Annotated in this window: 45 protein-coding genes, 3 tRNA genes and 7 pseudogenes; 26 read left to right on the top strand and 29 right to left on the bottom strand. The window is 70.3% G+C overall.

Annotation, left to right across the window (positions count from 1 at the left end; all coding sequences use genetic code 11):
- Positions 1-52: 52 nt before the first annotated feature.
- Positions 53-250: a hypothetical protein gene (locus tag KSNIM_RS00270; RefSeq protein ID WP_263101153.1), complete on the bottom strand. Its 198-nt coding sequence runs from the start codon at positions 248-250 to the stop codon at positions 53-55.
- 42 nt (positions 251-292) lie between these two features.
- On the bottom strand, positions 293-487 hold the full coding sequence (locus KSNIM_RS00265) for a hypothetical protein (protein WP_263101152.1): 195 nt from the start codon (positions 485-487) through the stop codon (positions 293-295).
- A gap of 311 nt (positions 488-798) precedes the next feature.
- On the opposite strand from KSNIM_RS00265, the pseudogene KSNIM_RS00260 reads away from it, so the two are divergent.
- From KSNIM_RS00260 to KSNIM_RS00250, 3 genes and pseudogenes are all read left to right on the top strand, one after another.
- Positions 799-954: pseudogene (locus tag KSNIM_RS00260) on the top strand (flavoprotein); the annotation flags it as partial.
- 48 nt (positions 955-1,002) lie between these two features.
- Positions 1,003-1,877, top strand: a protein-coding gene (locus tag KSNIM_RS00255; RefSeq protein ID WP_263101151.1) for an IS5 family transposase whose coding sequence is annotated in 2 segments (ribosomal slippage) — positions 1,003-1,347 and positions 1,350-1,877 — 873 coding nt in all. Because the reading frame shifts where the segments join, the coding sequence is not laid out codon by codon here.
- Between the two features lie 27 nt (positions 1,878-1,904).
- Positions 1,905-2,192, top strand: a complete 288-nt coding sequence (locus KSNIM_RS00250; protein WP_263101150.1) for a hypothetical protein — start codon at positions 1,905-1,907, stop codon at positions 2,190-2,192.
- 61 nt (positions 2,193-2,253) lie between these two features.
- Here the strand turns inward: KSNIM_RS00250 and KSNIM_RS00245 are convergent.
- The 3 genes and pseudogenes from KSNIM_RS00245 to KSNIM_RS00235 form a co-directional block, all read right to left on the bottom strand.
- A pseudogene (locus tag KSNIM_RS00245) lies at positions 2,254-3,257 on the bottom strand (IS5 family transposase).
- A 101-nt stretch (positions 3,258-3,358) separates the two neighbouring features.
- On the bottom strand, positions 3,359-4,600 hold the full coding sequence (locus tag KSNIM_RS00240; RefSeq protein WP_263101149.1) for an IS701 family transposase: 1,242 nt from the start codon (positions 4,598-4,600) through the stop codon (positions 3,359-3,361).
- A gap of 169 nt (positions 4,601-4,769) precedes the next feature.
- Positions 4,770-5,120 carry a DoxX family protein gene (locus KSNIM_RS00235; protein ID WP_263101148.1) on the bottom strand — a complete coding sequence of 117 codons (351 nt, stop codon included), beginning with the start codon at positions 5,118-5,120 and terminating at the stop codon, positions 4,770-4,772.
- A 96-nt stretch (positions 5,121-5,216) separates the two neighbouring features.
- Here KSNIM_RS00235 and KSNIM_RS00230 point away from each other — a divergent pair, with 96 nt between their 5' ends.
- The 5 genes and pseudogenes from KSNIM_RS00230 to KSNIM_RS00210 all read left to right on the top strand — a co-directional run bounded on the left by KSNIM_RS00230 (position 5,217) and on the right by KSNIM_RS00210 (position 10,673).
- Positions 5,217-5,648, top strand: coding sequence for a winged helix-turn-helix transcriptional regulator (locus KSNIM_RS00230; protein ID WP_057606767.1), 432 nt, complete (start codon positions 5,217-5,219; stop codon positions 5,646-5,648).
- A gap of 328 nt (positions 5,649-5,976) precedes the next feature.
- Positions 5,977-6,300 (top strand): annotated as a pseudogene (locus KSNIM_RS00225) (flavoprotein); the annotation flags it as partial.
- A gap of 558 nt (positions 6,301-6,858) precedes the next feature.
- The gene (locus KSNIM_RS00220) at positions 6,859-7,857 is read left to right on the top strand and encodes a hypothetical protein (RefSeq protein ID WP_263101147.1); all 999 of its coding nucleotides are present in this window, start codon (positions 6,859-6,861) and stop codon (positions 7,855-7,857) included.
- Positions 7,858-8,248: 391 nt separating this feature from the next.
- Positions 8,249-9,175, top strand: coding sequence for a hypothetical protein (locus KSNIM_RS00215; protein ID WP_263101146.1), 927 nt, complete (start codon positions 8,249-8,251; stop codon positions 9,173-9,175).
- Positions 9,176-9,422: 247 nt separating this feature from the next.
- Complete coding sequence (locus KSNIM_RS00210; protein ID WP_263101145.1) at positions 9,423-10,673, top strand: IS256 family transposase; 1,251 nt, start codon at positions 9,423-9,425, stop codon at positions 10,671-10,673.
- Positions 10,674-11,065: 392 nt separating this feature from the next.
- On the opposite strand, the gene KSNIM_RS39290 is transcribed toward KSNIM_RS00210, so the two are convergent.
- The 3 genes from KSNIM_RS39290 to KSNIM_RS00200 all read right to left on the bottom strand — a co-directional run bounded on the left by KSNIM_RS39290 (position 11,066) and on the right by KSNIM_RS00200 (position 13,788).
- Positions 11,066-11,353: a hypothetical protein gene (locus KSNIM_RS39290; RefSeq protein WP_411543626.1), complete on the bottom strand. Its 288-nt coding sequence runs from the start codon at positions 11,351-11,353 to the stop codon at positions 11,066-11,068.
- A 170-nt stretch (positions 11,354-11,523) separates the two neighbouring features.
- A complete protein-coding gene (locus KSNIM_RS39285) occupies positions 11,524-12,003 on the bottom strand; it encodes a Helicase associated domain protein (protein WP_411543625.1) in 480 nt (159 codons plus the stop codon).
- A 288-nt stretch (positions 12,004-12,291) separates the two neighbouring features.
- Complete coding sequence (locus KSNIM_RS00200; protein WP_263101143.1) at positions 12,292-13,788, bottom strand: restriction endonuclease; 1,497 nt, start codon at positions 13,786-13,788, stop codon at positions 12,292-12,294.
- 505 nt (positions 13,789-14,293) lie between these two features.
- Here KSNIM_RS00200 and KSNIM_RS00195 point away from each other — a divergent pair.
- A protein-coding gene (locus tag KSNIM_RS00195; RefSeq protein ID WP_263107779.1) for an IS5 family transposase occupies positions 14,294-15,090 on the top strand; the annotation gives its coding sequence in 2 pieces (ribosomal slippage) (positions 14,294-14,626 and positions 14,629-15,090; 795 coding nt in all).
- A gap of 358 nt (positions 15,091-15,448) precedes the next feature.
- On the opposite strand, the gene KSNIM_RS00190 is transcribed toward KSNIM_RS00195, so the two are convergent.
- Both KSNIM_RS00190 and KSNIM_RS00185 read right to left on the bottom strand, forming a co-directional pair.
- Positions 15,449-15,904 (bottom strand): hypothetical protein, encoded by a 456-nt coding sequence (locus tag KSNIM_RS00190; RefSeq protein WP_263101142.1) that lies wholly within the window; start codon positions 15,902-15,904, stop codon positions 15,449-15,451.
- Between the two features lie 889 nt (positions 15,905-16,793).
- The gene (locus KSNIM_RS00185) at positions 16,794-17,894 is read right to left on the bottom strand and encodes an ATP-grasp domain-containing protein (RefSeq protein ID WP_263101141.1); all 1,101 of its coding nucleotides are present in this window, start codon (positions 17,892-17,894) and stop codon (positions 16,794-16,796) included.
- Between the two features lie 306 nt (positions 17,895-18,200).
- Between KSNIM_RS00185 and KSNIM_RS00180 the strand changes: the two are divergent.
- Positions 18,201-18,376 (top strand): annotated as a pseudogene (locus KSNIM_RS00180) (flavodoxin family protein); the annotation flags it as partial.
- 580 nt (positions 18,377-18,956) lie between these two features.
- On the opposite strand, the pseudogene KSNIM_RS00175 reads toward KSNIM_RS00180, so the two are convergent.
- Together KSNIM_RS00175 and KSNIM_RS00170 are read right to left on the bottom strand one after the other, a co-directional pair.
- A pseudogene (locus KSNIM_RS00175) lies at positions 18,957-19,808 on the bottom strand (IS110 family transposase); the annotation flags it as partial.
- A 176-nt stretch (positions 19,809-19,984) separates the two neighbouring features.
- Complete coding sequence (locus KSNIM_RS00170) at positions 19,985-20,170, bottom strand: hypothetical protein (RefSeq protein WP_263101140.1); 186 nt, start codon at positions 20,168-20,170, stop codon at positions 19,985-19,987.
- Between the two features lie 354 nt (positions 20,171-20,524).
- Here KSNIM_RS00170 and KSNIM_RS00165 point away from each other — a divergent pair, with 354 nt between their 5' ends.
- Positions 20,525-23,341 (top strand): response regulator, encoded by a 2,817-nt coding sequence (locus KSNIM_RS00165; RefSeq protein ID WP_263101139.1) that lies wholly within the window; start codon positions 20,525-20,527, stop codon positions 23,339-23,341.
- A 392-nt stretch (positions 23,342-23,733) separates the two neighbouring features.
- Here KSNIM_RS00165 and KSNIM_RS00160 read toward each other — a convergent pair whose 3' ends face one another.
- The 6 genes and pseudogenes from KSNIM_RS00160 to KSNIM_RS00135 all read right to left on the bottom strand — a co-directional run bounded on the left by KSNIM_RS00160 (position 23,734) and on the right by KSNIM_RS00135 (position 32,710).
- Entirely contained in the window at positions 23,734-25,179 is a 1,446-nt protein-coding gene (locus tag KSNIM_RS00160; RefSeq protein ID WP_263101138.1) for a GAF domain-containing sensor histidine kinase, read from the bottom strand.
- Positions 25,179-26,684: a glycosyltransferase family 2 protein gene (locus tag KSNIM_RS00155; protein WP_263101137.1), complete on the bottom strand. Its 1,506-nt coding sequence runs from the start codon at positions 26,682-26,684 to the stop codon at positions 25,179-25,181. Before KSNIM_RS00155 ends, KSNIM_RS00160 begins: the two co-directional genes overlap by 1 nt.
- The gene (locus tag KSNIM_RS00150; protein ID WP_263101136.1) at positions 26,681-27,790 is read right to left on the bottom strand and encodes a HEAT repeat domain-containing protein; all 1,110 of its coding nucleotides are present in this window, start codon (positions 27,788-27,790) and stop codon (positions 26,681-26,683) included. Before KSNIM_RS00150 ends, KSNIM_RS00155 begins: the two co-directional genes overlap by 4 nt.
- Positions 27,787-28,161 carry a response regulator transcription factor gene (locus KSNIM_RS00145; RefSeq protein ID WP_263101135.1) on the bottom strand — a complete coding sequence of 125 codons (375 nt, stop codon included), beginning with the start codon at positions 28,159-28,161 and terminating at the stop codon, positions 27,787-27,789. The genes KSNIM_RS00150 and KSNIM_RS00145 overlap by 4 nt, the downstream gene beginning before the upstream one ends.
- A gap of 1,077 nt (positions 28,162-29,238) precedes the next feature.
- Positions 29,239-30,242 (bottom strand): annotated as a pseudogene (locus tag KSNIM_RS00140) (IS5 family transposase).
- Positions 30,243-30,409: 167 nt separating this feature from the next.
- Entirely contained in the window at positions 30,410-32,710 is a 2,301-nt protein-coding gene (locus KSNIM_RS00135) for a putative bifunctional diguanylate cyclase/phosphodiesterase (protein WP_263101134.1), read from the bottom strand.
- Between the two features lie 563 nt (positions 32,711-33,273).
- Between KSNIM_RS00135 and KSNIM_RS00130 the strand changes: the two genes are divergently transcribed.
- A complete protein-coding gene (locus tag KSNIM_RS00130) occupies positions 33,274-36,438 on the top strand; it encodes a putative bifunctional diguanylate cyclase/phosphodiesterase (protein ID WP_263101133.1) in 3,165 nt (1,054 codons plus the stop codon).
- Positions 36,439-36,445: 7 nt separating this feature from the next.
- On the opposite strand, the gene KSNIM_RS00125 is transcribed toward KSNIM_RS00130, so the two are convergent.
- Complete coding sequence (locus KSNIM_RS00125; RefSeq protein ID WP_263101132.1) at positions 36,446-37,282, bottom strand: helix-turn-helix domain-containing protein; 837 nt, start codon at positions 37,280-37,282, stop codon at positions 36,446-36,448.
- 295 nt (positions 37,283-37,577) lie between these two features.
- Between KSNIM_RS00125 and KSNIM_RS00120 the strand changes: the two genes are divergently transcribed.
- Together KSNIM_RS00120 and KSNIM_RS00115 are read left to right on the top strand one after the other, a co-directional pair.
- Positions 37,578-38,996: an amidohydrolase family protein gene (locus tag KSNIM_RS00120; RefSeq protein WP_263101131.1), complete on the top strand. Its 1,419-nt coding sequence runs from the start codon at positions 37,578-37,580 to the stop codon at positions 38,994-38,996.
- A gap of 85 nt (positions 38,997-39,081) precedes the next feature.
- On the top strand, positions 39,082-39,504 hold the full coding sequence (locus KSNIM_RS00115; RefSeq protein WP_263101130.1) for a hypothetical protein: 423 nt from the start codon (positions 39,082-39,084) through the stop codon (positions 39,502-39,504).
- An 8-nt stretch (positions 39,505-39,512) separates the two neighbouring features.
- On the opposite strand, the gene KSNIM_RS00110 is transcribed toward KSNIM_RS00115, so the two are convergent.
- Positions 39,513-39,752, bottom strand: coding sequence for a DUF6296 family protein (locus tag KSNIM_RS00110; protein WP_263101129.1), 240 nt, complete (start codon positions 39,750-39,752; stop codon positions 39,513-39,515).
- 77 nt (positions 39,753-39,829) lie between these two features.
- Positions 39,830-40,336 (bottom strand): hypothetical protein, encoded by a 507-nt coding sequence (locus tag KSNIM_RS00105; protein WP_263101128.1) that lies wholly within the window; start codon positions 40,334-40,336, stop codon positions 39,830-39,832.
- Positions 40,337-40,706: 370 nt separating this feature from the next.
- Between KSNIM_RS00105 and KSNIM_RS00100 the strand changes: the two genes are divergently transcribed.
- From KSNIM_RS00100 to KSNIM_RS00070, 7 genes and pseudogenes are all read left to right on the top strand, one after another.
- Positions 40,707-40,835 (top strand): hypothetical protein, encoded by a 129-nt coding sequence (locus tag KSNIM_RS00100; RefSeq protein ID WP_263101127.1) that lies wholly within the window; start codon positions 40,707-40,709, stop codon positions 40,833-40,835.
- A 516-nt stretch (positions 40,836-41,351) separates the two neighbouring features.
- On the top strand, positions 41,352-41,846 hold the full coding sequence (locus KSNIM_RS00095) for a hypothetical protein (protein WP_263101126.1): 495 nt from the start codon (positions 41,352-41,354) through the stop codon (positions 41,844-41,846).
- A 258-nt stretch (positions 41,847-42,104) separates the two neighbouring features.
- A tRNA-Gln gene (locus KSNIM_RS00090) sits at positions 42,105-42,177 on the top strand.
- 18 nt (positions 42,178-42,195) lie between these two features.
- Positions 42,196-42,290: transfer RNA gene (locus KSNIM_RS00085), tRNA-Ser, on the top strand.
- A 1-nt stretch (position 42,291) separates the two neighbouring features.
- A tRNA-Tyr gene (locus tag KSNIM_RS00080) sits at positions 42,292-42,372 on the top strand.
- A 180-nt stretch (positions 42,373-42,552) separates the two neighbouring features.
- Complete coding sequence (locus tag KSNIM_RS00075; protein ID WP_263101125.1) at positions 42,553-43,134, top strand: GNAT family N-acetyltransferase; 582 nt, start codon at positions 42,553-42,555, stop codon at positions 43,132-43,134.
- A 203-nt stretch (positions 43,135-43,337) separates the two neighbouring features.
- Positions 43,338-43,484: pseudogene (locus tag KSNIM_RS00070) on the top strand (transposase); the annotation flags it as partial.
- On the opposite strand, the gene KSNIM_RS00065 reads toward KSNIM_RS00070, so the two are convergent.
- From KSNIM_RS00065 to KSNIM_RS00045, 5 genes are all read right to left on the bottom strand, one after another.
- Positions 43,472-43,621 carry a hypothetical protein gene (locus tag KSNIM_RS00065; RefSeq protein ID WP_263108259.1) on the bottom strand — a complete coding sequence of 50 codons (150 nt, stop codon included), beginning with the start codon at positions 43,619-43,621 and terminating at the stop codon, positions 43,472-43,474. The pseudogene KSNIM_RS00070 and the gene KSNIM_RS00065 overlap by 13 nt on opposite strands.
- A gap of 139 nt (positions 43,622-43,760) precedes the next feature.
- Positions 43,761-44,396 (bottom strand): hypothetical protein, encoded by a 636-nt coding sequence (locus KSNIM_RS00060; protein WP_263101124.1) that lies wholly within the window; start codon positions 44,394-44,396, stop codon positions 43,761-43,763.
- Between the two features lie 173 nt (positions 44,397-44,569).
- Positions 44,570-45,595: a hypothetical protein gene (locus tag KSNIM_RS00055; RefSeq protein ID WP_263101123.1), complete on the bottom strand. Its 1,026-nt coding sequence runs from the start codon at positions 45,593-45,595 to the stop codon at positions 44,570-44,572.
- A gap of 244 nt (positions 45,596-45,839) precedes the next feature.
- Positions 45,840-47,459, bottom strand: coding sequence for a serine/threonine-protein kinase (locus tag KSNIM_RS00050; RefSeq protein WP_263101122.1), 1,620 nt, complete (start codon positions 47,457-47,459; stop codon positions 45,840-45,842).
- A gap of 380 nt (positions 47,460-47,839) precedes the next feature.
- A complete protein-coding gene (locus KSNIM_RS00045; RefSeq protein WP_317633972.1) occupies positions 47,840-49,240 on the bottom strand; it encodes an NAD(P)/FAD-dependent oxidoreductase in 1,401 nt (466 codons plus the stop codon).
- A gap of 287 nt (positions 49,241-49,527) precedes the next feature.
- Here KSNIM_RS00045 and KSNIM_RS00040 point away from each other — a divergent pair, with 287 nt between their 5' ends.
- Positions 49,528-50,082 carry a TetR/AcrR family transcriptional regulator gene (locus tag KSNIM_RS00040; protein WP_263101121.1) on the top strand — a complete coding sequence of 185 codons (555 nt, stop codon included), beginning with the start codon at positions 49,528-49,530 and terminating at the stop codon, positions 50,080-50,082.
- Positions 50,083-50,252: 170 nt separating this feature from the next.
- On the opposite strand, the gene KSNIM_RS00035 is transcribed toward KSNIM_RS00040, so the two are convergent.
- Together KSNIM_RS00035 and KSNIM_RS00030 are read right to left on the bottom strand one after the other, a co-directional pair.
- Positions 50,253-50,501 carry a hypothetical protein gene (locus tag KSNIM_RS00035; RefSeq protein ID WP_263101120.1) on the bottom strand — a complete coding sequence of 83 codons (249 nt, stop codon included), beginning with the start codon at positions 50,499-50,501 and terminating at the stop codon, positions 50,253-50,255.
- 538 nt (positions 50,502-51,039) lie between these two features.
- Positions 51,040-51,792: a histidine kinase dimerization/phosphoacceptor domain-containing protein gene (locus KSNIM_RS00030; RefSeq protein WP_263101119.1), complete on the bottom strand. Its 753-nt coding sequence runs from the start codon at positions 51,790-51,792 to the stop codon at positions 51,040-51,042.
- Between the two features lie 377 nt (positions 51,793-52,169).
- On the opposite strand from KSNIM_RS00030, the gene KSNIM_RS00025 reads away from it, so the two are divergent.
- From KSNIM_RS00025 to KSNIM_RS00010, 4 genes are all read left to right on the top strand, one after another.
- Positions 52,170-52,787 (top strand): HEAT repeat domain-containing protein, encoded by a 618-nt coding sequence (locus KSNIM_RS00025; RefSeq protein WP_263101118.1) that lies wholly within the window; start codon positions 52,170-52,172, stop codon positions 52,785-52,787.
- A gap of 451 nt (positions 52,788-53,238) precedes the next feature.
- The gene (locus tag KSNIM_RS00020; RefSeq protein WP_263101117.1) at positions 53,239-54,414 is read left to right on the top strand and encodes an acyl-CoA thioesterase/bile acid-CoA:amino acid N-acyltransferase family protein; all 1,176 of its coding nucleotides are present in this window, start codon (positions 53,239-53,241) and stop codon (positions 54,412-54,414) included.
- A gap of 136 nt (positions 54,415-54,550) precedes the next feature.
- Positions 54,551-54,763, top strand: coding sequence for a hypothetical protein (locus tag KSNIM_RS00015; protein WP_263101116.1), 213 nt, complete (start codon positions 54,551-54,553; stop codon positions 54,761-54,763).
- Between the two features lie 408 nt (positions 54,764-55,171).
- Complete coding sequence (locus KSNIM_RS00010; protein WP_263101115.1) at positions 55,172-56,821, top strand: serine/threonine-protein kinase; 1,650 nt, start codon at positions 55,172-55,174, stop codon at positions 56,819-56,821.
- Positions 56,822-57,338: 517 nt separating this feature from the next.
- Here KSNIM_RS00010 and KSNIM_RS00005 read toward each other — a convergent pair.
- Positions 57,339-57,521 (bottom strand): hypothetical protein, encoded by a 183-nt coding sequence (locus tag KSNIM_RS00005; RefSeq protein ID WP_263101114.1) that lies wholly within the window; start codon positions 57,519-57,521, stop codon positions 57,339-57,341.
- Positions 57,522-57,671: the final 150 nt, after the last annotated feature.

Below are 57,671 nucleotides of genomic sequence, written 5' to 3'. Positions count from 1 at the left end.
ACACCGGCGCTCCGTTCGGCCCGACGGCCCTCGGCACGGCCCACTGCATGGACTACTGCGGCAGTTTGGTGCCGACCGTCTGCCCGAGCGTGTAGCCCATCGTGACCGTGACACACACCTGCGATCCGACGAGCGTGGCCGGAGCAGACAGGGCGGGGGCGAGGTCCCCGACCTCGAGCGCCGTCGTGGACCGCAGGGGAATCGCAGTCAGTGAACGGTCGGAGTTGATGCGACCAGTCAGAACAGACATGGGAACCCGTCGTTCGGCTTTCGGTGTGGTCCACCGCGCGGACTAGTTGGGCCGGGTACCGCCGGCGTATCCCACCATGAAGCCGGCGCCGAACGCTGCGGCGGTGACCGCGATGCCGAGCACCGCGGGCGTGCACAGCGCGGGCACCTCACTGCCGCCGAGGTTGGCGGCGGTGGCACGCAGGGGGATCGCCGCCACTTCGGCGCTGACATTGACTCGGTCCGCGAGTACGGACATAGGACTCTCCTTGAGAACTCGTGCGAGGGCTCGCCGGATGTGTCGGCGAGAGGCACCACGCTTGCGGATGAAGCCGCGGGGGTGACGTCCTCCACGCGACGCCGCGATGCTTCCAGGGCAGCGATCCCGCAGACATCAGCAAAATCACGCAAATCGATGCGCAATGCAGCCCGCAAGCTGTCTCCGGAAGGGGAAACCGGTATTCGCCTCCCCGTCGACCTCTGGCCGCGGCGTGTCCTGGTGCACGACCTGTGACGGGTTCTTCTTCCGCGGCAAGGACGTTGTCGTGGCCTCGCGCACGTCGGCACCGCCTGGTCGCGGAGGACGGCCGCCGCAGCGAGCCCGTCGACCGGGTCGTCGTCCTGACCGGCCTGCGCCCCGACCTGTCGTTCCTGTCCGAGGTGAGGATCGGCCTCGACGAGCGCCTCCAGGCCCCCACCGCCCTCGCGCCGCTGATCGACCCCAACTAGGGTCTGTTGCGAAAGTGGATCAAGGTCGTAGATGGATCACGATCTGTGGGACGTGGTGATCTGACGAACGGCCAGTGGGAGCGGCTGGAGCCGTTGCTGCCGGTGGGCAAGAAGCCGGGCCGCCCGCGGACGTGGACTCGTCGGCAGTTGATCGATGGCACACGGTGGCGGACTCGGACGGGGGCGCCCTGGCGTGACCTGCCTGAGCGGTACGGGCCGTGGGGCCAGGCCTACGACCTGTTCCGGCGGTGGCAGCGTGACGGCACCTGGAAGCGCATCTTCGAACAGTTGCAGGCCGAGGCCGACGCAAAAGGCCTGATCACGTGGGACGTGAGCGTGGACTCCACTATCGCGCGCGCCCACCGGCATGCCGCTGGAGCGCGTAAAAAGGGGATCTACAGAAGGAGCCTCCCGGTGGCGTCGACACCGAGCCCGATGACCACGGACTCGGGCGCTCGCGCGGCGGGCTGACCACCAAGCTGCACCTGGCGGTCGAGCAGGGACAGAAGCCGCTGTCCCTGCTCGTCACCGCCGGCCAGCGGCACGACAGTCCCCAGTTCCAGCCGGTCCTGGACGCCATCCGAGTGCCCAGGACCGGCCCCGGCCGCCCCCCCACGAAGCCGGACAGGGTCCGCGCGGACAGGGCGTACGGCTCCCGCGCGAACCGCGCCTACCTGCGACGACGCGGCTTGAAGTGCACCATCCCGGACAAGGCGGACCAGATCCGCAACCGCCAGAAACTCGGCTCCCAAGGCGGCCGCCCACCTAAGTTCGACAAGGACGACTACAAGCAGCGGCACGCGGTCGAGTGTGGGATCAACAGGCTCAAGCGCCACCGCGCGGTCGCCACGAGGTATGACAAGCTCGCTGTCCGCTATCACGCGACCGTGCAGGTCGCCGCAATTAACGAGTGGCTGTGAGACACCGTTCGTTGCGACCATGCGGCAGTGAACTCACTTCTTCCCGACGGATGGACGATCGAGCAGGTCCGCTCCGCATCGGATGACGCCAAAGCAGATCTGCTCTCGCTTGAACGACTCGTCGTCGTCGAACAGCACGGCTTCGCCGACTATGGCGTCCTCCAGCCCGACGTCATCATTGCCTTCCATGGCTATGACATGTGCCTTGCAAGGGTTGGTGAAGACTGGTTCATGGGGCAGCTCGACCCCGACGGCTCAGTCATCTGCTGGGCTTCCTACGGCCCTGACCTGGCCGAAGCCATTCGCGGGTTGTGAGCTGCCAGGCGGCGAGCTCGATCATTTTCACAACACGCCTAGGGAGCGTATTTGGTCGTGATCAAGGGGTGGTCTTGGTGAGGCTCTTGATCCAGATCATCGATGCACGGAGGTGGAGGCCGGCGAGGTAGCTCTCGGGTGTCTTGTCGAACCGGGTGGCGATGCCCCGCCAGGCCTTCAGCCTGTTGATCAGGCGCTCGACGGTGTTCCGCTCCTTGTAGAGCTCGGCGTCGTGGGCAACGGGCCGGCCGCCCCTGCTGCCCTTCTTCTTTCGATGGGCGGCCTGGTCCCGCTTCTCCGGGATGACGGCCTTGATGTGCCGTTCGCGCAGGTGAGCACGGTTGCCGCGGGACGAGTACGCCTTGTCGCCGGCGACCGCGTCGGGCCGGGTGCGGGGGCGGCCGACGGGCCCGCGAACCCGGACCTTCGCCAGCACGGGGATGAACTGCGGACTGTCGGCGGCCTGCCCCTCGCTCAGGACGAATGCCAGCGGGCGACACTTGCGCTCGCCGGCGATGTGGACTTTGCTGGTCTGCCCGCCTCTGGACCGTCCGAGCAGGGCTGCCTTCAGGCGGATCTTGCGTCTGCGTCGGACACGTCGCCGCTCGTCCCGTCCCGGGTCGTCTGCGGTGTCCTGCCCGTCTTGTTCCTTCGGGCCGCCCCCTTTTGCCGGGCCTTCTCCGCCTCCTCGGCCGCCTTCTCCAGGTCGGCGAGCGTGTCGGGGTCGAGGTGCATCCCGGCGGCGTCGTGGTGGGCCCGGACGGTGGTGGAATCCACGCTGACCAGCGACAAGTCCACCTCGCCCCGCTTGGCGGCCTCCGCGATCGCGCCCTCCAGCAGGGCCTCGAAGACCCCGGCGTCCCTCCACTGCCGGAAGCGGTTGTGGACCGTCGACCAGGCCCCGAACTCGCTCGGCATCTCCCGCCACTGGCCGCCCGTCCGAAACCGCCAGATCACGCCCTCGAACTGCCGGCGCAGCCGCTCGGGGGACGGGCCGTACTCACCGATCGGCAGGTACGGCCCGATGAACTCCCATTCGGCGTCAGTCAGTTGCACTCGCGTCACACAGCATGATCTATCGGATCGGGCGCGACCACGAGGGCGAAACCCGCATATTGATCACAACCCGATACGAGCCCTAGTACTCCGGCTGTAGATCGTGATCTTCATGGTTGTTGGGTGGCTTGTCGCTTGTAGTTGCTGGTGCGCGAGCGTGCTTGGTGCTGGCGGCGCCATGCGGACCAGTGCAGGCGGTGGGCGAGGTCGCGGGCCGGTGCGAGCAGGGCTGCGAACAGTCTTCGGATCTCGTTGCAGGTCAGCGGGCTGAGCTCGGGGGTCGTGGTGGTCGTGGCCCGTTCGATGGCTGCTGTGACGGCGAGGAAAGCGTGCGCGAGCATGGCCAGGGTGGTCCAGCGGTGCCAGGAGACCCAGCAGCGGACTTGGTGCTCGTCCAGTCCGGCCAGGCTCTTCGCGGCTTGGAAGGTCTCCTCGACTGTCCAGCGGCGGCCGGCCACCTTGACCAGTGCGGCCAGGGGGACGGGGCGGGGTGAGTAGCAGCGGTAGTAGGCGAGTTCGCCGGTGCGTCGGTTGCGTCGCACGAGCAGCCACCGATGCCCCGAGGTGCCGCTCGGGCTGGTGATCTCGACCTGGGCCCAGTCATAGAAGCGGTGGCCCTTGGCTCCGGCTCCCGCCGACAGCCGCTGCCAGGCTTTCTTCGGCAGGCCGTGGGCCAGCACGCCAGCCGGGAGGATGCCCGCGTTGGTGGGGACGGGCCGTTTGCACGAGATGGCCAGGACGTAGCCGATCTGACGCTGTTCCAGGTCGGCGCTCAGGTGCGGGTCGCCGCCGTAGACCTCATCACCGGTGACCCACCTGGCCCGGACTCCGGCGTCCAGGGCCTGGGCGATCATCTCGGTGGCCAGGGCGGGCTTGGTCGCGAACCTCAGGTCGTCGGGGATGCCGACCGAGCGGCACCGCTGCGGGTCCTGGGTCCAGGACCGTGGGATGTAGAGGCGGCGGTCGATGGCGGCGTGCCCGGCCGCACTCGCGTAGACGAGGTAGACGGCGACCTGGGAGTTCTCGATCCGGCCCGCGGTTCCGGTGTACTGGCGCTGGACCCTGACGCTCGCGGTGCCCTTCTTCAGGTCCCCGGTCTCGTCGACGACCATTACGGCGTCCTCGTCGCCGAGGTGCTCGACTACGAAGTCCCGTATGTCGTCACGCACTCGGTCGGCATCCCAGCGGGCCCGGCTGAGCAGGTGCTGCATGCCGGCCGGGCTGGCGTTACCGGCGTGCTTGGCGATCGTCCAGCAGTTCTTCCTTGGCAGGTCCGCGAGCAGCCCCAGCACGAACGCCCATGCTCGGCGGCGGGGTTTTACCCGGGCGAACCGGCCCGCCACCTTGCCCATCAGGCCCTCGAATACCGATTGCCACCGAGCAGGATCTACGCTGTGGCCCACGGCCACCGGCTGATCTTCGTTTGTCGACACGACTCACGATGATCAACGGTGGCCGTCCTCATCGGCGACCAACCTCACTCAGCACGATCAAGGCCAGCGTCAGACCGGCTGTCCGCTGTCAGAGGGTGGCAGCACGCAGCACGATCAGGGCGACGGAGGCCATAGTGAGGACCACCGCCGGAGACGCGCCCTTGCGGTCGCCGACGCGCAGGTGGAAGGCGACCGCCCCAGCGAAATAGAGCGTCAGGCCGATCGCGGCGGCGATTCCGACGGGTCCCCACCAGAGTCCGGCGATCACACCGGCCGCGCCCGCGATCTGAGCGCCGATCAGGAAAGCCATCATGCTCTGCGGCACTCCGAGGGTGGACATCTGCTCGGTGATGTGCCGCGTCCGCAGAGACTTGGCCCCGGCCGATACCAGGAGAAGCGCCGACATGAACACGGTGACGACGGCAAGGGAGACGAACATGGCTGAAACCTCAATCGTGCGAGATGCGAGTAAGGGGGCGTGCGCACCTCGACGACGATAGGCGGCCAACAGGTACCTCCAGGTAACCTTCGGGGCATGAGCCTGCGACCCGGAATCGCCTTCCTCGCCGACTGTCCCGCTCTCCTGGCCATGGAGATCATCGCCAGCAAGTGGTCCATGGTCACGCTCTTCGCGCTGACCGACGGCCCGTTGCGCCACGGCGAGCTGGTCGAGCTGAGCGGTGGCATTTCGCGCAAGGTACTGACCCAGACGTTGCGCCGGCTCCAAGCCAACGGGCTCGTCGAGCGGCACGCGTACGCCGAGGCGCCGCCGCGCGTGGAGTACGGCCTGACCGATCTCGGGCGAACCCTGGAGGAGCCCATCAGGATGCTCACCGCATGGGCGCGGGAGAACGGCGAGGCGGTCGTCACCTTCCGGGAAGCAGCCGAGGCGGCCAGGACCATCGAGGCGGATCAGGCGACCCCGGTGAAGACCCCTCATGTTGATGAGAACCCGAGCCGTTTCTGATCAATAGAAGAGGCTGGACCTGTAGACCCTGCCGTCGCCGGAGACTTGGCCATCCTCGTGATCGGGGCCCTCCTGCAAGAGGCCAACGACGACCGTCGCCTCAGGGTCAAGCCCCTGGTCCTGAAGGAGCTCCCGCAACCGAACCAGAGTGCGCTCGTACCAGTCCGCAGACACTCGGTGTACTGGAGACGATGCTCGAAGCCATGAGCTCGGCCTTCCAGTCCGCCCGGCGCAGCGGCACGGATGAGGCCACCCATGATCGGCGACGGGCGGCGGCAACGACAGGTCGCTCCGCAACAGTGATCAAGAACTACAGCTGGAGTACTAGCACTCCTGCGGCACCGTCTACCCGCACGGCGCGGCCGAGCTCGCCCACCCGGAGAGCGACGTGTTCCTGGACGGCATGAAGTCCTACGGCCGCGCGCCGACGTTCCTCGCCATGACCGGCTACGAGCAGGTCTGCTCGGTCGCCGCCCACCTCGCCGGCGACGCGGAGGCCGCCGCCCGCGTCGAACTCACCCTCCCCGAGACCGGCGTGTGCGGCGGCGCCGGGCTGTTCGACGAGCCCGCGCCTCTGACTCGGCGCCCCGCTGTTCACCGGTTGCAGCATCCCGGCGAGGCTGGGTGTCCTCGGCCGGGTGCCGCTCGTTGAACCGGGCGCCGCCCTGCCACCCCCACGGGCGACATCCGGCTGCGGCCCGCGGCTCGGCGTCCGGCCCGCACCCGGGCGCTCGAACCCTCCGCGGGTCCGTGCGGCCGAATCCTCGGGGCGGCCGGCTGCGAAGACCGGCCGCCCCCTGCTGCACGGGGGCCCGGCCGTCTGTGCTCGGCTGTGCGGGGAAGCGTGCTGATGGTGCGTCGGGGCCGCGGACGAGGGTGGCTCCCGGGCAGGCAATGGAAACCCCGGGAGCTGATCCGATCCTCTCATCCTCGTGCCGGGCCCAGGGATCGGGGCCGACCGGACAGGGTGAGCGCGGGGCCGGTTGCCGCGGCCGTGCACTGTCTGCAGGCCGCCCAGCACCTTGCCCAGCCTCGCCTCCGGGCCGCGCTTGTCGGAGGTGCTGGCTAGTCTCGCGCGCAAGATCACCGGCGGATGCGGCCGGGTGGGCGAGCCGAGGGGGTTGTGGGGGGCTGGTGGCTGAAGGAGCCGGGGGAGCGGCTGCAGTGGGTGCTCGATCCGCTGGTGGGGGTGGGGCCGTTGCGGTTCGGGATGAGTGCCTCCGAGGTCGAGGACGCCCTGGGGAGGGAACGGCCGGACGTTTCGACGGTGCACGGCTGGGGTGAACCCGTTGTCCGCATGGGCTGGCAGGAGTACCTGGAGGAGGGCGTGGCCGCGTTCTACGGGCAGGACGGGCGGCTGGTGGCGGTGGCGGTCGGGGGCCTGGGCGGGCCGCAGGTGCGCGCCGGGGACGTGGAGCTGATCGGCCGGGTGCCGTCCGAGGTCCGTGCGGACGTCCTTCGCCTCGCCGGCGGGCAGCGGGTGGCGGTGCGGACGAACGGAGACGGTGATCCGGAGGTTGCGGCATGGGGCGTGTCCCTGGGCACAGTGCAGGAGCTGGGGCGCACGCCCGAGGGATGGGCGCAGCGCCGGGATCGCATGGTCACCGATGCGCTGCTGGTTGCCGCGGAGCTGGCGGACGATCCGCGGGCCGCCGAGCCGGTCGTCCGGCGGCGGGGCGTCCGGGACGAGGACCGCAATCCGGGTGTGTGGCCGGTGGTGTTGGACTTCGAGCGGCCGATCTGGGAGTGGACGCCGCTGGAGGGCGTCGGGCCGCTCAGGTTCGGGATGGGACCGGAGCAGGTGTCCGCCGCACTGGGCGGCGAGGTGCCGGCCGCGCGGCGCGGCCGCCTGCCCTGGACGGTGGGCCGCGGGCCCCGGCAATGGTGCCTGGAGGAGGACCGCTTCGACCACGCCGGGGTGAGCGCCCACTACTGGGGCGATGTCCCAACCCTCGCTGCGGTGACCGTGCACGGACGCACCGGGCCGCAGGTCGCCTTCCACGGCATCGACCTCATCGGCCGGCAGGGCTCCGCCATCGACGCGGCCCTGCTGCAGCTGGCGGAGATCGACGAGATCGGCCTGCGCCTCAACTGCGCGGGCGACCTGGGACCGGACGAACTCAACATGTATGTGCGTGCCACCCGGGCCGGCGACGCCGTGATCAGCGAGGCCAGGTTCTGTACAGCCGGCTGGGAAGAACACGGCTGACAGCCGCTCACCCGGGCCACCTCATTCCCGACCTTCTTCGCCATCTTGAGGTTGCTGGTCATCAACTCAGCGCGCTTTCGGTGTGCGCTGGGGGCGGGTAAATCCGGTGCGCGTGCTGGCCGTGCCTCGGAGCGCTCTCGGCAGTTGGTCGCGTGACCGGGAATCCGGGAGGGCTGTCACGCAACCACCCTCACCAGCAACTTCAAGATGGCGGTCGCTCTATGGCTGACCATCTCCGCCTCCTGCCAGACCTCTCCACGCGAAACCGGGGATTCTCAGTGCGGCGGCAGAGATTCTCAGTCCGGCTGCAGGGTACCTTCCGCTGTCCCGGCGCCGCTGTCCGTGGAACCCCTTCAGCGGAAGGCCGGCCCGGCCAAGGGAGATCACAGCGATGAGCACCAGATTTCGTACGGTTTCAGCGGTGGCGTGCCTCGGCATACTGCTCGCCGGCTGCGGTAGCGCCGGCGGCTCGCCGCCCCCCGGGGAAGTCATGACCAGCGGTGGCTCCAGCCCGGACGCGACCACCCCGGCAGCCGAGCCGGCGGCCACTCCCTGCTACATCGGGGAGTGGCACATCCATGATCAGACTTATCCCGTCAATTTCACCGACGGCAGCAGTGTGACGGTGCACTACGTCTCGGGCGACGAGACCCTGGCCCTACTGGACAGCGGCACCGGCTACGTACGCGACGTGGCCGAGATTTTCCGCGGCACGGATGCTGGGCACGTGTTCACCGAGGTCAGCGATGGACAGGCCAACTTCGCCTACACGGTCTACGGAAACACCATCACCTTCTCGGGCACCCAAGGCACGGGCACCCTGACCACTGGCTGGGACGGAAGAGCCGATGCAAGGCCACAGCCCATCTGGGACAACGGCCCCATGTCCCTGGACTGTGCGAACGGCATACTGCAGCTCAGCCACATGGGCTCGAAGCTGTCCTACCAGCACGGGCTCACGAATCTGCCACCATCCAGCATCCCGACCGCACCGGCGACGCCCGCAGCCCCGACCTCGGCGGTTCCCCCGGCCCTGATCGGAAGCTGGCACAACCAGTACAGCGGGGGTGAAGACATGACGATCAACGCGGATGGATCATACTCCCAGCACGTATTCCTGGGACTTGGTGGCAAGAGCCCGTGCACCGACCGCGGCAAGCTGGCGTTCCCCGGCGATCACGTGGTGACCTTCATCACCGACGGCACTGCCTCAGGATGCCAGGTGCACTTCACCTACACCTGGAGTACCGACTCCTCGGGGCAGAACCTGCTACTCATCAACAACGGCTACCCGACCGGGTGGACGCGAACCGGCTGACTGGTACGACCCGCGCACTGGTCGCGCCAGTCCATGGCGGACCAGACGCGGGTCAGCGGACCGCTGGCCGGCACGATCTCCCTCCGACTACCGTGTGCTCGACGAGCCCAAGGACGCCTCCGATCGAGCAATGCTCAAGACCTGTGGATCAGCCCCGGGCGGGACGCGGAGGGCGTACCTTCCCGGATGATCCGTTGATGGTCACCGAGTAGGCCCGCGTTGTAGCGCGGGTCGGGGAGGCACGCCCGTGCTCAGCGTAGTGAATGCCAATGGTTCGACGGAGTCCGGCTCCCTGATCGACGAGATCGTCCGCGAGGGCGCCCGCCGCATGCTGGCTGCCGCGCTGGAGGGGGAAGTCAATCAGTACATAGCCGAGTTGGCCCCGGAAAGGGACGAGTACGGGCGGCGCCTGGTGGTCCGCAACGGCCACCACCGGCCGCGGTCGGTGGTCACCGCGGCCGGGCCGGTCGAGGTCGGGGCACCGCGGATCAACGACCGGCGCGTGGACGAGACGACCGGCGAGCGCAAGCGGTTCTCCTCGAAGATTCTGGCGCCGTGGTGCCGCAAGTCGCCGAAGATCTCCGAGGTGCTGCCGCTGCTTTACCTGCACGTCCTGTCGTCCGGGGACTTCGCGCCGGCTCTCGAGCAGTTCCTCGGCGGCACCGCCGGCCTGTCGCCGGCCACCGTGACCCGGCTGACCAAGCAGTGGAGCGACGACCACGCCGCCTTCCAGACCCGGGGCCTGTCCGACCGGGACTACGTCTACGTGTGGGCCGACGGAGTGCACCCCAAGGTCCGCCTCGGCCAGGCCCACTCGTGCGTTCTGGTCCTGCTCGGCGTTCGCCTGGACGGCACCAAGGAGCTCATCGCGCTCGCCGAGGGCCTACGCGAGAGCACCGAGTCGTGGGCCGACCTGCTGCGTGACTGCCGCCGCCGCGGGATGCGCGACCCCGAGCTGGTGGTCGGGGACGGCGCCATGGGCCTGTGGCGGGCGCTCGCCGAGGTGTTCCCAGGCGCACGGCACCAAAGGTGTTGGGTTCACAAAACCCGCAACGTCACGAACTGCCTGCCCAAGTCCGCACAGCCCGGCGCGACGAAGGCGATGCAGGAGATCTACAACGCCGAGGACCGTGGCCACGCCGAGCAGGCGATCGAGGCCTTCGCGCGCGCCTATGGCGCCAAGTTCCCCAAGGCGGTCGCGAAGATCACCGACGATCGGGAGGAACTGCTCGCGTTCTACGACTTCCCGGCCGAGCACTGGATCCACCTGCGGACCACGAACCCCATCGAGTCGACCTTCTCCACGGTCAAACTCCGCACCAAGGTCACCCGAGGCGCGGGCAGCCCGGCTGCGGCCCTGGCGATGGTGTTCAAGCTCGTCGAGTCCGCCCAGGCCCGATGGCGCGCGATCACCGGCGCCCACCTGGTGCCGCTGGTTCGCGCGGGCGCGCACTTCGAAAACGGCGTCCTGGTCGAACGGTCCAAGGTGGCGGCATGAACGACATGTTCGAGGCACTTGAAGCGCTGACCGACCGCGATCCGGATCGTCGAGACATCGCCGCCGACGCCCTCGGGGACCTCCTGCGCGGCGCCGCACTCGACGCGGACTCGACCCGCCTGGTCGTCGGACGCCTGGTCAGCGTGGCCGTGAACGAGCCGGTGGCCAAGGTGCGCGAGTCCGCCCTGAACTCGGTCAGCGAGGCATTCAACCACCACCACCTGCCCCTGGGCCTCGCCGAACCCCTTGCTGCAGCCGTGCCGACGATGGAGCGCGAACCCCTCGCCCACACGCTCTACATCCTCGGGGTCACCCACCCCGACCCAGAGGTGCGCGAGGAGGCCAGGCTCGCAGTAAGCCGAGGTCACCGCCGCCGAGTCGGAGGGTCCCACCTACAACTCTTGACTATTGCTCTCCATGGAGTTCAGCGACTCGCTGTGCTGGCGTGCGTCCGGCGGCCCCGGTCTCTCGAGGCTGGTCAGATTGTAGGCGGGGTGGTGCAGGTAACCGTGGCCGTCCTGCTCGACCAGCCACGCGTCCGCGGTGCCAAGGCTGCCGGTTCCAACGGTGAGGCTGGAGGATCGCAGCTCGTCCAGGGAAATGACGTGGGCGGGCCGCTGGGCCGCGGGATACCGGGGCAGGGAGCCCATCCGGTCGAGAGACAGGTGCTTGAGGACCACGCGGTGACCCTAATCCTTGCCGCGCCGCGGATGATCACCGGGGGCGGCGTCCCAGGGCTCGGGGAGGAGATGGCCGCCGTGGCAGTCGACGCCTCCGCGGTGCACGCCTATTGGACCTTCGCTGTGGCTGTTCATGCCCACTCCACGCCGTGCTCGGCGAGCCGCGCGAGCTACCCCGGAGTGAGCTTGGCGCGCCTGGCCTTCTGGTTGTTCAACCACGCACCCAGACCGACGTGCACGACTTCGGTGCTCTCTGCTCCGCCGGGGCCGGCCACCGTGACCTGCAGCGGCTCCTTGTGCGGGCGCGGGACCCGGACGTGGCCCTCCCGGCGGGCGAAGGCGGCGAGCGCGGCCAGGCCCTGGGCGAAAGCGGTCCTGGCGGGACGTCTTCGACTTGGCCTCCGCCGCGGCCTTCGCCGCCACCAGGTCGTCGTCCTCCTCGATGCCGATCGCCGCCAGCAGGTCCTGCTGATCGGGCTCCAGTCCGGGCAAGCCGGCTCGCTGCGCCACGACCCAGCGGCCGAGCTGCTCGCCCTCGAACATGGTCTCCTCAGGCAGTTGCACCCAGTCAACCCGGCCGTCGGCCTCCAGCCACCACTGCCGCGCGACGCTGTAGGCGCGCTGCCAGGTGATCGGCCAAGGCCGGGCACCAGAACGGGTCGATCTCCTCCTGTCGCGGCCCGGTTTTTCTGCGTGGGGGTATGTAGGTGTGCTGGGGTTTCGCAGGTTGATTGGTCGGCGGGTCTGAGGACTGGGCAGGTTGGTGGATGATCTGCTCAGGTCGTCTGGGCGTGGTGCTGTTCGTTGGCCTGCAGGTTCGCCGTCCGAGGCTGGATCTGCGCAGGTCGTCTGGGTGGTGTGCAGGTTGACCGAGCGGCTCGGTGTACCAGCGCCTGATGGCTGGACACCGGTAATGGCGATGCGGTTGGTGGCTTGGTTCAGTGGACGTCGCGGGGTTCCCAGCCGGGTGGGAGTTTGGGCAGGCCGAGGAGGGCGTCGATACCGAGGTGTTCCCAAAGGAGGGCTTTCAGACCGCGGCCGTCGATGAGTTCCATACGGCCGGTGCGCTGGGCGAAATCCCGGCTGGTACGACCGAACCAGGCGGTGGTGATGAGGATGCCTTTGGCGGCGGCTTTGTCGTGCATGGCGCCGGCGAGAGCGCGGACGGCTTCGGTGGGGACTGTGTTCTTGGTGCGTTTGGCCTGGATGATGCACAGGCCGCCGATGATGGGGTCCTCGTTGTAGGCGACGGCATCGACGCCGTCGTCGCGGGAGGCCTGGGTCACCCAGGCTTTCAGGCCGATGGCTTCGAACAGCCGGCGGATGAGGTGTTCGAACTCGATGGGATCGAGGGCGACCAGGTCGGGTCGGCTGTCGAGACCGGCCACGACGTCGACTTCGGGGGCGAGTTTGTACCGGCTCAGGTCGAACGTCACCACCGGCCGCACGGGTTCGAGGTCGAAAGGGTGCTGGGAGACGATCGCGTTCAGGTGGCGCAAGCACTCGACGGGATCGAGAGCGGGCTCGTCCAGGACCAGGTCCTCGAACGGTGCGCGGCCGGCTCGGACGCTAACCAGGCACGGGCGGACGCTCTTGCCGGTGGCCCGGTCCTTGCTGTGGACGTGGGCGTTGACGGCGACGGTGTCGACCAGCGGCGGGGGAGTGGCGGCGAAGACCTCGTCCAAACAGCGCAGCACGAGGCGCGCGACCAGCACCCGGTAGATCTCCTTCACCTCCGCCTCCTTACGAGGCTGTGGCACGAGCTGGGGCGGTGTTCCTGCCTTGTACCGCCACCCGACCTCCCTCGGCACCGCATCCTGCCCCGGCAGGTCGAGTTCGAGGACCAGCTCCCGCGTCTCCGGGGTGAACACCGAGCGCACCGCCCCGGCCAGCCCTGCCGGGTACACGCAGTCCTCCAGCGCACGGTGCACTGCCGCGCACATCCCCTCCGGGCCGCCCTCGACCAAGCCGTGTTCCACCGCAGACCCGTGCCCATCCAGCCCAGTGGTGCGCCTGAGCAGGACCGTCTCCAGCTCGGCCATCCGTGCCAGCAGGTCCTCGGTACGTTCGACGGCCTCCTGCTTCAGCTGCCCCACGGCCTCCTGCTTGGCCGACCGCTCCGCCTCCGCCGCCTTGCGCGCCTTTTCCCTGGAGGCTCGCTCCGCGGCCTTCGCACGCTCCGCCTGACGCTTCGCCAGATCCCGTTCGATCTGCTGAGCCCGCCGTTCTTGCTCCTCCAGCTCCCGCTGCGCCTTGCGCTGCGCCGTGGCCCACTCCTGTGCCCGCTGCCGTCCGATGCGGGCGGCTTCCCGCTCGGCGGCCTTGGCCTGGCGGTCGCGTTCCTGCTGCTGTCTCTTGGCTTCTGCGGCTTTGGCTTTCTGCGCGTCCTGGTAGACCTTCATGATCTGTCCGACCAGCGTCTTCTTGCGCGCCACCGCGTCCCCTCCCCGATACGCCAGTACCTGTCAGCTATGCCCCGAGCCCGAGCGCCACGAAACGAAGGCCCTCACCTGCTGGGTGCATGAGGGGCGCAGAGAGTGCGCCCCCTATGCCGGTGTGTGCACTCCGGGGGCCGTGGCGCTCTGCACATCGGATCCGGCCGAGGCACCGAGTGCGGCTACCCGTTCCCTTCGCCCTCCGGGGTGATGCCGATGTGGGTCAGGAGGGTGTGTTGGTGGGGGTGGAGGTGGTGCCAGTGGCGTTGTTGCCGGTGGGCCATTTCTGCAGGTTCGGGGTCAGACCGGCATGGCCACTATGGCCTGCGCGGGTGGCGGCTGCGCGGTGGTACAGCGACTGCCAGGTGTAGGGCCAGGGCGGGTTCCACCATGGGTCGATGCTTTCCAGCGCACGGGTGGTGGCGGGGGAGAGCCGGCCGTGGCGGGCCTTTCCGCGTTGCCTTAGCAGTCATCTCATTTGGGCTTATAGGCTGCTCGCGTGACAATCGTGGAGCGCCTGGTGCCGGACGAGTTGTGGGAGCTGTTCCAGCGGGTGGTGCCGGCGGCACCGACCCGGCCGCAGGGGGGTGGCCGCCGGAGGCACGGGGACCGGGAGGTGCTGGCGGCGATCGTGTTCGTGGCCACGTCCGGGTGCACGTGGGCCCAGCTGCCGCCATGTTTCGGCCCGTCCGGGCCGACCGCGCACCGGCGGTTCACGGAGTGGACCGCGGCCCGGGTGTGGGCGAAGCTCTACCGCCTGGTCCTGGACGAACTCGGCGCCCGGGGCGAGCTGGACTGGTCCAGGTGCGCGGTCGACTCGGTGAACATGCGGGCCACGAAAAGGGGGAACTGACGGGTCCGAATCCTGTGGATCGGGGCAAGTTCGGGTCGAAGATCCACTTGCTCACCGAACGCACCGGGTTGCCCCTCTCGCGCGCGATCTCCGGCGCCAACCTGCACGACAGCCAGGCCCTGATCCCGCTCGTCGAGGCGATCCCGCCGATCCGCTCCCGCCGCGGCCCAAGGCGGCGCCGGCCCGGCAAGCTCCACGGCGACAAAGCCTACGACCACCGCTTCATCCGCTCCTACCTGCGCAGACGGCAGATCGCACACCGCATCGCCCGCCGCGGCATCGAGTCCTCGACCCGACTCGGCCGACACCGCTGGGTCATCGAGCGTACTGTCGCCTGGCTCGGCGGCTTCCGCCGGCTCCACCGCCGCTGCGAACGCAAAGCCGACCACTTCGCGGCCTTCACCACCATCGCCGCCACCCTCATCTGCCACCGCAGACTCACCAAATGAGATGATTTCTTACAAGATCACTTGGTCACCAGGCGGCCGAACTACTGACCCGCGCCCGAACGAGACGCCATCCCGGCCCGGCCGACCTTCTCCTTGGCGGCCAGCGGGAACGCCCTCCAACGCCGCTTCCACGTCCGCCCCGGGCACTGGCGGACGGGTGAGGGGACGGCGCAGCACGTGGCCTCCACCACTGCGGTGGAGGCCACGTGCGCTGGGGGTGGGCAGCGATGCCACCTGCTGCCCACCCAGGTGGTCGGTCAGGTGATGCTGGCCAGACCGCTGTGCTCGGCTTCACGTTGCCGAGCAGGCCGCCTGCTGCCTTGCTCATGGGTCGTCCGACGTCCCGGTGCGGAGCGTGTCAGTCCGTACAGGCGGACACGAGCACACCCGGGGTGCCCGGGAGAATGGTCTCGGTGACGGGCCCGAGGGGGATGCTGACCGGGCCGCTGGTGGTCGTACCGGAGACGGTCCCGCTGACGGTGACGGTCACGGGCTGAAGGCTGGTCACCTGGACCGCGACTCCCTGGCCGCCGTTCGGGCAGGCGGCCGGGGTGAGGACGACGGCGGGGAGCGGGCCGCTCGTCACCGTCGCGGTGGTGGCGAGCTTCACGCTGGTGAGCGCCGGAGTCGAGACGCACGACGCGTCGACGCACGCCGAGACGGAGACTTGCGGGACGGGCACCGGTCCGACCGTCAGGCTCACGGAGTGGGAGCCTGCTGCGGCCGGGGCGGGCCACGCAGCGAGCGGGAGGATGCCGAGGGCGAGGCTTGCCGCCGCCTTGAGGGCCCGGTTGCCCCGTCGGGAGAGAATCATTTCGTGTTCCTTTCTCTTGTCTGACTATCAGTCGGATCTGGCGCCATCGGCGCCGAGGTCAAGGGGTGCGACGTTCCGGATCGGGTCCATGGGAATGGCGTCGGCGGGTCGAGGGCCAGGTGAGCAGTTGTTCGGCCGTGAAGGTCCGCCGCGTGGGAGGCCGGAGGGCCGCCGAGGCAGCCACGCCGGAGTTCGCCGATCGGCGAACGCTGAAGGGGTGGAAATGCGTCGATGCCGAAGGACGTCGCCGGAAATAGGGATGGCGTGCTCTGTCGAGGCGCTGTCGAGCAATACCGGAATGCGATCTCCGAGGCCTGCAACCAGGCACCTCATGTGAAAGATATCCTCACGGTCTGCTGCGGAGAAGGGGGCGCGCAAATCGCGATGGAGTGAACCTGGCGCGCTGTGGGCGCAGATCGGACCGTCTGCAACACCATGGCCGGAAGAGGCGTGCACGCCCCATTGACACGCAAAAAATATAGATTGTATGACAACTGTTCGGTTTTGCGTCAGCCTCAATGCGGCAACCGGGCGCACATCGGGTACGGCATCCCGATTGAGATCTCGCCTTGGCGCCGCCGTCCTGCGCGGACACGGCCACACTGACGGCGAGTCGCGTCTCGAGGTCGCATCGGGTGCACGACATGTACCCGGGAAAGGCGCCGCGGTGCCCGAGGACGTCTCGGTGGCCGAGGCGGACGCGGTCGAGCCCGCTGCCGTACTCCTGGCCGTCCGGTGGTGCGTGCCACTGGAGCCCCAGGCACCGGGGTTTCCTACGGCCTTGGGAGGTTGGGGAAAGGGGACAACGGTGCGGGCGGGGTCGATCGTCGGGTGGTCGGTCGTGTTTGTGCCGCAGACACTCGATGGAGGCGCCCGACGAGTCGTCAGCTCACCTCGGTTCGGGGCCGGACCGCCCCACGCGAAGGTTGGAGAAGATCACCTGATCGTGCCACTGGCCGCCGCGCCACTGCGCTGAGAGTGGGATTGCGTCCTCGACCACCGCGAGCCGACCCCCGAGCATCGGGTTTGGTACTTCGCCGGGGTCGCCGCAGATCAGCATCCGCACAGCGGCCCACGCCAGGTTCACGCCGGTCATGCGGGTTTGGTAAATGCCCGCCGCTGCCCTGGCGTTGACTTCCAGGAGCACCGGTCGCCCTTTCCAGTAACGGAATTGGACGTTGGACAGGTATGCGAGCCGGAAGTGGCCGACGGCCAGCCGGGCGAGTTCCGTCACGTCGGGGTCGTCCACCAGTGTCCGGAGTCTGCCTGACTTGGCCCGGGCGATCGCGCTCACCAGGGTGCCCGCCGCGTCCGACAGACAGTCGACACTGACCTCCGGAGGATCCAGGTACGGCATCACGATCAGCTCGGGAACGGTCTCGCCCCTGTCCTGGGCATGCTGCAGCGCGTCCGCGACTGCCGGGGCCGATGTCGTTGGCCGTGGCAGGCGCTCGAAGTCCGAAACCTCCAGCGGGGAGTCGTCCAGGAGCCGGAAGCCGTAGGCCGAGTACTCGCCCGCGGGCTTGACGCACAGATTACTGTCCGTCCCGGCCAACTCCTGGACCGCTTTCCGCAGACCGTCGGCATCGGAGACCGCCCGCCACGGGGCGACCGGCACTCGAGAGCGCTCGGCTGCCGCGTACATGCGGCTTTTGTCGGTCACCGTGCGGAGCGTCTCGGCGGGTGCGCACATGACCCTCGTGCCGACCGCCGCGAACGCCTCCGCGCGGTCGGCGAGTGCCACCAGACGCGAGGACGGCATGATCACGTCGATGTCGTGCCGTTTGCAGAAGTCGATCGCGAAATCGAAGAAGGCCTCGTCCTCGCCCGGCTCGGGCCCGACCACGTCGCACGCCGTGAGCGCCGGTGCCGCCGGGTCGGGATGGGTGCCGTAGACCTGTACCCGGGCGTGGTCCGGGTTATCGCGCAGCATCGGGATCAAGTGCACTCGCGCGGGCCAGATCCTGTTGAACCAGATGCGCACGTCCACCGTCCCACCTCGCATCCGATGCACCGGGACGACCGGGCGCGGTGCCGTGCCGTCCGCCGGAACGCAGGTCCCCCGGGCCGGGCAGCCAGTGCTTCGCGCAGCGCGCAGTCCACCGTTGCTGTGAGTCCATCCTGTCACCGTCCTCCGGCCGAGGCCGCTGCTGGTAACCGTTCGGCTGCGGTGCACGGTTCAGCGTGATCGCGGACCCCGTCGAGCACGCCCGGCGCGACCAAGCCCGGCTACTGATCGCGGACCTCGGACACGGGCCCGGCCGGGATTCGACCGCCTGCCGGACGCCGCCGTCCCGAGCGCTGCGCGCTGAACGTCCTGTACAGCCGCAGCATCTGGGCTACGTCGTCCCGCCGCAGGCCGACGCCGGCCGGGTCTTCGCGGCCGGGCCCGGCCCGTCCTGCCTCGACGAGGGCTCCGGCGGCCCGAAGAACGACTTCACCAACCGCAACACCACCTTCATGACCTACAATCCACCGCCGGATGCCGGCGGGTCGGGCCGCGTTCCCCTGGCTTCGCGCAGCCTCCTCGCGCGGCCCGCGTCGAGAGGTCGTTGCCGGGTGTGGGTTGCCGGCAGGTCTCCGGGCTCCTGGCCCCCCCCGGGCCCGGGGCGACGGCCCTGGCCCCCTGGGCTCCTGGTCCGCTGCTGCGCCCGGACGTGCCGGGCGTAGTGCTTGGCGGCGCCGGAAGTCCGCTTCTGCGCGTCGGCGGGTGCGACGCCTCGTGGTGCCCGGCCCCGGCCCGGCCCCGGCCCGGTCGGGTCCCGGCTGGTGCCGTCGGCCCGGGGGATCGCCGTTGCGACGGTCGGCGTGGGGGCGGTCGACGTGGGTCGGGCCGTTGCGGTGGTGTCGTCCACCCCCGGTCGGACGCCCGATCGGCCACCTGGTCGGCCGTCCGATCGGCCGCCCGGTCGAGTACGGTCGGCTGCCCCGGTCAGCGGTGGGTGAGGACCGCCAGGTCCGGGCCGAAGCAGACGACCAGCTGCCCGCCCGGTGCTACCGCGAGTCCGTTGACGGTGGCTGGGAAGGCGTACGTGCCGGTCTGCTGCCCCGTGAGTTGCTTGTTGCCGCGTCGTGAGGGGGTTCGCCGCGGATGGACGACCCGGATGCGCGTGTCACGGGTGCCAGGCCTGCGTAAGCGGCGAGGTGGCCTGCCGTCGGAAAGGCACTGGCGTCGCCGACGTCAACGAGGATCGGGGCGGCGGTCCTGACCCTGATGCCGGGCATGGAGGTCAGGACCGGGGAAAGAGGGTGGGCCTCCAGCAGCTTCTCGAATCCTCGCGGCAAGGAGTCTGCGCTGGTCGAGGACCGCGGGCAGCGGGGTCGCGAGACTGGGGACGATCAGTGCGGCGGCGTCGGTTCCGGGGACGACGACGGTCTGCTCGTCGAGGGCGGTGAAGATGTCGTCGACCAGGCGCTCGGCCATCCGCGGGGCCTTCGGCAACAGCATTGTGATCAGTCTCCGTCGGCCTGCTTTCCTCAACTGGGCCGGTGAGCCGTGGCGTTCGAGCAGGGTGAGGACGGCCGGGTGGTCGAGTCACGGGCCCAGGACGCATTCAAGGGAGGGATGGATCTAGGTGAGCAGGCCGTCGCGGGCGTCGGTCTTCGCCTCGCCGTAGAGGTCGGCGATTCGGCGCATGGTCAGGCCGGGCAGGTGGGCGATGCGGCAGCCGGTGTCGCGGGCGACGGCCAGCGGAAGCGCGCCGACGGTGGCCGGCTGGTCGACCACCACCAGCACCATCCCGTGCTTGGCCTGCAGTTTCGTGAACAGCTCACGCAGCCGGGGCTCGTTGTTGGGCAGTGCCCTGTCGAAGACCTTGTCGGCCGGCGTGAGCGCGCTCGCGTGGTGCTCGCCCTTGCCGACGTCCAGGCCGAGATAGAGATCTATGCCATCGGTGCTGGCCAATGCCCCTCCCCAGATCCTGTTCCCCGGCTCTGCGGCGGCGTGCCGGCATCCACGTTACGGAGAGCCTGCCTCACCCAGGTGCGGAATCGGCGCTCAGGCCCCCTCATCAGCGGTCTGCCAACGAGTCCGAGCCCGGTGACACCACCTTTTCGATCATCATCGACTGGGGGAACAAGTCATGCCGGGCCGGAGGCCGGGAACCCCGTTGCGGGGCCGCGAAAACCGTAACGGGGATCACGTCGGCCCCCGAGCACCGTTTCCACCCCGTTGGGGACGTTCGGATTAACCTCGACCTCGCCAACCTCGTCGATTACGGCGATCTGGGACCGCTTGAGCGCGTCGATCCCGACGTAGACAAACATTGCCGGGCCTTCTTCCCGAGCTCGTCCCTACCCGAACGATGGGCATCGCCGGGCCGAGCACGGAAGGGGCCCGGCCCTCATAGGGTCAGGTCAGCCCGCCCCGACGAATCACGGCGGTCGTCCGCGCCTGGGGCTCGGCCGTGGTGTAGAACCGCCCCACACCAAGATCACGACTTGCCACAAAGTCGAGAAGCTCACAGAGTGAAGAATTTCGTGACGGTCAGTTGTTCCCCGCCCCCGGTCCGCTACCGAAACATCAGGCGCCCCGGTTGCATCCCGCGCGCCGGGCGTTTCACGCTGGGAAGGGGCCGGCTGCGGCACATCGGGACGAGAGTGCTGGAGGTGTTGGTGGACATGGCGGACGACAACAGGAGCTTGTTCCAGGGCCATCAGATGCTCGACGCGGACGACGAGCGGTTTCGGCTGTTAGCAAAAAACTCTCCGGACATGGTTTTCCGCCGTACGCTCGAGGGAGTATTCCTCGAGGTCTCGGCACCGGCGCTGGAACTGCTGGGACGTCCGGCCGATGAGGTCGTGGGGACATTCCTCGGGGACTGGGTGGCCGCGGAGGATCAGGAGGATCTCCAGGCCGCCGAGCGGGACCTGGTCGGCTGGGGTCGGGCCACCGTGGCCCTGCGCGTGCGTCGCGGCGACGGCACCCTGCGCTGGGTGGAGTCGACGTTGTGGGTCGTGAATGGCGAAGCTGTTCAGCCGCTTGAGGTACGGGGCTTCTTCCGGGAGAGCGGGGAGCGGGGGCGTGGTGAGCTGCTGCGGGCGCTGCAGGAGCGGGCCCGCTCAGTGATCGACAGCGCCAACGACGGCTTCGTGTCCATCGACGAGCAGGGTCTGGTCATCGACTGGAATCCAAGTGCCCAGAAGCTGTTCGGCTTCACCCGCGAAGAGGCCCTGGGCCGTCCGCTGACCGAGACGATCATCCCAGAGCGCTACCGGACCGCCCACATCCAGGGCCTTCAACGCGTGTTGGCCAGCGGTGAGCCCCATATCCTGGGCCGGCAGATCGAAATCACCGCGCTCCACCGGGATGGGCACGAGATCCCCGTCGAGCTGGCGGTGTGGCCGATGCGACTGGGAGCCACCCGCTGTTTCAATGCCTTCGTTCGCGACATCACCGAACGCAGGCGCGTTCAGCAGGCGCTCTCCGATGCCCGTGACCAGGCGATGGAGGCAACCCGGGTCAAGTCCCAGTTCCTGGCCACGATGAGTCATGAGATCCGCACTCCGATGAACGGCGTCATCGGACTGTCCGAGCTGCTGCTCAACACCGACCTGGATGCGGTACAACTCCGCTATGCGGAGGGTATCCATGACGCCGGCAGGGCCTTGCTGACCTTGATCAACGACATACTCGACTTCTCCAAACTCGAGGCAGGCAAGCTCGTTCTCGAGGAAGTGGTGTTCGATCCGCACCCCCTGGTGGACGAGGTCGTCACCCTCGTCGCGCAGACCGCGCCCGCCCAGGGCCTGGAACTACTCGCCGACTGCCACCCGGACCTGCCCATCGCGCTGCGGGCGGACGCTTCACGGCTGCGGCAGATCCTTCTCAACCTGGCCTCGAACGCCGTGAAGTTCACTCATGAAGGAGAGGTTGTCATCCGGGCCCGCCCCCAGGCAGCGGACGCCTACTTCGAGGTGGTCGACACCGGCATCGGCATCGACCCCGCCGACCAGGAACGAATGTTCGATGTCTTTGCCCAGGCGGACGCCTCCACCACCCGGCACTACGGCGGGACCGGACTCGGCCTCGCGATCTGCCGACGGCTCATCGACGCCATGGGCGGCACCATGGGTGTGAAGAGTGAACCGGGCCACGGCAGCACCTTCTGGTTCACCATCCCCATGCACGAACCCGCGACAGGCGAACAGCCGCCACCGGCTCCCCAACCCAGCTCCCTGCGCGGGCTGCACGTCCTGATCGTCGACGACAACGCGACCAACCGCTTCATCCTCCACGAGCAGATGCACAGCTGGTCCATGCGGCCCGCCACCGTAGACGGCGGCCCACAGGCTCTGGTCGAACTGCACCGCGCGGCCGCTGCGGGCACCCCGTACGAGTTGGCCGTCATCGACCACCACATGCCCCGGATGAGCGGAATCGAACTGGCCGGCCACATCACCTCCGACCCTGACCTGGCCAGCGTGCGTCTGCTGCTTCTCACCTCGGGGACGGCAGCGCCCACCGCGGAACTCCGCGCTGCCGGGATCCGGGACAGCCTGTCCAAACCCGTCCGGCAGTCGGAACTCCACGACTGCCTCGCCCGGCTCATGGCCCCGGAACCCACCGCTCAGGCAGCCCTGCCCCCTGTACGCGCACCCGCCCGCGCACGGGCTTCCGCTCCGCGCCGTGCCCACGTCCTGCTCGTCGAGGACAACGAAATCAACCAGACCGTGGCCCTGGGCATGCTCGAACAGCTCGGCTACAGCGCCGACGTCGCCAATGACGGAATCGAGGCCCTGGAGATGGCGGCAACAGGCCGCTACCGCGCCGTGCTCATGGACTGCCGCATGCCACACATGGACGGCTACGCCGCCACCATGGAACTTCGCCGTCGCGAGGGCTCCGGCCCCCGTCTGCCGGTCATCGCCATGACCGCGAGCATCCTTCCGGAGGATCGCGAACGCTGTCTGGCCGCGGGCATGGACGACTACGTCTCCAAACCCATCGCCGTCACAGCACTCCGAGAAGCCCTGTCCCGATGGGCGGGGAACGAACTGCCCCGGGCCGACCAGGACGCGACGAGCGATCCCGCGGCGGGCGTCTCCGGGCTCCGCCAGGGGATCGAGCAACGGCTGGACGAGATCAGCGGCGACAACGCCCCCGGCAGCCGGCAGCTGATCACACGGCTGACCAACTCCTTCCTCCGCAAGGCTCCGCTGCTCGCCGATGCGCTGCTCACAGCCGTCGACCACGACAACCCGGCCGATACCGTGGACCAGGCCCACGCCCTCAAGGGCGCCGCCAGCAATATCGGCGCCCATGACCTCGCCCGATGCGCCGCCGAACTCGAGGATCTCGCCCGCACCGACCAACTGTCGCAAGCCGACCCGCTAGCCGACCGGCTGCCCGATCTGCTACGCGAGGCCTGCAGCGCCCTGGAATCGATCCAGGCCAGGTCTTCGGGTTGCCGGGCCGCGGCCGACCAGCCGACCTGACCAGCCGGTTTCCACCTGTCCTGCCGTCAGGTTCGGGGACCTTTACGAGGGCGGCGGCACGGAGGTGCGAACGCCGGACCACACGGCGACGCACCGCGACCACAGGCCGCACTTCCCGGCGGTCCCGCCACCTGCCGCAAGCGTCCCGTTGCTCGCGGGCAGGAGCGACTCCAGCCGCGCCCATTTCGCGTCCATCAGATCATTGCCACCATTCATGCCGGGGTTTGTCGGACCTTGGCGCAACACCTGATGCGCGACGTGATCGTCTCTTTCGAGGCGGTTGAGGAAGTCCTGCCGGTTGGGGTATCGCCGGACGTGCTGGACGAGTAGTTGATCGGGCAGTCGGCCGACTGGACCGGTGCTCCCTCGCCACCGGTGTACAAGACGCTTGATCACGACCCCGAGCCGGGCACGTCCGGGAGCAGCGGGAGGTGGGCGGTGACGGTCGTGCCTTCGCCCTCGGTCGATTGGATCTCCAGTCGGCCCTCGTGGTTGGTCACGATGCTCCGCACGATCGCCAGGCCGAGGCCCGTACCGGGAATGGCGCGCTCGGTGGCGTTGGAGGCGCGGAAGAAGCGGTGGAAGAGGTCCTTCTGATCCTTCTCCGGGATACCGATCCCGGTGTCACCCACGGTCAGCACCGCCTCTCCGTTCCGGCAGGAGGTGCTGACCGTGACCAGTCCGCCGGGCGGGGTGAACTTGACGGCGTTGGTGAGCAGGTTCATCAGGACGCGGTCCAGTTGGGGGGCGTCGCCGAGGACGATCAGGTCGTCCTCGGCAGGCACCTGCCGGAGGGTCACCGGGACGGCGGATGCCGCGGGTTGTATCGCCTCGACCGAGGAGTTCACCAGTCGACCCAGGTCGATCGGAAGCCGTTCGGAGGTCAAGGCGCCCGACTCGATCCGCGAGATGGTGAGCAGGTCCTCGATGAGGTTGCGCAGCCGGGCCGCGTTGCTGTGCACCACCTTCAGCATGTGCCGTTGGTCGTCGCTGAGCGGGCCAGAGTCGTTCGCCAGTAGTTCGACGTAGCCGACGATGCTGGTCAGCGGGGTGCGGAGCTCGTGCGAGACGGTGGAGAGGAAGTCGTTCTTGGCCTTGTCCAGGGCTTGGAGCCGGTCCACGAGTTCGGTTTCCTGGCGGTAGGTCCTGGACTGGCGCACCGCACGGCCGAGTCCCGCCGCGATCGATTCGACGGTCTCGACCTCCATCGGCAGCCAGACGTCGCCCGGTCGGCAGCGACAGAGGACCGCCGCGCCCATCGCCTCCGTGCCCGATCCGAAAGGGGTCACCAGGAGGGAGACCACGCCTATCGCGGTCAGCGCGGCGCGGATGTCGGTCGGCGGCCCGACGGTGCCGAAGGAGCCGGGGGCGCCCGGCAGGGCGGCTCCGGAGGCGAGGTACGGCCGGATATCGTCGAGGGACCAGCTCGTGTCCTGCGCGTAGTGCTCTCGGATGGTCTTCGCCGGAGCCGACGGCAGCCGGTGCAGCTCCTCCGGCGGAAGGCTGCCGCGGTTCGTGCTCCAAGCCCGGACGACCGGCACGGCGGGCCCGCTGTCGTCTTCCGCTAGCAGGACCAGTACGTGGTCCGCCCGTAGCGCCTCGCCGAGGCCCCGCACGGCCTCGTCGAGGATCTGGTCGAGGTCGAGGCTGGACCGGATACCTATCCCCATCTGCCGCGCCGCCGCGGCCAGCCGGTCGCGCTCGGCGTCGAGACGCCGCAGCCGGTCGTTCTCGTCGGCGAGCCCGACGGCCCCGATCAGCAGGCCGAAGAACGAGGAGAGCCGCCGGACGACGGACCGGTCGCTCCGGTCGGATCGAGCACGCCGAAAGCCGCTCATCACCGGTCCTCTTCGCTCGGCCTCGCGGCGAAGCCACGGCGCGTCATGACTCCCCAGACCTTCGGAGCGCCGTGGGCGGCGTCCCAGATGCCCCGGACCCGCCACCAGGCCGTGAACTGCCGGTATCCGAAATTCTCGGCCGCTGCACCCAGCACGGCGGAACCGATGTCCCGCCAGCGGCTGTAGCGATGGAAGGCGTATTCCTCGGCGAGCAGTGACAGCAGGCTGACCACCATCGCATAGCCGTAGGCGGCCAGCAGGAAGCGCCACAGGAACTCCAGGTCGACCGCCCCGATCAGCAGGCCCAGCGGTACCAGGACCAGCCCGGCGAGTTCGACGACCGGTGCGCACAGTTCGAAGAGCACGTAGAAGGGCAGAGCCACCGTCCCGACCCGGCCGTACCGGGGATTGCCGATCATGTCCCGGTGCTTGAGCAGGACTTCGGTGAGGCCGCGGTGCCAGCGCCGTCGCTGGCGTCCGAGCACCCGGAGGGTCTCCGGGACTTCGCTCCACGAGATGGGCTCGCCCACGAAGACGACGCGGTAGTCCTGGCCCGTCCCGCGCAGGTAGTGGTGGAGCCGGACGACCAGTTCGGCGTCCTCGCCGAGGCAGTCCGGGTCGAGCCCGCCGACCGCGACCACGACGTCGCGCCGGAACATCCCGAAAGCTCCGGCGATCACCAGCAGGCCGCCGATCCGTGACCAGCCGGTCCGGCCGAGCAGGAAGGCCCGCACGTACTCCACCGTCTGGATCTTGGCCAGTAGCCGGTGAGGCATGCGAACCCGCACGACACGGCCGGCCACGACCGTGCAGCCGTTGGCGATACCGATCACACCTCCGGCGGCGACCACCCGCAGCGGGTCGTTGGAGAAGGGCTTGGAAATCGAGAGCAGCGCCTGCGAGTCGAGGATCGAGTCCGCGTCGACCATGCAGAGAAGCGGATAGCGGGCCAGATTGATGCCGACGTTGAGGGCGTCGGCCTTGCCACCGTTGCGCTTGCGAGCCACGATCAGCGGCACCGGGCCGCCTCTGGACAGGTGGACCGACTCCACTGCGCCGCGCACGGGCACCTCGGTGGAGACGACACGGGGCACCTCAACGAGGTCGAAGGCCCCGCGGAGCCGGTCGAGGGTGGCGTCGGTGGAACCGTCGTCGACCACGATCACCTCGAACGAGGGATGGCGCAGCAGGAGCAGCGACTGCACCGCGTCCACGATCCCGGCCTCCTCGTTGTACGCGGGCACGATGAGCGACACCGGAAGCGTGAAGGGACTGGCGGAGGCGTCGTCGTAGCCGGCGAACGGTATACGGCGCAGATGCCGGACGAAGTCGCCGGCCGCGATGACGACCAGTGTGAGATAGCCGGTGTTGATCGCCAGGAAGTATCCGAGGACCAGGACGTTGCTGACGGCGATCACCTGCAGCAGCACGTCGTGTGCGCCGCTCGCCGTCGACGCGGCCGGGCCGAACGCGGCCGTGCCGGCCACCGCGAGTGGTGGGGTCATGATCCCACCGCCGCGGGCCCGGCGGCAGAGCGTGGGCCTTCCTCACCGATCGCCGCCTCCGCGAGCACGGCCCGGGCATGAGCGACCGCGGGGACGCCGCGGGCCCCGCCGGCGGCTCGGCGCAGTTCGTCGCGCCCGGTCGGCCCGACGTGCAGCAGTGCCCGGGCCGCGGTCGAGGCCACGCGGTGGACGGGGTCGTCGAGCAGTTCCCCCAGGCGTGGGGCCGCACATGATGCCCCCAGACGGCCCAGCGCCCTGGCTGCTACGACGCGCAGCGGTTCCGGTTGGCCCCGCCGCACCGCGTCCAGCAGCGGCTCCAGGCCCGCCGGCGTGCCGAGGGCGCCCAGGGCACGCGCGGCCCGGATCCGCACTTCGATGTGCGGGTCCGCCCTCAGCGCGGCCGCGATCCTGGTAGTCCACACCACGCCTCCGGTGGCTCCAAGAGTCTCGACGGCCACCGCCCGCACCAGCGGCTCGGCATCGTCCAGACCGGTGGCGACCTGGTCGTGTCCGGCGGCCCCGAATGCCGTGAGCGCCTGCAGCACGACCGCGGGCGGGACGGGGTGGGGGCCGTGGAGGCAATTCAGCAGGGCGGGGACGTTCGCAGGATCCCCGATGTGGCCCAGGGTCCGGGCGGCGACCGTTCGGACCTCAGGGTCGGCGTCCACGAGCAGGACGCGCAGCCGTGGGGCGGCCGCCCGGTGCCGCAGCAGCCCCAGTACCTCCGCGGCCCGGCCCTTTCGGACCGACCCGCGCCGCCCCAGGTCCGCCATCGCCCGCGTGGCAACTCCCCGCTGCTCGAACAGGCCCACCAGCGAGGTCCTGGCGTGTCCGCTCACCTTCGCGAGGATGGTCCGCGCCGTGGGTTCGACGGCCGCCCAGCTTCGGTCGTCGAGTGCGGACAGCGCCTGGAGGCTTCCCGCAGCCTCGTCCCCCTCCGCACAGAGGAGTTCGAGCAGCAGGACCCGGAGCGGCTCGACCGTCCGCTGCCTGTGGCGCTCCCGCGCCCGCCGGACGGCCCGCACGCAGACGATGAGGACGAGTAGCACCACAGCCGACCCGACCAGCACCTGCAGGCTGCCGTTGATGACCTCCCGGCCGGTCATCGGGCCGCCCTGGCCAGAACCGCCTGCACCCGGCTGCTCAGTTCACGCGGGCTGAACGGTTTGACGATGTAGTCGTCGGCACCGGCCGCGAAGCCGGTCTCGACGTCGAACTCCTGTGATCGGGCGGTGAGCAGGATCACCGGCAACCTCTCCGTCTTCGGCGCGGCCCGCAGTTCCCGGCAGACGTCCAGACCTGACATCCCGGGCATCCTGATGTCGAGGAGGGCGAGATCCACGGTGCGCTCACGGACGGCCTTGAGTGCGGTCAGACCGTCGTCGACCACGATGACCTGATGGCCGGACTGCGTGAGCTTGTAGGCCACGAGGTCACGGATGTCGGCGTCGTCGTCGGCCACAAGAATGGATGCCATCGTCCCTCCTCGGGGCGAGCCGGCGGGAGTGAGTGAGCCGTGGATGGTATGAGCGGCCGACGTTGTGGCTGGCGCTCCGAGCGGGGTGCCGGCTCGCGGACGGGCGCGGCTCAGGAGTCGTTCCCGCTCTTCCGGCAGCAGGGGCGGGCAGTCCCAGCTCCATGCTAGGAGTGGCCGGTGGGGCGTGCGACACGGCGGACGGGAGAGGGCTGACGCGGAGTGGCGGCCGGGCCGCAGGTCCGTTGACGTTCCGTCACCCTTCACCGGCCGTCTCCCGCCACGCTCCGTTGTACCGTCCGGGACAAGGTTGTGGTGACGAGGCGGGGCGGGAGCTGGGTGGGGGAGCGGGCGCCGTCACCCTCGCGCACGGTGGGCAGCCACGGCGCGTCGGGGTTTCCGTCAACGGCCGCGCGGTCCGCACGGCCGGCGTACGACGGGTGGGGCCGTCGGTGTCGGCGTCGAGTGGCGGGAAGAAGCTGAACAGAAATCGAACCTCAGCCTGGGCAGGCGGCAGCGTCCGGGCCGCGGAGCGGAACGGAATCGTTGGCGGTGGGGGCTGGGGGGTCAGACACCCCATGTCATTGACCCCTTTCAACCTGCGCTCGAAAGGACGTTGACGGCTGCCGGGACCAGCGAGATTGCGGTCGGTGACACCGACTGCAGCCTCGGCTCCGTCACCCGATCGGTGGGCGATCTGAAAGGGCTCATTCAGAGGCAAATCCCGGTGGATTGGAGGTGTAGGTGGTGTGAGCGGTGGTCGCTCGCTGTGGAGGGCTGGGGGCGTCCGCCACCACGTCACCGGGCAGGCGGCGCTTTCCCCCTCCCAACTCGCCCGAGCCATTACCCGCAGCCTGCGTGAGATCACCGAACGACTCATGCCTGCACGGCGGTTGCGCTACAACCCCCGCGTGATCAAATGCAAGATGTCCAACTGGGCACTCAAACGCACCGGACACCACAACCCGCCCCGGCCCCACACCCACCGTGCACCTGGCCGCCCCGACCAAGCCCCACTCCAAACGCGACAAAGCAACCTAAATCACCGGTACTGCCACTAGGGAGCGTATTTGGTCGTGATCAAGGGGTGGTCTTGGTGAGGCTCTTGATCCAGATCATCGATGCACGGAGGTGGAGGCCGGCGAGGTAGCTCTCGGGTGTCTTGTCGAACCGGGTGGCGATGCCCCGCCAGGCCTTCAGCCTGTTGATCAGGCGCTCGACGGTGTTCCGCTCCTTGTAGAGCTCGGCGTCGTGGGCAACGGGCCGGCCGCCCCTGCTGCCCTTCTTCTTTCGATGGGCGGCCTGGTCCCGCTTCTCCGGGATGACGGCCTTGATGTGCCGTTCGCGCAGGTGAACACGGTTGCCGCGGGACGAGTACGCCTTGTCGCCGGCGACCGCGTCGGGCCGGGTACGGGGGCGGCCGACGGGCCCGCGAACCCGGACCTTCGCCAGCACGGGGATGAACTGCGGACTGTCGGCGGCCTGCCCCTCGCTCAGGACGAATGCCAGCGGGCGACACTTGCGCTCGCCGGCGATGTGGACTTTGCTGGTCTGCCCGCCTCTGGACCGTCCGAGCAGGGCTGCCTTCAGGCGGATCTTGCGTCTGCGTCGGACACGTCGCCGCTCGTCCCGTCCCGGGTCGTCTGCGGTGTCCTGCCCGTCTTGTTCCTTCGGGCCGCCCCCTTTTGCCGGGCCTTCTCCGCCTCCTCGGCCGCCTTCTCCAGGTCGGCGAGCGTGTCGGGGTCGAGGTGCATCCCGGCGGCGTCGTGGTGGGCCCGGACGGTGGTGGAATCCACGCTGACCAGCGACAAGTCCACCTCGCCCCGCTTGGCGGCCTCCGCGATCGCGCCCTCCAGCAGGGCCTCGAAGACCCCGGCGTCCCTCCACTGCCGGAAGCGGTTGTGGACCGTCGACCAGGCCCCGAACTCGCTCGGCATCTCCCGCCACTGGCCGCCCGTCCGAAACCGCCAGATCACGCCCTCGAACTGCCGGCGCAGCCGCTCGGGGTACGGGCCGTACTCACCGATCGGCAGGTACGGCCCGATGAACTCCCATTCGGCGTCAGTCAGTTGCACTCGCGTCACACAGCATGATCTATCGGATCGGGCGCGACCACGAGGGCGAAACCCGCATATTGATCACAACCCGATACGGGCCCTAGCTGGGCTAGGTCGCAGTCGGCTGGCCGGTCACGCGCCAAACGGCGCCGCCGGACAGGCCGACGATTCAATCCAAGGACAACCGAAGCGTGTCAGGCGTTCGGCCAGGGCAGGCCCTTCGACCGTGCCAGGAGGCGCCTCTCCATCAGGCGTCCCGTCATGGGCTGGCCGAAGCAGAGGCCCTGGGCCTGAGGGCAGCCGAGGGTGCGGAGGCGGTCGGCCTGCTCACGGGTGTCGACACCTTCCGCCACGATGTCCAGGCCCAGGCCGCGGCCGAGGTCGACGATGGCCTGTAGCAGAAGGTCGACCCGGGCTGTTCCGGTACTCCGCACGACGCTGGCGTCGATCTTGAAGACGTCGACTGGGACGTCGTGCAAACGGGTGAGGACGGCTCCGGACCCGAAGCCGCCGACGGAGAGGCGGACACCCCGTCCGCGGACCGTCGCCAGCTGGGCCGCGGCGGCCTCCCCGTTGCCGCTGAACGTGCCCTCTCTGATCCCGAGAACCAGCGAGCCTGCATCCAGCCCGCTCTCCCGGAGAGCGTCGGCCACCGAGTCGGCGAACCCCGGGTCCCGTAGCTGGCGATCCGAGACGTTGACCAGGATGTAGATCTCCCGATGCGAGGGGAGCACCTCGTGCCAGCGGCGGGCCTGAAGGCACGCCTGCCGCATCAGCCAGGCGCCGATGGGAATGATCGCGCCCGTCTCCTCAGCGACCGGGACGAACTCGTCGGGTGGGACGGGCCCGCCGTGGGGCCGTGCCCAGCGCAGGAGGGCCTCCACCGCGGCCACGTCGCCCGTGGCCAGCTCGACCACGGGCTGGTAGTACACCAGCAGTTCGTCACGGCTGAGCGCGCTCCCCAGGGGATCCGCCATCCGGGCGTGGAGTCGGGAGGTGTGCCGCATGTGCGGCTCGAAGAGCACCATGCAGTTCTTCCCCTCCGCCTTGGCCCTATAGAGCGCGACGTCGGCGTCCCGCAGCGCGTCGGTCGCCCCGGTCGGCTCCCGGATCAGCCGGGCGCCCACACTCGCGGTCACCTCGATCGAGCGGTGGTCACCGACGACGAACGGGTCCCTGAACTGTCCGAGGATCCGCTCGACGTACTCGCCCAGGTCGTCCTCGCCGAGCTCTTCCACCACCACCGCGAACTCGTCACCGCCCAGCCGGGCGACCAGATCGCCGCCGCGCACGCCGCCCAGCAGCCGGTGAGCGGCGGCGATCAGCAGCTTGTCACCGGTCGGGTGGCCGAGGGTGTCGTTGACGTCCTTGAAACCGTCGAGGTCCAGCAGTAAGAGCAGCCCGGCGGAGGGCGGGACCGGGTGCCGCCGGACCACTGTCTCCAGCCTCTCCTCGAACAGCAGCCGGTTGGCCAGGCTGGTCAACGGATCATGGAAGGCCTGGTGGCTGAGCCGTTGCTGGAGCATCGACTGCTCGCGCAGCGACTCCTCCAGGGCCCGAGCCCGCCCACGCGCCTCGGCCGCTCTGGCCTGGGCGTAGTGGGCCAGCAGGCTGACGCGCAGCACCAGCAGTACGGCGAGTGCCGCCATAATGCCCACCAGGACCGCGATGTGCGTGGCGTCGTCTCTGACCCCCCTGACGTTGCACACCACGATCGCCGGCCCCACCAGGGTGAGCCCGAGCATGGCTGCCAGCCTGGGACGGGAGAGGACCAGCGTTCCGCACTCCTGGGGTGGCACCTTCCGGGCCACCGACGGGTGCAGAGCCGCCGCCCCCAGACAGGCATAGGAGACCATCCAGCCCACCTCGGAGACGCTTTCCCCGATCGCGCTCCCGGTGGTCGCCACCGTCCCGTAGTACAGGGCATCGGCACCAAGGGTCGTTACCAGCCAGCCGACCAGCAGCAGGAAGGAGGGACCGCGGGGGCCCGCCGTCAGCACCAGACGGGCCGCCAGGCACAGCAGGACCAAGTCGGTTACCGGATAGGCCACCGTCACCGCGAGTGACAATGGAGGGAGCCGGCTGCGGGTGTAGGGGCCGAGGATGAAGACCCAGGACAACGTGGCGAATCCCAGCGTGACGATTCCCGCGTCCAGCAGGCCGGCCCAGCCCGCCCGGCCGGCCGGGCGGGCGGTGAGCATCAACAGACCAGTGGCGAACAGGAGATAGGCGACGAGGTACAGGCTGTCGACCGGCCCCGGAAACGGCACCTCCTCCCCGCGCACCTGGTACGCCCCCCAGACCGCATCTGCGGCGGCGTAAGGGACCGTGCCCGCGGCTAGCACGTACCAGGCGGCGGCCGGGGCCGGCCCGTGCATGCGCACACCCGCCACGATCGCGGGGCACGTCGCCGCCGACAGGATCACGGGCAGGACGAAGCGGACGGAGGAGGGGGTGAGCGCGAACGCCACGATCATCGCGGTGCCGGCCACCACGAACGCCCACCATGCGTCGTCGCGGCGGCTCCACCGGCCGCGAAGCCAGCCCATACGCCCTCCTCACCACCAGGCCGGTGCTCGGAACAGGCGGACCCGCGGGGGCCACCGGCTCGGAGGCGCCGGACCGGATACCTCCAGCCAAGGGCCAACACCCCGAGACCGCAAACCAGGGTTCCCGTCCGACCGCCGGTCAACCGGGCTGAGCGGGAATCACGATCAGTCACCGTGGCCTCGGCCCGGTCGCTCCGGGAGGAACTGAGCACCGGTCAGTCTGCATCACGCGGGGTCGCGGCGACGGGGCCGGTGCGGACTCTCGACCGGGCCGGGCCCCGAAGGGCGGGCGCCTGGTCGGAGGCGACATGTCAGCGCGTCACGACGTCGCGCAGGCGCCGGCAGCTACCGTCCGTATGCGTGCGAATTCCGTGAAGTGGGTATACTGAGAACGGGTTTGTGCCGAAAAATTCCCCAGTCGGGACTTCCTCGCGCGGCGCGTCGGAGGTGGCAGGGTTTTGAATACCCAACGGCGCTGGATCCCCTTGATGAGTGGGTTCGGTGTATCGGTGGCCTTGCTCACGGCCCTTTACTACGCATTCCCGGACCAGCGGCTGATCTTCGTCGGAATCGGACTGGCCGGTGTCATCGGCATGCTGGTAGGTGTCTTCGTCAACCGTCCCTCCCATCAGTTGCCCTGGCTGGTGCTCGCCGCGGCGAACCTCAGCTTCGCAGCGGGCGAAGCGACCCAGATCGTCCTGATCCAGTTCCTGCATGAGGAGAACCCATTCCCGTCACTCGCGGACGCCTTCTACCTCACGACCTACGGGCTGTACGCGGTAGGGCTGCTGGGCTTCGTCCGCTGGCGTTCGGCCGGGCGCGACCGGGCCAGTCTCGTCGACGCACTGATCCTGACGGCCGGCCTGGCCCTGTTGTCCTGGGTCTACCTGATCGTCCCCTACACCCACGTCGCCGGTCTCACCTGGCTCCAAAAGGCGATCTCCGTCGCTTACCCGCTCGGGGACATCCTCGTGCTGGCAGTCCTGCTCCGTCTGCTCGCCCCCCGCGGCGGCAAGAGCCCGTCCCTGGTGCTGCTCGCGGTGGGCACGGTCGGTCTGCTTACCTCCGACATCCTGTACGCCCTCATCCAACTGCACGGAAGCTGGCACACGGGTTCGGCGGTGGAACTGGGCTGGGCGTTGTTCTACGGCGCCTGGGGCGCCGCCGCCATCCACCCTTCCATGGTCACGCTGACCCAGCCCGTCAGGTGGCGCGCCGACACCGCGCGCGGCCGCCTGGGCCTGCTCACGCTCGCCTCGCTGATCGCACCGGCCATGCTCCTGCTGCAGGCCGCACGCGGAGTGACTACGAACGTCGGCGTGATCGGAGCCTTCTCGACCGTTCTGTTCGCACTGGTGCTCTACCGGCTGGCTGGCGTCGCGGCGACCCACCGGCAGGCCGTGGGCCGGGAACGGGTGCTGCGCATCGCCGTTGCCGCGCTGGGGTCCGCGACCGACATCCGGGATACGGCCGCCGCGGTCCGCACCGCCGTCGCCTCGCTGCTGCCGGACGACCAGAGCCACAGTGCACTGCTCGCCATCAGGGACACCGCCGTCCTGTGGCTGATCCGCACCGACGATGGGGAGCGCCGCGAGTCGTCCCCGGAGACTGCCCGGGCCGTGCAGGACCTTACACGGGCCGGCCGGGCCCGTCTGGTGAGCCGCGCTGGCCTGCAGGAGGACCTCGCTGCGGAACTCGGTACGGCACCCAGCGCCCTGGTCTGCCCGCTGGCTCTGCCGGACCGCCCGGAGGACCAGACCGCGCCACACGGCTCCGCGGACCCCGGCACCGGGGCGCTGATCGTGGCCGGGGACGAGCAGCACCTCGTCGTCCTGCAAGACGCGCTGGTCACGCTGACGGGTCAGGCCGCCCTCGCGATCGAACGGATTGCCCTCAGCGAAGAGGTCGACCGGCGCAAGAGCGAAGCCTACTTCCGGACCCTGGTGCAGAACGCCTCCGACGTCATCCTGATCCTCGACGACGACGACAGGATCCGGTATGCCAGCCCGTCAGCCGACCAAGTCCTCGGCCATCCCTCGCTGGAAGGAGTGCACCTGACAGACCTAATTGCCCCACAGGATACCGGCTCGGTGGTCCACACCCTTGCACAGATGCGGATCCGCGACTGCCAGGGCAGGCGCGACCACTGGCGGATGACACGCGTCGACCACGCAGTCATCGAGGTGGAGGTCAGATGCAGTGACCTGCGGACCGAGGCGACGGTCGGCGGCCTGGTGCTCACCCTCCGGGATGTCACCGAGCAGCGCATGCTCGAACGCGAACTCACCCACCAGGCTTTCCACGACTCGCTCACCGGCCTCGCGAACCGCGTGCTGTTCCAGGACCGGGTCTCCCACGCGCTGACCCAGAGCCAGCGCGAAGGCACCGTGGTCGGCGTGCTCTTCGTCGACATCGACGACTTCAAGGTCGTGAACGACATTCAGGGTCACAGCGTGGGCGACGAGTTACTGGTCGCCGTCGCGCTGCGGCTGTCGTCGACGGTCCGGGCGTCCGACACCGCGGCCCGCATCGGCGGTGACGAGTTCGCTCTGTTGGTGCAGGACTCGGTGACGCGCGGGGACGTCGAGACCTTCGCCGACCACGTGATCAGCGTGTTCGCGGAACCGTTCCGCCTCAGCGTCGGGCCGGTGAGCGTCTACGCGAGCGTAGGCATCGCCACCACCGAGGACAGCATCGACTCGGTCGAACTCCTGACCCACGCCGACCTGGCCCTGTACGCCGCGAAGACGGCCGGCAAGCGCCAGTGGCGCGGGTACCAGCCGGCCTTCCAGAGCGGTATGGCCGAGCGGCACCAGCTCCAGGAGAGCCTCGACAGTTCGCCGGTCGAAACGTCGTTTGTGGTCCTCTACCAGCCCATCGTAGAACTTCCTACCGGGCGGATCGCCGGGTTCGAGGCGCTGGTCCGCTGGCCGCACTCGTCGCGAGGCATGGTGTTCCCGGAACAGTTCATCACCCTGGCGGAGGAGAGCGGCCAGATCGTCCCCCTGGGTGCCTGGGTGCTCGGACAGGCGGCGGCCGAGGAGGTCCGCTGGCGGCAGCTGCCGGGGCCCTGGGGCCCCGACGCACGGTCCAGCGCGCCATACGTGAGTGTCAACGTCTCACCGCGGCAGTTCCGGGACGACGGCTTCCTCGACGCGGTGCACCACACGCTAGAGCTGTCCGGCATCGAGCCGTCCAGCCTGATCCTCGAATTGACCGAGACCGTCCTGATGAGGCACGACGACCGCATCCGGACCGTGATGCACGATCTGACCGACCTCGGTATCCGCATCGCGATCGACGACTTCGGAACCGGCTACTCCTCGTTGAGCTACCTGCGCGAGTTCCCGATCTCGATACTCAAGATCGACAAGTCGTTCATCGACAAGCTCGGGCGTTCCCCGCAGCAGTACGCCCTGGTGGAGGGAATCACCCACCTGGCGGACACCCTTGGAGTCAAGGTGATCGCCGAAGGCGTGGAGAACACGACCCAGCAGGAGCTGCTGATCTCCATGGGCTGCCCGCTCGGCCAGGGCTTCCTGTTCTCCCGGCCGGTCCCGTCCGACCGGGCGGAGGCCCTGATCCTGGCCTCGGCCCTCGAGCCGGCCCCGGCCCGTCGACTCGAGATCCGATCCAGATCCGCAGACAGCGGCGGAGGCCGGTGGCTCGGGTGATTCTCGCTCATCCCGCAGGCCCGGTCGGTGCCTGCAATAGTGCCAGGCGTTCGGCGGACGGGCTGCCGGGCACGGCCTGATACACCACCAGCTGTTGGTCGGGGTCGCTGTTGAGGGTGAGTGTCTCGTATGCCAGCTCGAGGTCGCCGGCCTCGGGGTGGTGCAGCGACTTGGTGCCAGCGGACTTGCTGTGGACGTCGTGCCGTGCCCACAGGACACGGAAGTCGTGACTGTGGAGGGAGAGTTCACCGACGAGAACGGCCAGCCGGAGGTCGTGGCGGTCTCTGCCGGCGGCGCTGCGCAGGGACGAGACAGCGGCTCGGGCGGCCGCTTCCCAGTCCTGGTGGAAGGACCGGGCGGCCTTGTCGAGGAAGGTCATTCGCACCAGGTTGTCCACCTGTGCGAACCCGCGGTAGAGGGCGGCGGCGTGCGGGTTGAGCGCCAGGACGTCCAGTGTCCGGCCGACGACTAGGGCGGGTGTGGGCAGGGCCGCCACGAGTTGCCGCAGCGCGGGCATGGCCTCTTCGCGGGCGCGCCGTCGCTGGGGGGCAGGTGGTGCGGCGAGGCTGGCCAAGTGCTCGGCGGCGTCCCCGTCCAGGCCGAGCGCGCGTGCGACTGCCTGCAGCAACTGCGGTGAGGGGTTACGCTCCCGGCCCTGTTCGAGGCGGGTGTAGTAGTCGGTGCTGACCCCGGCGAGCCGGGCGACCTCCTCCCGGCGCAGGCCCGGCACCCGCCGGTGGCCGACCGCGCTCACCCCCGCCCGGTCCGGGGCAAGTTGGGCTCGGCGGGCCCGCAGATACTCTCCGAGCGCATTGTCGCGCCGCGGGGACAGGTCGGTGTGCATGGCCGAAGGCTACGGGCCCCACCCCGACCGGCAGAAGCCGTGAGAGGGGGTGCACCACACCCAGGCAACCCCGCACCCACGGTGGGGCGCACCCCCGGTGAACCCCGGCCTGGAAGCCCGGCTCGCAGCCTGCCACGTTGGAGCACGGGGCACTGCGCCGGCCACCCCGGGAGCCGGCCGCACCCCGCCAGCCGGCGGGCTCGGCCGGGAGCCGATCCGAACCCTGCCCAGCCCGCCGAGCCGGCACCGGCCGCCGCATGCCCCACCACTTGGCCCGCCTTCGAAACGGACTTCTGTGCACCCTGTTCACCGCCCGACCGACACCTCCCGCCCGGCCCTCCTCGACCGCCTGCGGCAAACCGCCGACAACCCGGCACGCCGCATCCTGTTCACCGGCGCCACGATCCTCACCATGGACCCGGCCCTGGGCACCCTCGACCGCGGCGACCTGCTCGTCACCGGCAGCACCATCACCGCCGTCGCACCCGACCTGCAGTCCACCGGCGCCACCGACGACGCCATCGTGGTCGACGCCGCCGGCACCCTCCTCCTCCCCGGCTTCATCGACACCCACCGCCACGCCTGGCAGGCCCAACTACGCCGCACCATCCCCGACGTTGACGACCTCGCCGGCTACCTGACCACCACCCTCGCCCGCTGCGCTCCGGCCTACCTGCCCGAGGACATGTACACAGGTACCCGACTGGCCGCACTCAGCGCTGTGGACGCAGGTATCACCACGATGCTGGACTTCTCCCATAACTCCCGAAGCGCAGAACACTCCGACGCCGCCGTCCAAGCCCTCCTCGACACCGGCATCCGCGGCATCCACGCCGCGATGGCACCGCACTTCGGCGCCTGGGACCGGCAGTGGCCGGCCGACCTCGCCAGGCTGCGCGACTGCTTCGCCCATCCGCTGCTCACCTTCCGCCTCGCCGCCCTCGCCACCGACGAGATCGCCGGCCCCGGACTCGCCCACGGACCGGCCCTTGCCCGCACCGCCCGCGAACTCGGCATCGGTGTGAGCGTGGACGCGGTATTCGGTGCCCCGTCCTCGCGGGCGATCCTCGATTGGGCGCGGGCGGGTCTGCTCGACGAACAGGTGCAGCTGATCCACGCCACCGGCCTGAGCCAGGACACCTGGCGGACGATCGCGGCGACCGGAGCCACGGTCTCGCTAGCGCCCACCTCCGAGCCGCAGATCGGCCTGGACAGCGCCGTACCCGCCATCGACGAGGCACTCGCCGTCGGGGTGCGCCCCGGCCTGAGCATCGACGTCGAAGTCGCCCTGGCCGGCGACATGTTCACCCAGATGCGGACCCTGTTGGCGATCCAGCGGATGCGGGCCGTGAACGCCACCCACACATCGGGCGCCCCGGGCCCGGTGCCCGCCCGCATCCGCACCGGCGACGTCCTGGACTTCGCCACCCTGCAAGGCGCACACACCTGCGGCCTCGGGGAAACCACCGGCTCACTGACACCCGGCAAGCAGGCAGACCTGCTCCTCCTCACCGTCGACGAGATCAACAACCTGCCGCTGAACGACCCCACCGGGACCGCGGTCCTCGGCTGCGACACCCGCAACATCGACACCGTGCTGATCGCCGGACAGGTCCGCAAATGGGCCGGCCGCCTCCTGGATATCGACCTGCCCGCGCTGCGCGCCGACGCGGCAGCCTCGCGGGACCGCATCCTTCGCACGGCCACCGGTTGACGACGCCACCACGGTCGAGAATGGGCCGCAGACCGGCGCCTCCGCGAGGCAGCGCAGAGGCCGGCTCTCCCGGGCGGAGCGGGCCGTGATCGGCGTCGCCCTCCAGCTGCGCCAGATGGATCGGTACGGCGGCACCGGCCGGGGCGCGCCCGGTGCGGACGTGCTCGAGTGGGACGGCGGGGACGGCGGGGACGGCGCGACCGGATACCTGCGGCAGGAGCACCTGGTGTGGCGCGGCGCGCAGCTGTCGGACCTGGCCGCGGTGGGGGAGGCGATACGCGCTATGGCGGAGGTGACGGACGGCAACGTGCGCTCCGGGCAGGCGGCCGGCCGCGGCGAACCGTGGCCGCGCGAGCAGCTTCTCGACCTTGCCCGGCGCCGGGCCGCCTACACGAAGGCGGTGGATTACGGGATCGACGCGGTCGCCGACCAGCGGCGCCGAGGCCGAGCTGCGGGAGCTGGAGGCCGCCGACGGCAGCACCCGTCCGTAGGCACCGTCGGCCGGTGAGTGTCGGTTCAGCGCAGGGGCTGGGCGTTCACGGGGGTCTCGGGCTCGCTCCGGCCGATGAGGGTCAGGATGTGGACAAGGCCGCTGTCCTCGATCTCCACGCGGACGGTGCGCTCGGCGTCGGCGTAGACCGGGTGTCCGTGCGGTCCGTAGCCGGCCTGCTGCTCGACCAGCACGGCGTCCTGCTCACCGTGGGCTCCGGGCCGGCCGGGGAAGGTGAGCAGCCAGCGTGACGGTGCGGGAGCCACCGGCATCGCCTCCTGATCTGCCGCGGCGTTCCCGACCCTACGTCGGTACGGGGCCGGGGAGAGGGGAGGCGCGCTGGTCAGGCCGGCGACCGCTGCCCTGGCACCCGCCGGGACACGCCGAGCCGACCGGCAGACGGCCCCCGCGTCGCGCACCTGGGCGGCCGCCGGGACCAGGTGTTGGAGGCGTCGGCGATGCCGCGCAGGACGACGTCGGTGTGCTCCCGTTCACGGCGCTGTGCGGCCCAGTCGCGCATCTCCTGGACGGCTTCGGGGTCGCTGGCGGTGTCGGCGTCCATGACGGTGGCCGCACCGTCGCCGAGGTCGACGACGTGGTGCTCCATGGTGCCGGTGGCGGCGATGGCCAGCACGACGAGGAGTTCGTTGGTGACGTCCGGGGTGAGGTGGACCTTGTCCTCGTCGTCGAGGTCGAGGTGGCCTTCCCCGTCGGGTGCGGCGAGGACGGCGAAGGATCGGCTGACGAGGTGGCGCAGGACCCGGAACTGCTCGGGATCCATGCGGGCCTGCAGGGTTTCGAGGTAGAGGCGGACCTGCTCGGCCTTGCTCGGGGCGGCATCGTCGTTCATCCGGGCATCCTGGCATCTGCTGGTGACGCCCCCGGGGGGTTCGTGCCGCCGGGCGCTAGTCAGTGCTGGCCGGCCGCGCAGCTGTCTTCCTGCCCTTGGAGGGTCTGCGTCGTTGAACCCGGGCGAGCGCCCCGACCAGGGCGCGCGACGAGGTCCGGCTTTCGTCCGCCCAGCACGTACACCCCCGACGGTGCCGGGCCCGGCAGGACTCCGCCCGCCGGGGCGGCCGGCCGTACACGCCGGCCGCCCCAACCAACGACGCGACAGGCTGGCGGCCTGTGTTGAGCCGGCGGCCCACAAGCCGGGCGCAGCAGCACAGAGCACGGTGCGGGGGCAGGCACCGACGCCGATTGGCCACCCGGAGCCGGCGGTGATCCCGGCCTCCGTACCGGACACGCTCCCCGAGACCGGCGGCGACCTGCTCGCGGTCGTCCGCAATGCCGCGGTGAACGCAGGGCAGGCCAGCCACATCCCGCCCGGGAACTGGCGCAGCCTCTGACTCGGCGCCCCACTGCTCACCGGCTGCTGCAGCATCCCGGCGAGGCCGGGTGTCCTCGACCGGGTGCCGCTCGTTGAACCGGGCGCCGCCCCGCCACCCCCACGGGCGACATCCGGCTGCGCCCCGCGGCCCGGCGTCCGGCCCGCACCCGGGCGCTCGAACCCTCCGCGGGTCCGCGCGGCCGAATCCTCGGGGCCGGCCGGCTGCAGAGACCGGCCGCCCCCTGCTGCACGGGGGCCCGGCCGTCTGTGCTCGGCTGTGCGGGGAAGCGTGCTGATGGTGCGTCGGGGCCGCGGACGAGGGTGGCTCCCGGGCAGGCAATGGAAACCCCGGGAGCTGATCCGATCCTCTCATCCTTGTGCCGGGCCCAGGGCCGACCGGACAGGGTGAGCGTGGGGCCGTTACTGCAGCCGCAGGCAGGCCACCAAGCACCTTGCGGATGATCCGTGGGCCGCCGAGCCGGTCGTCCGGCGGCGGAACGTCCGGGACGAGGATCGCAATCCGGGTGTGTGGCCGGTGGTGTTGGACTTCGAGCGGCCGATCTGGGAGTGGACGCCGCTGGAGGGCGTCGGGCCGCTCAGGTTCGGGATGGGACCGGAGCAGGTGTCCGCCGCACTGGGCGGCGAGGTGCTGGCCGCGCGGCGCGGCCGCCTGCCCTGGACGGTGGGCCGCGGGCCCCGGCAGTGGTGCCTGGAGGAGGACCGCTTCGACCACACCGGGGGGAGCGCCCACTACTGGGGCGATGTCCCAACCCTCGCTGCGGTGACCGTGCACGGACGCACCGGGCCGCAGGTCGCCTTCCACGGCATCGACCTCATCGGCAGGCAGGTCTCCGCCATCGACGCGGCCCTGCTGCAGCTGGCGGAGATCGACGAGATCGGCCTGCGCCTCAACTGCGCGGGCGACCTGGGACCGGACGAACTCAACATGTATGTGCGTGCCACCCGGGCCGGCGACGCCGTGATCAGCGAGGCCAGGTTCTGCACAGCCGGCTGGGAAGAACACGGCTGACCCCCGGTTCACGCGGGGCGACAGCGAATACGGGTTGTCCGTGTTGCCGGCGGCCGGGCACAGTGGGCACCATCGCGCCGCAGTCGGCCCCAGGGAAGGAGCGCGAACGTGAACACCCTTATCCGTGTCCGGTCGTATCGGCGCTCCTCGTTCTCGCAATATCGCGGGACGTCCTCGTAGCGTTGACCGGCAGTGTTGCCGGGCCGCCCCGGGGATCGTTCCCCGCCCGGGCGGCCCTGTTTCATGCCGCCTGGGCAGTGCCGGATGGTGCAACTGGCAGCACGTCTGACTTTGGTTCAGGAGGCTCGGGGTTCGAATCCCCGTCCGGCAGCGCAACAGCACAGTTCGTGGAGGAGCCAGCCGACAGGCGGCGCCGGCCTCGGTCTTGAAAACCGTAGGGGCGCGTGAGCGCCCGTGTGGGTTCGACCCCCACCTCCTCCGCCAAGGGCGAGCTGGGCATGGGGAGAGCCCAGAGGTCTGTAAAACCCCCGCTTCGGCTGTGGCGGTTCGAATCCGCCCTCGCCCAACAGGACCGCGTCCGCACCCCCACCCGCGCAGGGCCGGGCTCAGAAGCCGTTGCCGAACCGGGAAGTTCGCCTGATGGCCGAACGAAGGTTCCCAGTTGGTGCGGTGGGAGCGACACCGTTCGTCCCGGTGTCCGCAAATCCGTTCGCCTGCAGGCGTATGGCTGCCTACCCTGCCAATCATGAGCTTCGTATACGGGATCAGGCCTGAGCAGGCCCGAGATCATCCGGAAGTACGCCGCGTACATGCACTCGCCTTCGGCAATCCGGAACGCGTCCCCGGTCTGGTGGACGCACTTCGTGACGCGCCGGGAGCAATCGAACCGATTTCGCTCGTCGCGACACGGCACGATCAGGTTGTCGGGCACGTCATGCTCAGCGCCTGCCGCCTGGATGCCCAGCCCCAGCTCGTCGATGTCCTCAGCCTGTCACCGCTGGGCGTCCACCCGGACCACCAGCTCCACGGCGTCGGCACCCAGCTGATCAAGGCAGCCCTGAAAGCAGCTGACGACCGCGGAGTGCCGCTGGTCTTCTTGGAGGGCTCACCGACGTACTACGGAACGCGTGGTTTCCAGCGAGCCAGCTCGTGTGGGTTCCGATCACCCTCGCTGCGCATTCCGGATCTGGGGTTCCAGGTCGCGAAGCTGTCGTCGTACGAGCCCTGGATGACCGGCACATTCGTCTACTCCGAGGCATTCTGGGCAAACGACTGCGTAGGACTACGCGACCCCGAGCGCTTCGCGCGGATCGCCACCCAGGTCTGAGAAACCGCTATACCGATCACGAGGCGTGTCGATCGAACGGGAGTCCCGATCGGGTGACTGCGGCGGGTGCCGCGCACGAAAGCAGGGCCTCTTGGTAGCCCAAGGGGTGTCTACGCCAACAAGCTGCCCAGGAGGCCCTGTTGCCGCATTTCTACGGCATCGCGGGAGTTGGGTCCACATTGGCCACTCCTCTGTGTGACTGCCTGGCTCACCGGTTCGGGAACGCGGCCGGCCGCGGGGTGCGCGAGCGCCGCTATCCGACGGATATGTCCGACGCGGAGTGGGCGGTGGTGCGGCCGCTTCTGCCGGTGCCGGCCTGGCTGCGCGGCCGGGGCGGTCAGCCGAGGTCGAGGACATCGAGTGCTCCGGCGTCGACCCGACGCCCGAGATCCTGCAGGCCCTCGGCCACGCCTTCCGCGCCGACGTCCTGTTCGCCACTGCCGGTCCCGAGCCCGGCGTGCGCTTCATCGCCCACGACGATGGCCACGACGGCCCCCACCACCAGGCTGCCTGATCCCGCCCGTCGGTGGCGCCGGCCTGCTCCGAGCAGGCCTGCGGTCGGCCGGAGCGGTGGACCGTAGGCCTGGCGTGCGCGTGGTGGGATCGGTCAGGGACGAACCGGAGGGTCAGCCGGCGCGCAGCCGCAGGCCCGGGAAGACCAGCTCGAAGTGGGGGTGCGGTTCGCCTTCGGTGCCGACGAGCAGGTTCAGCGCGGTGCCGACGCCGGCGGCCCGGGCGGTGTCGACGATGAGGTCGGCGACCTGGGCGGCCCGGACCTCGCCGGGGCAGCCGGCGTCGATGCGCCAGCGTGCCGGGGGCACCTCGGCCCGGCCCCAGCCGTACACGGCGAGGTCGGTCCGCCAGGGCAGGCGCCGGCCGCGCACGTCGGGGACTGCGCCTGCCGGCAGCAGGTCGGCGGATTCCCAGCCGGGTTCGGTCGGCGTGCTGCCGCGGGTGATCCCCTCAGCGGCGGACGGCTCGTAGTGGCCCACGAAGAGACTTCCGCCGCAGCAGACCAGGTCGAAGAGCAGCGGGGCCGTCCGTTGAGGGCCTTCGAGGAAGCCGTAGAGCGGCAGCGCGAGCGAGGTGCCGAGCGCGTGCAGTTCGGCGGGCAGTACGGCGAGGAACTCCGTCAGGGCGCTGCGCAGGTCGTCCCGGTTCCCGGCCCCGTCGATGTACGGCCGCGTACCTGAACGACTCCGCTCTGCTGCTGGCCTGGCAGTGGCACGGCCAGCGTCCCCGGCACGAGAGTGGCGCGGCACGACCGACGCCTGATCACCCACCTCACACGGTCTGTCCGCCGCAGCACTGCCCACGTCCTGCACTGGTCCCGCTGGCGCCGCCGACGCCAACACCAGGCCCGGACCAGCCACTACAACAGGCGAGGCCACAGCCCAAGAGCTGGAGCCTCGTCACGGTAAGCACCGTTGCAGTACTAGTCCGCATCCTCGCCGCGCATGTGACGCCACTGCTGGACGATCTCCCGCGCACTGCGTGCCAGCTCGGCGTAGTGCGCCGGGCATTCCCACAGTTCGCGGGCCGAGAGCTCGACGGGCACCGGAGTGTCCGGGTGGTCCTCGGGCGCGTACAGATGCACTACCGCCTCGTAGCGGGAGGCCGTGTGCGTGGTCGCGGACCAGGGGTGCTGGGGGTGCTCGCACGAGGCGTCCGGGTCGATGGTGTCCAGGGCCGCGACCAGGTCGCGGACGTAGGAGGGGGGCAGGCCGTCATAGGTCTGGGCGATGCCCATCCACAGGGACAGGAACAGGCCGATCCGTTCCTCGTCGCGCACCTGGCTGGCCAGCCAGCGTCGGGAGGACCACAGCGCGACGGGGCCGGTGTTGTCCTCCCAGGAACGCCGGATCGCCTCCTGCAGGGCGACGATGTCGATCCCCTCATCGCCCCGGAGGAACCGTGCGTCGAGGTGGGAGACGTCCACACTGCCGAAGAGTTCCTCGTGGGCCTCGCGCATGCGGGCGGCGGCTCCATCTGCGAGACCGGCGAGGAACGCCTCGCAGTCGAACGCCGCCAACTCCTCGCCCTCCAGCCCGTACTCCTCGGCGAACACGGCACGGCCGGCCTCGGACAGCATGCTCACTCCGGCCTCGACGCCGTACTCGCCGTCCACGTCGGCGGGGTGGGCTCCGGCCGCGCATGTGCAGGAGGACGGATCGAGCGTGGCCCGCAACCCTTCCAGAGCTTGCGTGTACGCCGCGAAGAGGGACCTGCTGAAGACGCGTGCGGCGACGTACCAGCACGTGGTGTGGAGCAGGATCGTGTACCCGGTCCGTTCGCGGCGCCCCTGCGGGGTGCCGATGCGGTCGAGCGCGTCCGCCGCGTCGTCGGCGAGCAGACCGAGGATCGCCGACGGGCTTTCGTAGGGGTAGTCGCTGACGATCCCGTAGAGATCGGAGATCAGTTCTTTGTGCCCGTCGGGCAAGGTGGGGGTCACTTCAGTCACGTCGGTAATCGACGACGCAGTGGGCCAGCCGGTTCCCGCGGCGCAGGTCAGGGCCTCACCGGTGGACGCGTCCTGCCCGGGGGGAAGTGAGCCGAGCCCGCCCCCGGGTACTGATCAGCACGACCCCGTCGCTGCGGCGGTGCAGCGTCGGGATTCGAGTGGTGGTTGCAGCACGAACCCGCGGGCTCGGCTGCGTGATGGGGCAGTGTGCCGTTGGGGCGGTTGCTGCGGGCGGTGGGCTGGATTAGGCCGAGTGGTGGTAGTAGGTGATGGCGACCTTGACCGGGCCGTCGTTGGAGGCGGCCGTGAGCGTACGGATGATGGCGATGTCCTGGCCGCCGTGTGCTCGGACGCAGAAGCTGCGGTCGGCGCGCAGGGTGGTGAAGGGCAGGGTGGTGGTGGGCTGGGTGTCGATGCCCTTGAGGCAGTCTGGGAGGGCGAGGGGACCGGCCGGTGGGATGTAGGCGTCACTGTCCTCGGGGACGTAGAAGGCACCGGCCTCACGGCCCAAATACCAGGAAGACGTGTCCTGGGTGACCTTTCCCGCTCTGAGGTCGAACTCGTAGTCGGAGTCGGGGGAGACGAGTTCGCGGTCCGTGTAGGCGGCGGTGTAGCCGGCGACCGGGGCCTGTGTGGAGGGGGAGGACGGGGTGGCCGCGGCGGTCGGGGCGTTGCTGTTGGTGGCGGCGGGCGTCCGGTCGCCGGAGTCATCGAAGTAGTCGGAGTTGTCGAGCACGAGGAAGGCGGCCGTGGCACCGGCGAGGAGGGCGGCGGTGGTCAGGAGCGCGATGCGGGCGCTTCGGTGTGGGGTGCTCGCGGTTCTAGGTCCTGAGACGGGGGCCAGGCGGGTAGGGGCCGGGGTGGGGAGGACGCGCGCGGTAGGGGCGTCGGCTACGGCCCGAGCCGGGTCGAGGACGGTGCCGGGCGGGGCGGGGGTGGTCGACAGGCCGGTGTGGTGGTGGAGTTCGCTGCTGACCTGCGAGGGCAGCCAGCCGTCGGAGAAGCGGAGTTCGCCGCCGGTGGCTGGGTGGTGGCGGGCGGCCTCGACGAGCCAGGCGGTGTCCGGCCGGTCCTCGGGGTTCTTGGCCAGGCAGTACCGGACCAGGTCGTGCAGTCCGTGCGGAAGGTGGCAGAGGGCGGGTTCCTCGTGGACCACCCGGTAGAGCGAGACGGGCTCGGGCCCGCCGCCGAAGGGGGTAGTGCCGGAGCCGATGTAGGCGATCAGGGCGCCGAGGGCGAAGACGTCGGTGGCCGGGGTGGCGGGCAGGCCGAGGGCTTGTTCGGGGGCCATGAAGCCCGGTGAACCGATGCGCAGGCCGGTGCCGGTGAGCGGGCTGGCGTCGGCGGCGCGGGCGATGCCGAAGTCGATGACGCGTGGGCCGTCGGGGGCGATGAGGACGTTGGCGGGTTTGAGGTCGCGGTGGACGACGCCCGCGGTGTGGATCACTTGGAGGGCTTCGGCGATGCCGGCGAGAAGCAGCAGGACCGTCCGCTCGGGGAGCGGGCCGTGGCGGTGGACGACCTGGTGGAGGGAGGGGCCGGGGACGAAGGCGGTGGCGAGCCAGGGGGTGGCGGCGTCGGTGCCGGCGTCGACGACTTGGGCGGTGTAGAGGCCGTGGGTGCGTCGGGCGCTGGCGACCTCCTGGGTGAAGCGGTGGCGGAACTCGGGGTCCTCGGCGAGTTCGGGTCGGATCACCTTGAGCGCGACGGGGCGGCCGGCGGGGGTGTGGGCGAGGTAGACGCGGCCCATGCCGTCGGCGCCGAGCCGGGCGCGGAGGCGGTAGCCGCCGACCTCGCGTGGGTCGTCCGAGGTGAGAGGTTCGAAGGTGGCGGGCGCTGGGGTGTCGAAGGGCTGTGCGGTCATGCTGGCTCCCAGCGGGGTTGTGCGGGCGGTACGGGGCGGCGCGGTGGAACGGGTGCGGCGGCAGTGGCGCCCCGGGTGTATCCCAGCGTCCGGAATCGCAGCGGTATCCGGCGGCGATCGCTGTCAACGTCCAGCCTGTGCGCCTGGTCGTGCGCTCGGCCCCAGTGGCGTTGCGGCTGGTCACGCGGGCGCGCTTGGGCTGCGCGGTGCAGGCGTTTGCACGCCCCCGCCGGTGCGTTCGGGGGTAAGCACCGACGAGGGGCTGCCGTCCCGCGGGCGACGGGGGTCGCCCGGCGGGGTCCTGGTGGACGAACCCGGGCATGTCTCCCGCCGTCTGCGCGGCAGGGGAGCGATCCGGTTTTCGTCGTGGGTCGGCTGGTTCAGCCGGTGATCTTCTTTGCCGCGCGGAGGCCCGAGCGGTAGGCGCCATGGACGGTGGCGTAGTCCTTGCGGTCGGTCGCCTCGCCGGCGAAGTGCACACGGCCGTCCACGCTGGCCGCGAGCTGGTCGCGCATGTCGGACGTGGCGCCGAGCTGGGTGAACGAGTACGAGCCGTGGGCGTACGGGTCGGAGGCCCAGCGGGTGATCTGGTGGTCCGTCGGGGCGGGGATGTTGCTGCCGTAGATGGTCTTCAGGGTGGCCATGGCGCTGTCGATGATCTGGGTGTCGCTCCAGTTCTCGATGGTGCGGCCGAAGTCGGCGGCGTTGAAGCCGAGCAGCACCGGCTGGCGGGTGGGACGGGCGGCGTTGATCCACTGTGCCCACTGTCCGTACTTGTCCACGTTGGGCACGTACTGCAGCCAGTCGGTGTCCGCCCAGAACACCTTGGGGAAGCGCAAATAGCACTTGTTGAGGACGCCGACGCCGAGCTTCCCGATGGCGCTGGTCTTGGCCTGGGGCAGGCCGGGGCCGAAGGTGACCGCTCCGCTCTGCAGGACGCCCAGCGGCAGCGTGACCACGACGTGGTCGGCCTGGAAGGCGCCCTTGTCGGTGGTGACCGTCACCCCGGCGGAGGTCCAGTCGATCCGCTTGACCACCTGCCCGGTCTGCACGGACAGCCCCTTGGCCAGGTAGTCGGTGATCTGCTGGTAACCGCCCGGGAACAGGACGTCCTTGCCCTTGATCTTGGCGTCGTCGTCGAAGTACAGGGCCGACATCTGGTCGACGCTGCCCGAGTACTCGTGTTCGTAGTCGTTCAGCGCGTAGGAGACCATGGCCTTGTCGCTGTCCGACAGCTTCGACCAGCCCACCGCGTTCTGGACGACGCTGCGGATCGAGGCGTCCTCGTCGTCCTTCTTCTGGAAGGCGGACAGTGCGTTGGCGGTGGCCTTCTGCCAACGCTCGAACGCCTGGGCCTGGGCACCCTCGATCTCCTGGCCGCCCGCGAGGTAGTCGGTGGCGCTCTCGAGGTCGGTCACCACCGTCTTGGCGCCGGCCTTCTTCGCCAGATCGGTGATCGGGTTGCCGTCGATGCCGTGGATCCACGACGCGCCGAGGTCGAGCGGTGTGCCGGACCACTGCTGACTGGTCCAGATGCGGCCGCCGATCCGGTCGCGCGCTTCGAGGACGGACACGTCGTGGCCCTGGTCCGTCAGGTAACGGGCGGCGCCCAGGCCGCTGATCCCGGCGCCGACGACAATCACCTTCTGGCGCCCGGAGCGGCCCGCCATGCCGCTCTCCTCGCCGTCGTCCCCGTTGTCGTCGCAAGCGGACAGGGAGGCGAGAAGGACGAGACTGGGCAGGCCCAGACCCACGCTCTTCAGGAAGCTCCGGCGATGCATCGTCATGAGTGTGAACCGATCTGGGATGTGACACGGGCTGGCAGAGGAATGTCGCCGAACGCTCCGTTGCGCTCGTCGAGCTGCCCGTGGGCGAGGAAGCCGTACAGGCACCGCGACCGGCCGGGACCGCCTCATGTGCGGCGGAGGGGCATCGAGGTCCCGTCCGGCCTGCGCCGTACGGACACCGACGACCTGTGTCCGGGGCTTTCGTACAATGATGCTGATACAGCAGAGGATACATTGACACAGTGTTGTGTCAAAAGAAGCATTGGAGGCTGGGCGCGACGATGCGTACCAACGCGACTGAAGTCCTGGAATCGGCCATCCCGATCCTCGCCAAGGACCGGGCGGCCTCGATGCAGGTCATCGCCACACGCTCGGGCATCAGCCGGGCGACCCTGGTCCGCCTCTTCCCCACCCGCCAGCACCTGGTGCAGGCGATGGCTCAGAAGATCCTCGACGACTGCGACCGGGCCCTGACTCGGGCAGAGGCCGACATCCCAGAGGAACGGGGCCTGGCCACCCTCGTCGCCGACTACCCGCCGTTCGCCCAGCTGTGGAACCTCGTCTACGTCGAACCCGACGTCCTGGGCGTCCCCGAGGCCAGCACCCGTGCCGAGACGATCTTCACCCGCACCGTCGAGTTCATCGAACGCAACCAGGGCGCCGGGCTGCTGCGCAAGGACATGCCGGCCACCTGGCTGGCCTCGACGTTCTGCGGCCTGGCCGAGACCGCGTGGGAGCTGACGCTCGAAGGCCACATGGGCAGCCGCCAGGCCCCGGACTTCATCACAGCGATCCTGCTGCACGGCGCGGCTGCCGGGCACGGGGCGGAGCGATAGACCGGCGACCAGGGAGCACAGAATCCTCGGGAGAAGCCGGTCGGCGGCTCGCCGTTCGGAGCCATCGCCTCCCCGCGGAAGCTACGCCTCGGCGGGGTCGGTAGTGAGCCGTTCGGGGTGTGCGGCGCGGGTGTAGGCAACGGCGGGGGCCACGGAGATCCCGAACATGTTCATGAGGTGGACGGGTCCGCGGCGTGGTGTGCCTCGTCGAGGATGCGGTCGCGACGCAGGCGCCTGGCGGGGGTGCCTTCGGCGGTGTTCAGCCACGCGCCGAGCCCGACGTGCACGACTTCGGTGCTCTTCTCGCCGTCGGGGTCGGCCAGCGTGACCTCCAGGGCTCCTTGTGCGGGACGTGGCCCTCGCCCGGCGAACGCGGCGAGGGCGGCCAGGCCCTGCTGGAAGCGGTCCGCGTGGGACACCTTCGGCTTCGCCTCTGCAGCGTGCCGGGCCGCCGCCATCCTCGCCGCTGGGCTGCAGGAGTACTCCTTCCGTGACGGGCCGGGGCCGCGCGTCGGGCCTGGCGGGGGAGTTGACCGGGATTGAGTGGGCTGACCTTGGTGTTCTGTGACCGGACGCTGACCGGGCTGGTGCCCGCGAGTGCAGCGCTGCCGGTGGGCGGCGCGCTGCCGCGGGGCCGGCCCGTGGCGGCCGTAGTGTTCCGGGACGAAGGGGTTGGCCCGCGGGCCAACCCCCCCTTCCGCCTTCCCGGCCCGGCCGCCCTGCCCCTACTCGGGTAGCGGCCGGTCTCGTCCGTGTGTGCTGCACACCCGGTACCCGCCCCGTGGGACGCGCCGGCACCCGGCGTGCCCACGACTCGGCAACCGTCACGGCGAGCACCGTTGCAGTATTGCGTGCCCTGTCCTTTCTGTCTCGGCCCGTGACTGCCCGGCCGTCACTCGATCGGTGACCGGCCGAAAGGGCTCGTGGACGGTTCGTGGCTCGGCTTCGGACGATCTGTCATGAGGACAGCAGCCGCTTCAAGCACTCGAGTTCGACCAGGACCTGACGTCCCAGCGAGCCGAGGCCCCGTACCGCATCCCTGGCCTGGTACGGGCGTGCGAGCAGCACATACTCCGCACCGCCGGCTTGAACGGTCATCGCAGTGAGATCATGCGTGATCACGTCGTGTAGCTCCTGGGCGATCCTGGCGCGCGCGGTGGCACGGATCATGTCGGTGTCGGCCTCCGCGGCGCGGGCCTCCAACCCGGCCAGCTCCGCCCGCCGGGCGCGTGCCCACAGCCCCCAGATCCAGCACAGTAGAAAGGGCAGCGAGTACAGACCGGCGAGGACCACCTGCTGCCCGGCGGAGAGGTAGCCGAGCTCGCCCTCGGCAGCTCCTCGCCAGACGGCCAGCGGCCCTACGGCCAGCGCGCTCGCCAGCGTGACCAGGGACACCCGCGAGGATCCATAGCAGGCGCCCCAGCGGGCAAGTACCAGATAGCCGACACCGGCCGCGCCCGACGGGAGCCCGTCCAGGAGCTGTCCGACACCCAGCCCGATCGCGACCAGGACCGCGGCATCCGGATTCCTGCGACGCAGCATCATCAGACCTGCGAGCAGCGTGGCTGGGGCCATGCAACCGACGTGCCGCCAGCCCACCGGACCCGGCAGCGCCGCCGCCGACCACACACCTAGCATGAGCAGACACAGCGCCCAGGCCCCGTCGCCGACGGCGGGTCGGTGGAGAAACCATGTCTGGAATCGGTGCACGCCGGCAGCTTAGGCAGCCGATGGCTGTTGCCGAGTCACCCGCAGGGGTGATCCACCTTCCTCCTCGGGATGTACGGCTCGAGGACGCCGCCGACCGGGAGACAGGCTGTGGCACCGCCATGGCTGTCAAGGGGCCACCGTCGCGCGGATACTGGGCCGCCTGCGCGCCGAGATCACCAGCGAAGGAGAAAGCTGCGTGGAGAACTACGGCGGTGACCTGGCTGCCTACAACACATACACACACCCACCGTTCAGCCGTGCCCATCGCCCGGGTCCTCCCCGCTGTCCAGGCCACCGGAGCGGGCGCTTCCCCCAGCCGGTGTCGGTACGAGGTCCCACGCCGTGCCCGGAACGAAGCCGCGCAGCCAGGGATCGTGATGGCGTTGACGTTGGATGAGGCCGTGGAACAGCTCGGTCACCGGTTTTCGCCGAAACGACGTTCCGCCGCAACGCGGCTGCGCCGGCTGGCCGATCCCGTGGCGGGTCCGGCGCTGACGGAAGCCCTTGAGCGGGAGGTCCGTGACTCCCGCGCGTGGGAGACCCAGTACCAGATGGTCATGGCACTGGGGATGTGCGGCCACCGCCCCGTGCTCGGCCTCCTTCGGAACCTTGCCCAGCGCCCGTTCGAGGCGACCATGGTGTACACCGCGCTCGGCGACGCGATCGTCCGGCTGAGCGCTCCCGAGGGCACGCCCGAGTCCCTGCGCTGGTGCCTGGACAGCGGCACCCAGATGCTCGCCGACGGCGCGTTGCGTGCCGTGGCGATGCAGCGGCTGTGCCTGGACACGGCCACGATCGACCACGTCCTGGACTTCCTTGAGCCTCTGGACCCCCACGACGGTCTCCGGTTCTGGGCCGCGGCTGCCGCAGCAGGTCGGCCAGGTTCCCAGGTCACGAGGTTCCTCCACGAATGCGCAGCCGGTCCCCGGTCCGATGTGGCCACTGCAGCCGCCTCGTCCCTGCAAGGCAAGTACCGGACCTACACGCCCTTGTAGCCACCCGGCCGATCAACGTTCGACGGTAAGGCCGGTGCTGCGCCGTCGGGTGTTCGCGGTCGGGGTCGGTGGTTCGGTGTGTTGCTGGCGCGCCCGCCACCCCGGGCCCGGGGCGGACGGATCGGCGGTGGTGGGTTCTGTTGTTCCGCTGTCCGAGTGGTGCTGCTCGGTCGTAGTGTCGGCGGTGGTGCCTCCGGCCTGTGCGACGGCGGCTGTCTTCCTGTGCCGGCCCTGTGGTTGTTGGGTGGCACGGCGCTGCGCTGCCGGTCGTTGCCGGGCCGGGGGCGGATCCCGCGCGCCTGTTGACGGCCGTGGCTGTGTGGGCGTCAGTATGAGTGTTCGTCACATGGCTAGGGGGGCAACGATGGTAAGGGCAGTGCCCGCCGCCACGGCGATGGCTCTGGTGCTCGGCCTTGCGGGGGTGGGGTGTTCGGCGCCGGCGGATCGCCGTGTGAGTGTCGGGGTGTCGGCGGTGGGCTCGCTGGCGGATGCTGCGGTCCATCTGCGGATCACCGGCCTGTCCGGGGGCGAGGAGGTCACCGTCACCTCGTCCGCCGACGACCACCTCGGCCGGCGGTGGGCGGCGCACGCGGTGTTCCGGGCGGACCGCCGCGGCACGGTGGATCTCGACTCGGCCACTCCGCTCGGCGGTGGCTCGTACGCCGCCGTCGACGGTATGGGGTTGTTCTGGGCGATGGACCCGGTCGGTGCGCCGGCGAGCCAGATCGCGTTCCTGCCGGCCTTCCCGGAGGTGCGGTCCTCGTTCGAGGTGCGGATCACGGTGGCAGCCCGCGGCCGCGAGCTCGGTGCCCGGACGCTCACCCGGCGGTGGTCCGCCGACGGCGTCACGACCCGGGCGGTGGCCGTCACCGCCGACCATGTCGCCGGACAGCTGTTCCTCCCACCGCCGGGAGGGCCGGTGCGGTCGGCGGTGCTGGTCTTCGGGGGATCGGAGGGCGGCGACAGCCAGAAGTACACGGCCGCGCTGCTCGCCTCGCACGGCCATCCGGCCCTCGCCGTCGCGTACTTCGCGGAGCCCGGGCTGCCGGCGACGCTGCACGACGTTCCGCTGGAGTACTTCCGGACGGCCGCTCACCTGCTCGCCGCGCAGCCTGGGGTCGGATCGGCTCCGGTGGTGGCCATGGGGTACTCGCGGGGGAGCGAGGCGGCGCTGCTGATCGCCGAGGAATACCCCGACCTGGTCCGAGGTGCGGTGGTCTACTCGCCGTCGGCCCAGGTCAACGGCGGCCTGCCGAACGGCGGGGACGCCTGGACGGTCGACGGCCGGGCCGTCCCGCACCGGCTGATCCCGCTGGACCGGGTCAGTGGCCCTGTCCTCGCCGTCGCCGGTGCGGACGACCGGCTCTGGCCCTCGCCCGGCTGGGCGCAGTCGATCGGCACGGCCGGACCCGGGGAGCCGGCCCGGCACGCCCTGGTGTACCCGGACGCCGGTCACGGCGTCGGCACTTTCCCGTACCTCTCGGCACCCACCCGGTTCGTCAACCCCACCAGCGGGCGGGTCGACGAGCTCGGCGGGACCCGGGCGGGCAACGCCGCCGCCCAGGCCGCCGGTTGGCCGCAGGTTTTGGACTTCCTCGACCGCGTGCCGACACCGCAGCCCCGGTGACGCCGGAGCCGGGCCGCCGGACCGTCCCCGTGACGGCAGTCCGGGAGTCGTCGGCAGCGCCCGAACAGCGATCCCCGACCGGCGATCCCGTCCTTCGCCCGTGTGCGGGGAGCTAGGACCGCGGGGTTGGCGCAGGTTGGCGCCGCGCACGACGGCGGACCGGCTCGCCGCCGGCGTGGTCGCCGCGGTCGCCGTCGTCCTGCTCACCGGGGCCCTGTGCGCGGCGAGCCGCTTGCTCGCCGCCGCGTGGCCGCTGCCGGCGGCCGCCGCAGTGCTGGCTGCCGTCGCCTTCGCCGCCATCAGCTCCGGGTCTGGGTCGATGCCGGTCGCTGCGGGCGGGTCCTGCTGATCGGTCTCCAGTCCGGGCCGGCCGGCGCGCTGTGCCTTGACTCACCGGCCGAGCTGCTCGCCCTCGAACACGGTTTCCTCGGGCGGCTGTGCCCGGTCAACCCGGCGGTTGGAGGCCAGCCGCCACTGCGGCGTGAGGCCGTAGGTGGGCTGCCAGACGGTCGGCCGGGTCGGGCCTGAGAACAGGTTGATCTCCTCTAACGCCCGGTGATCCGGTCCTGGTGGACTCGCGCCGTCCCATCCATTCACGCATCGCGCGCGGTGTGGACGGCCCCGCTCGAAGTCCTGGGCATCACCGGCACCGGACGTCCGGCTGTCTGTTCTGCGGCGTCCTCAGTTTCTCCTCCGGGCGATCCCGCAACCGCTACCTTCTGCACGGAAACAAGTTTTCGACCGATGGAGTGAGAGCATGCAGCCGCTGGAGCCGGACGACCCGCAGGACCTGGGTGACTACCGGCTGCTGGGGCGGCTCGGCGCCGGCGGCATGGGCCGGGTCTATCTGGGGAGGACTCCCGGCGGCCGCACGGTGGCGGTGAAAGCGGTCCGGCCGGACCTGGCCCGGGACGCCGAGTTCCGGGAGCGGTTCCGCCGGGAGGTCGCGGCCGCTCGCCGGGTCGGCGGAGTGTGGACCGCCCCCGTTCTGGACACGGACACCGAGGGCCCCCGGCCCTGGGTCGCCACCGGCTTCGTGGCCGGCCCCTCGCTGGCCGCCGCCGTGAACGAGCACGGCTCACTGCCCGAACCCACCACCCGGCTGCTCGGCGTCGGCCTTGCCGAGGCGCTCGCCCACGTCCACGCCCTGGGCCTGGTCCACCGCGACGTCAAACCGTCCAATGTGCTGCTCACCCTGGACGGCCCCCGACTCATCGACTTCGGCATCGCCCGTGCCTTGGACGCCTCCACCAGCGTCACCCGAACCGGGCACGTGGTCGGCTCGCCCGGCTTCATGTCTCCCGAACAGGCCCAGGGGCAGCCCGCCGGACCGGCCAGCGACATATTCTCGCTCGGCGTGGTGCTCGCCCTCGCCGCCGGCGGCCGTCCGCCCTTCGGAGACGGCGTCAACAGCGCCGTCCTTCTCTACCGGGTGCTGCACGAACAGCCCGACCTGTCCACGCTCGACTATCCGTTGCGCGCCGTCATCCTCGCCTGTATGGCCAAGAACCCCGAGGCCAGACCCACCCCGCAGCAGTTGCGTGAACGCCTCGACCCGGACGGCAACGCCGCCGGCCGGCTCGGCAGCAGCAGTTGGCTGCCCGCCGACCTCGCCGCCTCCGTCGGCCGTACCGCCGTCCGCCTGCTCGACCTGGAGACCGACAGCCCGGCCCCCGCCCCGGCACCCTTTGCCTCGCTCTCCGGTCACCAAACCCACAACACCGTCGCTGCCCCGCCCCCGCCGGGGTTCGGGCCGCCGGCCCCGGGCGCCTACGGCCCCACCGCACCACTGTCCTACGGCCCACCGGCCCCGCCACCGGAGCCCGGTCGGCGCGGTCGGCTGATCGCGGGGATCACGGTCGGCACGCTGTTGGTGGCGGCCGCGGTCGGCTACGGCATCGCTCAGCTGGACCGGTCCGGCGGCACCCCGGGCGCCAAGGGCACATCCTCGGCCGGAGCCGCGCCACCGGTCTCGGCCACCCCGGGCGGCGACAAGGCGACCGACCGCGCCTCGGACCCGCCGGCGTCGAAGCCGCCGTCCGGAGATCCGGGGGCGAACGGCGACCGGTCCGCCTTCATCGGCATCTGGGGAGCGCAGGTGGGCCACACGGACGCGGTCACCGTGACGGTCCACAGCACCCGGCTCAACGACCCGAACGCCGCCGAGGGCTACATGATCACCACAGGCGGCCACTGCGACGCGGCATGGACGCTGACCTCCGCGTCCAGCACCAAGCTGCGCTTCACCTCCCGGCTGATCGAGTCCAAGGGCGTGGAATGCGGCACCGCCGGACAGCGGGAGCTGGAGCTCCTTCCGGACGGCACCCTGCGGTACACGGTGATCGACGGCGATACCACCGTCGACCCGCTGGTACTGACGAAGGCGCCTCCCGGAGTATCAGGGTGAACACCGCGACGGCGGTGATCGGCACGAGGGCCGGAGACCGTTCAGCACCCGGACGGCGATCTGCATCCCGGCCAGGGCGAGGCCCCGGAGTGGACACCTCCCGCTGCCCTTCGGCAGGTCGCGGACCAAGGCGGGCAGTTCGAGGGTGCTGAACACAATGCTCTCCAGCAGGAACACCACGACAGCGCGGACGGCGTTGGAGCCACAAGCGGCCGTCGCCGAGGTGGTGACCGGGGCGCCCGGGCAGGACACCGCGGCGACGGGTGCTGACTGGCGGTCAGGAGCGCTGGAGCGGCGCGTGCTACAGATCGGCAACAGTGATCGTCCGGGCTGCGCGCGGGCTCCCACGGTTGGGGCATCCTCCTTCCAGGACCACCGATCCTCCACCGCATCGTCACTCGACCTCCAGGAGTCCGCAGATGCACGAACAGCCATCCGGGTTACCCGCACAGCCGCCGGTCGGGAACGTCCCGCCGCCACCCTCGCCCCCGCCCGCCTACGGCCCGCCTCCACCCGCCTACGGCCCGCCGCCGCCCGCGTACGGGCCGCCGCCGGTCGCGTACGGGCCGCCGCCGGTCGGGGGGAACCGGCCGGCACCGGCCCGGCCCTCCCGCACCGGGCTGTGGATCGCGCTGGGGGCCGTCGGCGCGATCGTCCTGGCCGGCGCGGCGTTCGCCGTGACGAGGTCGGGGGGCGCCACGCAACCCGGCACGGACCCGGCGGGTGCTGCGGCGGCTCCGGCCGGAGGCGCGGCCCCACCGGCGGCGGGCGACGCAGGGGGGGGGTCGGGGGAGCAGGGGCCCGGGGCGGGGGGACCAGGCGAGGGGGGGCCCCCCCCGGCCCACACCCT

The sequence above is a fragment of the Kitasatospora sp. DSM 101779 genome, assembly GCF_025655475.1.
GTDB lineage: Bacteria > Actinomycetota > Actinomycetes > Streptomycetales > Streptomycetaceae > Kitasatospora.
The sequence above is the reverse complement of the archived record's forward strand: the minus strand, read 5'-3'. Positions and strand labels throughout refer to the sequence as shown.

What these genes read in the sequence shown, in the direction of transcription:
- KSNIM_RS00270 (WP_263101153.1), bottom strand. Translation starts at nt 250, where the DNA reads ATGTCTGTTCTGACTGGTCGCATCAACTCCGACCGTTCACTGACTGCG.
- KSNIM_RS00265 (WP_263101152.1), bottom strand. Translation starts at nt 487, where the DNA reads ATGTCCGTACTCGCGGACCGAGTCAATGTCAGCGCCGAAGTGGCGGCG.
- KSNIM_RS00240 (WP_263101149.1), bottom strand. Translation starts at nt 4,600, where the DNA reads ATGGGCAAGGTGGCGGGCCGGTTCGCCCGGGTAAAACCCCGCCGCCGA.
- KSNIM_RS00235 (WP_263101148.1), bottom strand. Translation starts at nt 5,120, where the DNA reads ATGTTCGTCTCCCTTGCCGTCGTCACCGTGTTCATGTCGGCGCTTCTC.
- KSNIM_RS00230 (WP_057606767.1), top strand. Translation starts at nt 5,217, where the DNA reads ATGAGCCTGCGACCCGGAATCGCCTTCCTCGCCGACTGTCCCGCTCTC.
- KSNIM_RS00220 (WP_263101147.1), top strand. Translation starts at nt 6,859, where the DNA reads ATGAGTGCCTCCGAGGTCGAGGACGCCCTGGGGAGGGAACGGCCGGAC.
- KSNIM_RS00215 (WP_263101146.1), top strand. Translation starts at nt 8,249, where the DNA reads ATGAGCACCAGATTTCGTACGGTTTCAGCGGTGGCGTGCCTCGGCATA.
- KSNIM_RS00190 (WP_263101142.1), bottom strand. Translation starts at nt 15,904, where the DNA reads ATGATTCTCTCCCGACGGGGCAACCGGGCCCTCAAGGCGGCGGCAAGC.
- KSNIM_RS00170 (WP_263101140.1), bottom strand. Translation starts at nt 20,170, where the DNA reads ATGTTTGTCTACGTCGGGATCGACGCGCTCAAGCGGTCCCAGATCGCC.
- KSNIM_RS00165 (WP_263101139.1), top strand. Translation starts at nt 20,525, where the DNA reads ATGGCGGACGACAACAGGAGCTTGTTCCAGGGCCATCAGATGCTCGAC.
- KSNIM_RS00160 (WP_263101138.1), bottom strand. Translation starts at nt 25,179, where the DNA reads ATGAGCGGCTTTCGGCGTGCTCGATCCGACCGGAGCGACCGGTCCGTC.
- KSNIM_RS00155 (WP_263101137.1), bottom strand. Translation starts at nt 26,684, where the DNA reads ATGACCCCACCACTCGCGGTGGCCGGCACGGCCGCGTTCGGCCCGGCC.
- KSNIM_RS00150 (WP_263101136.1), bottom strand. Translation starts at nt 27,790, where the DNA reads ATGACCGGCCGGGAGGTCATCAACGGCAGCCTGCAGGTGCTGGTCGGG.
- KSNIM_RS00145 (WP_263101135.1), bottom strand. Translation starts at nt 28,161, where the DNA reads ATGGCATCCATTCTTGTGGCCGACGACGACGCCGACATCCGTGACCTC.
- KSNIM_RS00125 (WP_263101132.1), bottom strand. Translation starts at nt 37,282, where the DNA reads ATGCACACCGACCTGTCCCCGCGGCGCGACAATGCGCTCGGAGAGTAT.
- KSNIM_RS00105 (WP_263101128.1), bottom strand. Translation starts at nt 40,336, where the DNA reads ATGAACGACGATGCCGCCCCGAGCAAGGCCGAGCAGGTCCGCCTCTAC.
- KSNIM_RS00075 (WP_263101125.1), top strand. Translation starts at nt 42,553, where the DNA reads ATGAGCTTCGTATACGGGATCAGGCCTGAGCAGGCCCGAGATCATCCG.
- KSNIM_RS00050 (WP_263101122.1), bottom strand. Translation starts at nt 47,459, where the DNA reads ATGACCGCACAGCCCTTCGACACCCCAGCGCCCGCCACCTTCGAACCT.
- KSNIM_RS00045 (WP_317633972.1), bottom strand. Translation starts at nt 49,240, where the DNA reads ATGCATCGCCGGAGCTTCCTGAAGAGCGTGGGTCTGGGCCTGCCCAGT.
- KSNIM_RS00040 (WP_263101121.1), top strand. Translation starts at nt 49,528, where the DNA reads ATGCGTACCAACGCGACTGAAGTCCTGGAATCGGCCATCCCGATCCTC.
- KSNIM_RS00025 (WP_263101118.1), top strand. Translation starts at nt 52,170, where the DNA reads ATGGCGTTGACGTTGGATGAGGCCGTGGAACAGCTCGGTCACCGGTTT.
- KSNIM_RS00010 (WP_263101115.1), top strand. Translation starts at nt 55,172, where the DNA reads ATGCAGCCGCTGGAGCCGGACGACCCGCAGGACCTGGGTGACTACCGG.